Source organism: Comamonas composti DSM 21721 (assembly GCF_000429845.1).
Taxonomy (GTDB): Bacteria; Pseudomonadota; Gammaproteobacteria; order Burkholderiales; family Burkholderiaceae_C; genus Comamonas; species Comamonas composti.
The window spans coordinates 1-57,671 of sequence record NZ_KE386971.1; the positions used below are offsets into that span (position 1 = coordinate 1).

Genomic DNA, 57,671 nt, shown 5'->3' on the forward strand with positions numbered 1-57,671 from the left:
GATTCGTGCACCGATGTCTATGCCGGCGGCTCTGGCATTTACGATCGGTAGACCGAGTGTCTTTCCAACCTTGGACATAGCAACCTCCTGTAGGCCAAGCGCCGGACAGGGGAGCGGGTCAATCACTTTCCTAATCGGGGTCACACAAAGCGCCACCACAGCTGGGTCCGCAAGATCCCCTGGGCCACGTTTTTTGACGGGGACGAAAGCCTCCAAAAAGCTGACGGCCACAGTCCGACCTTGTCAGTGTAGGTAGCCCGGTGTTTCTGTCCACTGGGACGGGGCAACGCCACGATGGCCGTTTTTTATTATTCCACTGCATCCCAGCCATGCCGCTTGAAAATTCTCAAGAATTCTCGAAAAACGATGCCCAGCCACGTTTTGGCGCTATATAATTCGACGCATCCTGAAAGCCCAGGTGGCGGAATTGGTAGACGCACTAGTTTCAGGTACTAGCGGGTAACTCCGTGGAGGTTCGAGTCCTCTCCTGGGCACCAAACATAAAAAGCCGTTGCAATGCAGCGGCTTTTTTCTTTTCCGCGCCCCAGCCTCAACCCTTTCGCAAGCGCTTGCCACAAAAAAAGGAAGTCCAAAGACTTCCTTTTTTCTTGATCCAGCCGGAGATATTTCTCCGGCCATGATCCTCATCACTTTCGCAGCAAGGCCTTGAGCACGTTCTGCAGACGACGGGCTTTGGCCTCATCGCGTGCTGAAGCCAGCACCTTGGCCGCATCTTCACCCCAGGTTTCCTCAGGCGATGCATTGTTGCGGCGCGTGAGCAATTGCAGCTGCAATGCACGACGCGCGCTCAGGTACTCGGCCGGCGTAGGCACATCAGCTGCCATCTCCAGTCGCAGCAAGGCTTCTGCAGCATCTCCCTGAGGAGCCGAGGCAATGGCCTGAGACCAGTTGCCACGCAGTTGCGGCGAGACACGCGAACCCAGTTGCTGGACATTGGGCAGTTGCGCCACGTCACGCGACTCCCAAGCTGCCAGCAGCTGAGTCAAGGCTTCGCCATGCGCCTGAGCCGCCAGCTTGCGCAAAGTGGTTTGCGCATGCTCCATGGCTTCGCGCTGGGCGCGGAAAGCGGGATCAGCCAGACGCGGACCACGGGCCTCACGGCTTTCGCGTCCATCACGGGCAAAGCGCGAATCACGACTGTCGCGCCCATCACGCTCGCCACGGCCACGGCCTGCGTCACGGCGATCACCAGGACGCGACGAGCGTGCCACCACATTCTTGTCCTTTTGCTGGCCAGGACGATCGTCGCCACGCACGGCCACCACAGCGCGTGCCACGGCAGGCTTTTCCCCAGCTTCAGCCACAGGCTTTTCAGCTTCGACCTGTTGCTCGGCAGCCTTGTCGGCAGCACGACCACGCAGCGCCTCTTCCAGTGCAGTGACCGCAGCGCGTATTTGCTGCACATCACCAGAAGCCGTAGCCACCTCCACCGCCTGAGAGGCTTCGAGCACCAGACGATCATGCTCGCTGAGCTGCGCCGGTGCGGCACGACCACCGCGCTCCTCACCCTTGCGATTGAAGGCCTCGTCCAGCGGCTTGCGGAAAGAATCCCAGAGCTTTTGTTCATGCTTGCGATCCAGCGGCACGCTCTGCGCTTCGGCCTGCCAGCGCTGCTGCAAGGCCTTGACCGCATCTATGCGCAGGCTGGGAGCAGCACCCAAGGCCACGGCTTCGTCAATCATCGCGTGACGACGTTGCAGACTTTGCTTTTGCGCAGCCTGCAAGGGAGCTTCAGCCAAAGCCATGGCCTGCTTGAACAACGGCTGCAGTTCAGCAAACAGCTTCTCACCCACATGACCGCTTTCGCGCCAGCGCTCTGCAAACTGGCGCAGGGCACGGGCCACGCTCTTCCAGTCCTGATCCGCAGCTTCTCCCTGAGCCTGTCCCCAGGCCTTGATCTCCTCGATCAGGCTCTGGCGCTGAGCCTTGGACTGCGTGGTTTCGGTACGCAGCCTCTCATGCCAACCCTCAACCACCTTGTGAGCGGCATTGCAAGCCTCATCAAACTTCTTCCACAGCCCGTGATTGGCCTGGCTGCCCTGGTCGGCCTGCTTCCACTGCTCCCGCAGGCTACGCAGCGATTCCTGGAGTTTGCGACCACCCAAGGCCTGGCCTTCGGGACGGTTCAGCAAGGCTTCGGCCTTTTGCACCAACTCTTCACGCAGCTTGTCAGCATTCTGGCGCGGCCAACCCTCGGGCTCACCTGCGGCCTGCAGCGCAGCATGAACATCCGCCGCCAGCGCATCCTCAACCCAGCGACCATGGAGTTTGATAGCTGCGCGCATGGCGGCCACAGCTCCTTGAGCAGGCTTGCTTCGACCGGCTTCGGTTTCCGCCTTGAGTTGCCCCAGTGCCTGCGTCATGGCTTCGGTGCTGGCAGCCAGTTGCTCGGCCGACGGCTTGCCTCGCGCCGCTGCAGCAGCGCGCGCAGGAGCAGTCTTCACAGGCTCAATCGCTGCCACGGCTTCAGGCGGCAAGCCACGCGCCACACGCAACTCATCGGCCCATACGGGCACCGTGGGCAGAGGCGCAGCCTCGTCGGCAGCTGCGATCTCAGCCTGGGCCAGAGCCGACTCGAAAGCCTCCCAGACCAGGACCAATTGAGCGCTAGCAGCTTCAAGCTGAGGCGGGAAGCGCTCGTCCACACTGACCCAGCTCGCATCGCCGGTCAGCTCCAGGGCCTGCTCTTTCCAGCGCTGCACATCGGCCCTCAGGCCTTGCTGTGCGGATTGGGCATCGCGCCAGGACTTGGTGGACAGCACCTCGATGCGCTGCGCGAGCAGCACGGCCACTTCGCGCTGCACCTGCACACGATGCTGCAAGTCCTCTATAGCCTTGACCAATTCGGCGAACTGGGCCCGGTACTGGGACAGAGGCTCGCGCGACAAGGGAGCACCAGCCTTGGCTGCATCACGCTGCCAGACCAGAGCCTGCGCGGCGTTGAAGGGCTTGACCTCGAGCAAGATCTTGGCCTTCTCGGCCCATTCCACGGCAATTTTTTCCTGGTTCTCGATACGGCGGATTTCGTCAAGGCGCTCGCGCACTGCGCGAGCTGCACTTTTGTCACGTGCACTAAGCTCTTTGAGAACGTCCTGCAATTGCTCAACGCTGGGCTGAGTAGCCAGCCAGTCGCGTATGCGCGCGGCGCGATCGCCCGAGGTTTCTGCTGAAAAGGCACCGCCCGTAAGCGCATCCAGTGGGTGCTGTTCAGGGTTCTTGGCAGAAGTCACTTCGGGTGCATCGGACATGGTGCTGCTGGGGGAGAGAGAAGACATGAATCAATCAGTGAATGCCTGTGGCTATAGGGCCCGGTAACAGGCGCGATGCCAGGACCGCCAAGCGACCCTGGAGAAAGCAGTATTCTCGCCGGTATTTGAAGCACAGCCAAAACCTGCTGCGTCCGACCTGGGTTCTATTGCGTGGACAGACTCAGTTGGGCACGCGGACTCCAGCCTTCATCTTGAGCGCTGGTCTTGGGCGAGCCAAGGAACAAGCGCTCCAGCGGCAGCTTTTGCTCAGCAAGATAGTCGCGTACAACAACAGAGCGCGCCAGCGCCAATTCCCGCATGGCATCGTCGGGCACATCGACGTGCTGGAGCAGTAATGCCTGCATTTGTGCCAAGGGCAAATCCTTGACCAACCCCAGTGCATTGCGCGGTTTGGAAAAGTCGGCACGGCTGTAGAGAGCTTTGGTCAGAGCCTGTAACTCGGGCGCCCTGACCTCGGTGATCTGTTTGACCAACTCGGCAGGCTGCCCCTGGCGCAATGCCTGACGGCGCTTCTCCCCAAGCAGCAGACGATCGAGTTGCGCCTTTTTCCAGCCCTGCAAATCGATCGACTCCGAGGCTTCGCCAATCACCGTGAGTTTGAGTGCGGGCTTGTCTGCCAAGGACTTGGCCACCTTGTCCAAACTCTCTTTGGCCTTAACATCCAGCGTGGACAAGCCCGGCTCAAAGCCCAGGGCCCCTGACTCCTCGCCGCCTCCAAACGCCCCCGACAGCAAGGCAAAGGGAGCCGTCACGGCCTTCATGATCAGATTGCCCAGAATCTTGAAGATCACGGGCGCCAGCCTGAACTGAGGATCGTTCAGAGAGCCGCTCACAGGCAAATCCAAATCGATGATGCCATTGCGGTCAGCCAGCAAGGCAACAGCCAGACGTACAGGCAAGGACGCGGGCGCCCCTTGCACAGGCTCACCAAAGGTCAGTTGATTGAGCACCAGCTTATTACTGGCTGTAAGTTGGCCATCGGGCTGTATCTTGTAGCGGACATCCATGCTGAGCTTTCCACGCTCTATGCCATGGCCTGCATATTTGATCGAGTACGGCGACAGCGGCGGCAGTTCCAGATCGCGCGCCCGGGCTCGCACATCCAGAGCCAAAGGCTTGGCCAGAGGGTTGACCTGTCCCGTGATATCCAAAAATGCAGTGCCTTGGGCTCTGCCCTTGAGCTCCAGGTCAGCCATCTGCGGCTGCCCGTCTGCAAGCGCCTCGGAAGAAAACGCACTGAGCCTGCCAACGAGCTCACTCAAGTCGGCCGAGTAATTCGGCCGTATGAAGTAGTCGGAGAACTGGACCCGCCCGCCGCTGATTGCAACAGGCCCCACTTTGATGATGGGTGCGTGTTCCCCAAACTTTTCCCCGGCCAGGCCTTCAATCTGCGACTCAGGAGATGGAGACTCTGCATTTTGCTGTACGGACGTATCTGCCCGAGCAGTTTTCATGATGTCCTGGAGATTCAAACGACCATTGGGCTGCACGATGACACGTGCAAAAAAGTCGCTGAGCGCCGTTTCTCGGACACTTAGCTGCAAAGGCTTGGCCGGTTCAAGCCGCAGGTCCAGCCCACGTAAAGCCAAGGCCTTCCAGGCAAGCAGGTCGTCTTGACGCCCGACCCCACGAGTGCGCTTTCCATCTCGCACACGGTCTGCTGCCGCAGCAGTCACAACTGCTGCCAGGGCTCCCATCGGTGTTGCCGTATCGGCCTCGGCATTGCGGCTTCCCGGCTCAGACACCTTAATGGGCGCAGCCAGGGCCGAACGTATGCGCAAGTCATTGAGCTCGACATCACCTTGTACCGCCAGATGCATGCCCTGAGGCTGGCTGGCATAGCGCAGCAAGCCTGAGAAGCCGGCATCGGCACGTACCAACTCCGCATTGAGGTGATCCGCAAAATAAGGCTCAAGTGCCTGCAAGGGAAGGTTTTTTGCGAGCAATTTTCCTTGAGCCTGCACTGGAGCCAACCCTAGCCCCCCTTTGAAGCTCAGAGCGCCCGCAGCCGCTCGGTGCCCCGTGCCCAAGCGAGCAGACAACTGCACCGGCGTTGGACTAGCCTTGGCAGCCAGGGGCTCCAGCACTCCCAGGCGCAAGCTCAGCGCCGAAACATCTACGGATACCGCCTGCGTAGCCGGCAAAGCATCTCGCAGACGCAAGCGCCCCTCGTCGATCGACACACCGCCAAGCTTGAGCGCCCAGGCCCTGGAGCCCGGGTTGCGTGTAGGTCGCGTCCGAAGCTGGGCATGGCTCTTGCTCCAGCGCTCATACATCCAGCGCCCTCGCGCATCACGCTCCAGCACCAAGCTGGGCTTTGTGAGAGCCATTCGCTCCAGGCTTGCGTTTTGCTCCTTCAGATCAACAAGCAGCTTATCCACCTGCAATCTGGCAATGTCCAACGGTGCCCTCTTGTCGTTCAGACGCAGCTTGTCCAAGACCAGCTCAGCCACGTCAAGCCGGGCCTGACCACTCTCCCAGCTCAACCTTGCCTGACTACTCAACTGCCCAGAGACAGCAGGCTCTATATAAGAAGAGAGATAGGCTCCAGCTAATTCCAGAGGCAACTTCTCAAGCGCAAGGTCAAGCTCGCCTTGGTCAAGCTCCAGGCGCCCACTTGCCCTCAGATTGGACTCCTGCCCGGTTTCTCCCTGATTCTGGCCTTCGCCCTTCTTTTGTGCAGTAGCAATAGTCATGGGCGTACCCGCCTGCAAGCGGGTCTCCAACTCGAACTCCAGCGGCTGATGCATGGGCCAATGGATATCTCTGGCCTTCAGCGAAAGATTCTTGGCCTGCAATTGCGCCCCACCCTTTCCGGCCTGAGCCGAAGCATCTCGCCAATGCAGATACGCGTCCTCAAGCGTCAGGGCCTGCAAGCCAAAGACCCAAGCCTGGCCTGGCTTTTGAGCCGAATCCATCTCCATGGGCCTGGTCTGCTGCTGTGTTTCCCCTGTTTGCAGCGCCAGCCAGTTGATCTGATCCTTGGCATCGCGCCAAGCGAACAGCTGCGGCCCTTGCAAACGCAGCGAGGCAAGCTCCAGCCGAGATTGCAGTGGCTGCAGATTGGCCACATCCAGATCCAGCCTCTCGAATTTCAGCAAGGGCCTATCCTGGCTATCTTGCAGTGCCACATCGGACAGCCCCAGTTGGCCGCGAATGCTGACTACCGCCCGGTCGGCTTGCTCAAAGGCAATCTGCAGGCTCGTATCCAGCACGCCTGAACTAAGCCTCACAGGCAGACTAGCTGGCAAATAGCCCTGGTAAGGCTTTAAGTCCATTCCCTTCCAGCGCAGTTGCACTGCAGTCTGTCGACTGTCGAGAAAAGGCGTGCTTTCGGCGCTGGACTCGAAGTGACTGCCATTGAGATCGAACCCCAGATAAGGCTTGACCTTGACTTCACGCTTGGAAGCCAGGTTGCTCACAAAAGGCAGTCCCAGTTGCAATTGGCTGAGCTCATGACGGCGATGCTGGGTATCGTCCTGCAACTCTATGCGCCCATTGCGCAAGGCAATGTTGTAGAGCGCAAAAAGTACCGGCTTGCTCGACTCCTCGTCGGGCCTGGGCTCCATGAGCTTGGCCAGCACATCATCCACATCGAACTTCCCAAGCGCCTTCTGCGTAACACGCAGCACTGGAGCATCCACCTCCAGCGCATCCAGCACAGGCGCCAGCCTGAACAAGGACTGCATGCTCGCATTGACATAGATGCGCGCGACCTCGAACTGAGGTCCGGCAGACCGGCTTTCGGTCTTGCTCTCCTTGGCCAGCATCTCCTGCGGCAGACCTGACTCCTGCGTGCCGGTTTCGCGCGCCACGACCAAATCGCTGAGCGTCAGCTCCAGTGACCAAGGCAGGAACTCGATCTTGCCGACGCTGACCTCGCGCCCCAGCTTTTCGGACAACCGGGCCTGAAGCTGGTTCTTGGCAAGTCCAGGCACAAGAGCCCAAAGCAACAACCATGACAGCAAAAGCGCAGCCAAGGCATAAAGGCCACCAATGAGCCAGCGACGAGCAAGAAAAGCGGGCATGACGGATGAGGCATCTGATAGTGAGTCCATGCGCGCTTTTGAAACATGCAGCGCACGGACAGCGAATTCCAGCAGGCTGACTGGAGAGTACGGCTGGGGCGCCTATTGTGAGGCCGGGCTTCGTGGCAAACGACGCGCAGCATGCGCGGCCTGCAAAAATGCAGGGCTGAGCGCGCGTAGGGAAGAGGGATAACGACAAAGCCCGGAAGCGGCACAGCCGGCTTCCGGGCTTCACGGCTGACGCAAGGCCTGCCGTTTTTTGGCAGTCAAGGAGGGAATTGTCCTTGCTGCTCGGAAGCAAGAGATTGCTTCCATCAAGGCCTTGATCCTGGCTGGGCACCTTGCTTCTGAACCATCAGATGCCACCTTGCGCCCTCACCAAGTCTTGGCACAACGACTGCGAGTGCAGTCAGGTTCAGTTTATGCACCTGAGAGCATTGCTCCAGACATTTTTCAATTTATTACTTCAGTCATTAAAAAATCACAATCAAGGAGCAAAAACCAAGTGCAAAGCTGCCAAACCCTGAATTTACTGAGTTTTTAAACAGTCTTTTTATAATATTTAAATCTAAAACTTTTCAAAAACAGTGTTGACCTCTCATTTAGAGAGCTCCTAGAATCCGCCAGCTCTCAAATCCGAGCTCTTTTGTTTACCCCGCTGCCTCACGACTGAGCAGATCTTCGGCACCTTTTACTTCCAAAAGTCTCTCGAGCCTTACCGATCCGCAGCGTACCCAATCCAGGGTGCAGGCCTTCAAGCATGTCTCGCATGCGCCCCCAGCCTTGCTCCCCCAGAAAGGAAAAAGCTATGCCAGCGTCAGGAAAATTTTTCGCCCCAGCGCGAACGTTCGCTACCGATGTAGTCAACGGTTTTCTTGCGATCACACACAACGGTTTCGCCCTTCTGGGCTTGACCGTGGCCTTCATGGCCATTACCTTGTTTGCCCGTCCTGACCTGCGCGATGCAGGCGAGAACCGGCTGCGCGGCTGGCTGGCCGAGCGCCATGTGGCCGAGCTTGGCATGCCTGTCGAGCCTGCGGCCAGCGAGCGCGCCACGGCCATCAACCCCAAGGATCTTCCCAAGGAGCAGGCGGCCGTTGCCTACTGGCTCAGCAAGAAGTACCGCGTGGCTCCCGAGCCCCTGGCCGCCCTGGTCAGCGAGGCCTATGAGCTGGGCAAGTCCAACAAGCTCGACCCCACGCTGATTCTGGCCGTCATGGCCATAGAGTCCAGCTTCAACCCGTTTGCCCAGAGCGCTGTTGGCGCCCAGGGATTGATGCAGGTGATGACCACCGTGCATACCGAAAAATACGAGAACTTTGGCGGGCGCAATGCAGCCTTCGACCCTGTGAGCAATCTGCGCGTGGGCGTCAAGGTGCTCAAGGATTGCATAGCCCGTGCGGGTTCGGTGGAAGGCGGCCTGCGCTATTACGTGGGCGCCGCAAACCTGCCCAGCGATGGCGGCTATGCAAGCAAGGTGCTCGCCGAGCATCAGCGCCTGCGCCTAGCTGTAGGCCTGGGCACAGCACCGGTGATGACGGCCAAGGCTGCAGCCCCGAGTGCGTCTCCCGCGCCCCTGGCCGCCCCCGAGCCCGAGGCGACGGTCAAGCCCGAGCCGGCCACCACGGCCCAGATCGAGCAGGTTGCAATGCGCGAATCCACCCTGTGATTCAGGCTGCTGTGCGGGCATCTCATGCAGGCGGGCTCAGGCCCGCTTTTTCATTCCGGCCTGGCCGAAGCACGCAGCTCAGCTACACTAGCGCGGTACGCGACTGGCGATAGGCGCAGAGCAAACTGCCGCTGACGTGGAAACCGACATGGGCTGCTGAAAAGACAAGCCTTTGTGAACCACCGGGGAGCGTACCGCCCAGGCCTTGTCGACTGACTGTGGTGCTGAGTGTTCCGCCGTTCGCCTGGGCAGCCCTTGTCCTCAAGGGAATTTCAAGTTCACAGGACTGCCATGTTCCAATTTTCGAATACCGTCGAAAAGGTCGACCCCGAAGTTTTTGCCGCCATTCAGGCTGAAGACCACCGCCAGCAAGAGCACATCGAGCTGATCGCCAGCGAGAACTACTGCTCGCCCGCCGTCATGCAAGCCCAGGGCTCCCAGCTGACCAACAAATACGCCGAAGGCTATCCCGGCAAGCGCTACTACGGTGGCTGCGAGCATGTGGACGTGGTCGAGCAACTGGCCATCGACCGCATCAAGAAGATCTTTGGTGCCGAAGCCGCCAACGTGCAGCCCAACTCCGGCTCCCAGGCCAACCAGGCCGTGCTGATGGCCTTTGCCAAGCCCGGCGACACCATCATGGGCATGAGCCTGGCCGAAGGCGGTCACCTGACCCATGGCATGCCGCTGAACATGTCGGGCAAGTGGTTCAACGTGGTCTCCTACGGCCTGAACGCCGATGAAGCCATCGACTATGACAAGATGGAAGCCCTGGCCCGCGAGCACAAGCCCCGCATCATCGTGGCCGGCGCTTCGGCCTACGCCCTGCACATCGACTTTGCGCGCTTTGCCAAAATCGCCAAGGAAGTCGGCGCCATCTTCTGGGTGGACATGGCCCACTACGCCGGCCTGATTGCCGCCGGCGTCTACCCCAACCCCGTGCCCCACGCCGACGTGGTCACCACCACCACGCACAAGAGCCTGCGCGGCCCCCGTGGCGGCGTCATCTTGATGAAGGCCGAGCACGAAAAGGCCCTGAACAGCGCCATCTTCCCCGGCCTGCAAGGCGGCCCGCTGATGCATGTCATCGCCGGCAAGGCCGTGGCCTTCAAGGAAGCCCTGAGCCCCGAATTCAAGGTCTACCAGGAGCAGGTGGTGAAGAACGCCAAGGTCATGGCCGAAACCCTGATCGCCCGTGGTCTGCGCATTGTCTCCGGCCGCACCGAAAGCCACGTGATGCTGGTGGACTTGCGTGCCAAGGGCATCACCGGCAAGGCTGCCGAAGCCGCGCTGGGCGCCGCACACATCACCATCAACAAGAACTCCATCCCCAACGACCCGGAAAAGCCCATGGTCACCAGCGGCATCCGTGTGGGCACGCCCGCCATGACCACACGCGGCTTCAAGGAAGAAGAGGCCCGCATCACCGCCAACCTGGTGGCCGATGTGCTGGAGAACCCGAACGACGAAGCCAACCTCGCAGCCGTGCGCGCCAAGGTGGCCGCACTCGCCGCCCGCTTCCCCGTCTACGGCGAATAAAGCCTGAAACGGCCATGAAGTGCCCCTTTTGCAGCCACCCGGACACCCAGGTTGTCGAAACCCGTGAGGCTGAAGACGGGGGCTTCATACGCCGCCGGCGCCGCTGCGGCGGCTGTGACAAGCGCTTTACCACCTACGAACGGCCCGAGGTCAGCTTTCCCTCCATCGTGAAGAAAGACGGGCGCCGCATCGACTACGAGCGCGCCAAGCTCTCGGGCTCGTTCCAGCTGGCGCTGCGCAAGCGCCCAGTCAGCACCGAGCAGGTCGATGCGGCCATCGAGCGCATCGAAGACAAGCTGCGCACCCAGGGCGAGCGCGAAGTGCTGTCCAGCCGCCTGGGCGAGATGGTCATGAACGAGCTCAAGAAGCTGGACAAGGTCGGCTACATCCGCTTTGCCAGCGTCTACCGCAGTTTCGAGGATGTGGACGACTTCAAGAACGTCATGGACGAGGTCCGTACCCCAGGCTGAGCACAGCGCCCCGCTTTGTCAAAAACCGCCTCTGCCAGGCGGTTTTTTCTTGCGCCCAAGCTTTCTGCTTCCGCCCGGATTCCGCAGGATTTGAAGGGGCAAGCCCGGCCAGAATCGAGACTGGATGCAATTAATTATCATTCACGCAACTATCGCACACACCAAGGAATTTCATGCCCCCTCAGCCCGCCCCGTCCACTCCAGCCGCCGAGTCGACCACAGCGCACTTCAGCCTTCGACCTTTGATGTTCGAGACCTTTGTCTGCACGCTGGCCATGATGTCCTTTGTGGCGTTGATCGGGCCGATTGCCCGCGTGCTCGGGCTGCTGCCCTGGCAGGCTGGCTTTGCGGTCACGGTGGGTGGCATTGCCTGGGTGCTGCTGGCACGCCGCTGGGGCAGCGCCAGTGACCGCCATGGACGCAGAAAAATCCTGCTCCAGGGGCTGGGCGGCTTTGTGCTCTCGTATGCGCTGATGTGCGTCTTCATCATTGTTGCACTGCGCCATCCTTTGCCACTGTGGCTGGCCTTTGCGGGCCTGGTTGTATCCAGAGGCCTTACAGGCGGCTTCTACGCGGCCGTGCCGGCCACGGGCGCGGCACTGATCGCCGACCATGTGCCGCCGCAGAAGCGGGCTGCCGCCATGGCCAGCCTGGGCGCGGCTGGCGGCATAGGCATGGTCGCGGGCCCGGGGGTAGCCGGCCTGCTCGCTGCCTACAGCCTGGAGCTGCCGCTGCTCATCACGAGCCTGCTGCCCTTGATGGCCTTCGCCGTGCTGTGGCGCTGGCTGCCGCGCAACGAGCATCACGCGCCGCCCGACGGAGCCAAGCTGCAGATCAGCGACATCCGCCTGCGCCGCCCTCTGGCCGTGGCGTTCACGGCCATGTTCAGCGTGACGGTGGCCCAGGTCGTGGTCGGCTTTTTTGCGCTGGACCGCCTGCAGCTGGATGCGCCAGCGGCGGCGCGGGCCTCGGGCATTGCCCTGACCATGGTCGGGGTGGCGCTCATCCTGGCCCAGTTGCTGGTGCGCCGCCTCGGCTGGTCGGCCCAGCGGCTGATCCGCGCAGGCTGCCTCATCTCGGCGCTGGGGTTTGCCGCAGTGATGTTCGCCACCAGTGCCCCCGCTCTGTGGGCAGGCTACTTCATCGCAGCCGCAGGCATGGGCTGGGTCTTTCCATCCGTCATGGCCCTGGCCGCGAATGCGGTGCATGCCAACGAGCAAGGGGCCACCGCCGGCAGCGTGGCCGCGGCGCATGGCCTGGGCATGATCGCCGGGCCGCTGGTCGGCACCCTGGTCTACGACCTTCACCCCGGCGCACCCTATGCCCTGCTTGCGGCGCTGCTGGTCCTGGTGGCGCTCTGGCCTGCACGGGCAGCGGCGCCCGTGGCAACGGCCTCCGGCCAATGAGCCTCGCGCGCAAGGGTCTGGGCGGCGCCTAGTAAAAAGAGAAGCTGCTAGCGCTTTCCCCATATGGGTTTCAGCATGATTTATATCTGAAACTCAGGCCTGACAGGCGCTGGCAGCTAGCATTTCCGTTGCATCATCCAGCGGATGCGGGAATGGGCGCCAGGCCCGAGTCCACATCGCCGCATTGCGCACGGTGGCGCAAGGCGTGGTCCATGACCACCAGGGCCAGCAAGGCCTCGGCAATGGGCGCAGCGCGAATGCCCACGCAAGGGTCGTGGCGGCCCTTGGTGATGACTTCCGTGCTCTGGCCGTGCACGTCGATGGACTCGCGCGGCGTGATGATGGAGCTGGTGGGCTTGACGGCGATGCGCACCTCCAGGTCCTGGCCGGTGCTGATGCCGCCCACGATACCGCCGGCATTGTTGCTGCGAAACCCCTCGGGGCTGAGCGAGTCGCCATGGGTGGTGCCGCGCTGGGCCACGCTGTCCCAGCCCGCGCCAATCTCCACGGCCTTGACGGCATTCAGCCCCATCATGGCGTAGGCGATGTCGGCGTCCAGCCGGTCATACAGGGGCTGGCCCAGACCCACAGGCATGCCGCTGGCCTGGATGCGCAACGCGGCGCCGCAGGAGTCGCCGGACTTGCGCAGCTGCTCCATGTACTCCTCGTAGCGGCTCACATCCGCTACGGGGGCAAAGAAGGGGTTGTGGGGCACATGCGCCCAGCTCTCGAAGGGGATCTCCAGCTCGCCGACCTGGGTCATGCAGGCGCGAAATTCGGTGCCGAACTTTTGCTTGAGCCACTTCTTGGCCACCGCACCTGCGGCCACCGTCGGGGCCGTCAGCCGCGCCGAGGATCGGCCGCCGCCACGCGGATCGCGCATGCCGTATTTCTGGAAATACGCATAGTCCGCATGGCCGGGACGAAAGCTCTGGGCAATGTTGGAGTAGTCTTTGCTGCGCTGGTCGGTGTTGCGGATCAGCAGCGCAATCGGCGTACCCGTGGTCTTGCCCTCGTAAACGCCGGAGAGGATTTCCACCGCATCGGGTTCGTTGCGCTGGGTCACGAACTTGCTGGTGCCGGGACGGCGGCGATCCAGATCCTGCTGGATGTCCGCTTCGCTCAAGGCCATGCCCGGAGGGCAGCCGTCGATCACACAGCCAATGGCTGGTCCGTGGGATTCACCAAAGTTGGTGACCGTGAAAATAGTGCCAAAGGTATTGCCGCTCATAGAGGGGCGATTATGCCTGCGGCCTCTGGCACGGCCTGGCGCAGGCAGCACAAGTGCACTGCCCCAGCCATCGCAGTTGCCGCAGGCCTGCGCCCGGGCTACCAGTGCGGCGCCTGGCTGCCGGGCGGCATGGACGCATGATCCCAGGCCACGGGAGTACGCGAGAACTGCGCGCAGTGGCGCACGGCCTGCAGGCGGCCAAAGCCGCTGTCCAGGGTTTCCAGATAGGGCGCAATATCGGGCTTTGCCTCATCCCATTGCGGCTGCGCCACACGCCCCAGGCTTCGCAGCCAGTGCGCCACTCCGGCCAGAGTGATACGAACGCGCCAACTGCCGCCTTCGGCGGCCTGCCTGAGCGCATGTTGAGCCTGGACGCTGATCGTCTGCGCGGCCTGAATCATGTCGGCTACGGCAAAGCTTGTACTCCACAGCTCGGCCAGCACGGCTTGCGCGCCCGTTGATACCTGCTCATGAACTATATTTTTCATAGCTGCCAGCGCCCTATCCACAATGGGTCAAGTCCGATTTGGATCAAACCATGCCCAAGGGGGCAATCCCGCTACAGCAGAGCTAGGCCATGGCAAGCAATGCCCAAAAAACGCAGGGCCTAACTCAGAGACGCCGAGCAAGAGCCGCCTCGCGGCGAGGGCCTCGTCCCCCTCGGGGGGAAGGCGCTGCAGGCGACTCAGGGGGCAGGTTACTCCGTCCCCTGGCGCTCGCCCTCGGGCCAGTCGCGTATATAGGCCTTGAGCATGCGGTTCTCGAAGTTCTGGCTGTCGACCACGGCCTTGGCCACGTCGTAGAGGCTGATCACGCCCATGAGCATGCGTTTGTCCATCACGGGCATGTAGCGTGCATGGCGCTCCAGCATCATGCGGCGCACCTCGTCCATGTCGGTCTCGGTGGTGCAGGTCATGGGCGCATCATCCATGGCCGTGCGCACCAGGATCTCGCCCACGCCGCCATGCTTCACAAAAGCCTGGATGACCTCGCGAAAGGTCAGCATGCCCACCACGTCGCCATGCTCCATGACCACCAGGGAGCCTATGTCGCGCTCCGACATGACCTGCACCGCGCTGGCCAGGCTCTCGTCGGGCTGCACCGTGTAAAGCGTATTGCCCTTGAGGCGCAGGATGTCACTTACCTTCATCTGGTTCTCCAAGTCTTGTGCGCAGCGCCGACACCGACGCGCCATATATGTGAACAAATATAGCCCACAATGCCAGCCAAACCTGCCAACAATGGAGACAGACATCATGCCCGGTTACGCCGATCCCGGCTTTGACACCCTGAGCCTGCACGCAGGCGCCCAGCCCGACCCTGCCACCGGCGCCCGCGCCGTGCCCATCCATTTGACGACGTCCTTCGTCTTCGAATCCAGCGACCACGCGGCCAGCCTGTTCAATCTGGAACGCCCCGGCCATGTCTACAGCCGCATCTCCAACCCCACCAATGCCGTGCTGGAGCAGCGCGTCTCCGCACTGGAAGGCGGCGTAGGCGCGATTGCCGTGGCCAGCGGCCAGGCGGCACTGCACCTGGCTATTGCCACGCTGATGGGAGCGGGCAGCCATATCGTGGCCAGCACGGCCCTGTATGGCGGCTCGCAAAACCTGCTGCACTACACCATGCGGCGCTTTGGCATAGAGACCACGTTTGTGAAGCCTGGCGATATCGATGGCTGGCGCGCCGCCGTGCGCCCCAACACCAAGCTGTTCTTTGGCGAAACCGTGGGCAACCCCGGCCTGGACGTGCTGGACATTCCCACGGTGTCGGCCATTGCACATGAGGCTGGTGTGCCCTTGCTGGTGGACTCCACCCTCACCTCACCCTGGCTGATCAAGCCTTTCGCCCATGGGGCTGACATCGTCTACCACTCCGCCACCAAATTCCTCTCGGGCCATGGCACGGTGATTGGCGGCATCGTGGTCGATGGCGGCAGTTTCGACTGGGAAAAGTCGGGCAAATTCCCCGAGCTGACCGAGCCCTATGACGGCTTTCACAACATGGTGTTCAGCGAGGAATCCACCACCGGCGCCTTTTTGCTGCGTGCCCGCCGCGAAGGCCTGCGCGACTTTGGCGCCTGCATGAGCCCGCACAGCGCCTGGCTGATTCTGCAAGGCATTGAGACCCTGCCGCTGCGCATGGAACGCCATATGAAAAACACCGAGCGCGTGGTGCAGTTCCTGGCCAGCCACCCGCTAGTGAGCCGCGTGGGCCACCCCATGCTGGAGACACACTCCTCGTATGCACTGGCTAAAAAACTGCTGCCCCGTGGCGCAGGTTCGGTGTTCAGCTTTGACATTGCCGGCAACCGCAACCAGGGCAAGAAGTTCATCGAAACGCTGAAGGTCTTCAGCCACCTGGCCAATGTGGGCGACTGCCGCTCCCTGGTCATCCACCCGGCCAGCACCACCCACTTCCGCATGAGCGACGAGGCCCTGTCCCAGGCCGGTATCGGCCAGGGCACGATTCGCCTGTCGATCGGCCTGGAAGATGCCGACGACCTGATCGACGACCTCAAGCGTGCGCTCAAGGCGGCGGAGAAGGCGGCTTGAGCCACCTCGCCATATTCAATAAAAACGCCTCTAGCGCTTATCCATACAGCGAGACAAGCTATGTTTTTTGAAGTCAACAAGGCGCGTATCTACGCCTACACCGGCGGCAAGGCCTTTGACGCTGCCAAGCCCACGGCCATCTTCATCCACGGCGTGCTGTGCGACCACAGCGTCTGGGCCCTGCAAAGCCGCTATCTGGCCAACCATGGCTGGAATGTGCTGGCCGTGGACCTGCCCGGCCATTGCAAAAGCGGCGGGGCCGCGCCCAAATCGGTGGAAGAAGCCGCCACCTTTATCGCCCAGCTGATGGACGCCGCAAGCCTGACCCAGGCCGCGCTGATAGGCCACAGCTGGGGCAGCCTGATTGCCATGGAGGCGGCTGCGCAGCTGAAGGAGCGCATCAGCCACCTGGTACTGGTGGGCACAGCCTTCCCCATGAAGGTGGCACCCGCCATGCTGGATGCCGCGCTGAACCAGCCGGAAAAAGCCATCACCATGGTCAACACCTTCTCGCGCGCCACGCTGTCACCGCCCAATGGCGCTGGCAGCTGGGTATTTGGCGCCGGCATGGCCCTGGGCCGCCGCGTGCTGGTCAGCAACCGCGATGTCAATCTGCTGCACACCGGCTTTCTGGCCTGCGACAGCTATGCCGGCGGCGTTGCCGCCATGGCGGCCCTCACCTGCCCGGTATTGTTTGTGCTGGGCGAGCAAGACCAGATGACACCCCCCAAGGCGGCCAAGGGATTGATAGCTGCGGCCGAGGCTGCTGGCAAACAGCCCACGGTGCAGATGATCCCCAACGGACACAACCAGATGGCGGAGTCGCCGGACGCGACGCTGTTTGCGATGGTTGGGTTTCTGAAATAAATGACACCCCCCTGAGTCGCCTACGGCGCCTTCCCCCCGCTCTCGCACCGCTGCGCGTTGCGGGCAGGGGGACGCTGCCAGCGCGGCGGGGCGGCCCTTGCGCGGCAGCCCTGGCCTGGTCCGCGCTGATTTGATACGTCGGGGCCTAACCGGGGATTCGGTGGTAGGAAGCCCCTATGGATACACCCACCCTATCCTCCTGCCCCCACGTCGCTGCCCACACAAGATTAATGCTTGCGCGGCAGGTTTTGCTTGAGCGTATAGCGGCCTGTTCTGGCGTTCACCAGCAGCTCAAAGCGAAAGCGCTGGTCGTCATGGCCGTTTTCGGCTTCGCCCAGCACGCGCACGCGACCTTCGCCGGCGGGGATGCAGCGCAGATCACGCAGGCTGATCTCGGCATGGTCGTTGTTGAATTCGGCAATGCTCAGGCCTTGCTCCACGGCCCAGCGCGCGCCATGGTCTTCGCTGCGCACCCAGTCCACAAACAGCATGTCCTGGCCGTAGAGCTGGGCTTGTATGACGCGGAATTCGCCATGCCTCTCTCCCTTGCTCCAGCTGCCGCAAGTCATGATCTGGCGGATGCTGGCCGGGTGATGCTCCCACAGCTCCGCGTAGCTGACCACGCGGCCCAGAGCCTGGGCCTGCAAGGCCGACAGCAGAAAAAACAGCAAGGCGAAAACTCTGTGCGCCATACAGTTAAACCCCGTCAGGCAATGCTTGCAAAAAGCCTGCAATGCGCGCCAGCATGCGCTCGGGCTGCTCACGGTGGGGCACATGGCCGCCGCCGGCCACAATTTCCTGCTCCACCGGCCCGGCCACCCAGGCCGCGATATTGCGGGGATGGGCCAGGGAGCCGTATTCGTCCTGCTCGCCATGGATGGCCAGCACCGGGCAGCGCACCTGGCGCAGCGCGACCTCCAGGCTGTAGTCGGCAAAGGCCGGCGACAGCCAGGTCTCCACCCAGGCCGACAACACCCAGGCCGCCTTGTCGCCGTGGTATCTGGCCAGGCGCTCCAGTTGGCCGGGCTGGGCAAACTGATCCCTTGCCACGCGAATGCCCTCCAGGGTGCGCTCTTCGACAAAGGTCTGAGCCGATGCGGTCACCAGCGCCATGCATTGTCGCGGATAGGCTGCGGCCACATGAGCGGCCATGCCACCGCCCACGCTGTGGCCCAGGGCCACAAAGCGCTCCACGCCCATGGCCTTGCAGACCTGCGCAAAAGTCTCGACCTCACGCGCCACAAAGTCGAGTGCCAGGGGGCCGGGGGCGGCATCGGACAGACCAAAGCCCAGCCGGTCGTAAGCCAGCACCGTACGCTGCGTGGCCTCGGCCAATTGCGCTGGAAAGTCACGCCACAGCGCCACCGACCCCAGGGAGTCGTGCAGCAGCACCATGGGCGCCTTGCCCTGCGCCCCGCCCTTGGCCCCCTGGCTCACAGACTGCCAACGGCGTACATGGAGATACCCTTCGGCAGTGGGAATTCGTGTGGACTGGCTGTCGGCTGTGCATTCCATGGGCTGGGTCTGGTCGAGGTTCATGTAATGGGATCAGGGGCCCAGCCTAGCCACAGGCCGTTGCTGGTGCCCGAGTGGGGCCGCAGGCGACAGCTTTTGCAGCCATGCTGGCAGTTTTTGCCGCCGTCGCCAGCGCGGCCCATGGCGGGAAAGCAGGGGATTGTGCCCTGGCAGGCCTTGCTTGCCGCACGTATAAACAAATGCCATCAGCCAGCAAGGAGCCAGCCATGACACATGCCTACACGCCAGAGTCCAGCCAGTCCGCCGTGGACCCGCGCCAGTTCAGGAGTTTTGCCGAGTTCTACCCGTTCTACCTGCAGGAGCACAGCAACTCCACCTGCCGGCGACTGCACTTCGTGGGCTCTTCGCTGGCCCTGCTGTGCCTGATCGCACTTTTCTTCAGCGGCAATTTCTGGTTCCTGCTGGCCGGCCTGCTTTGCGGCTACGGCTTTGCCTGGGTTGGGCACTTCGGCTTTGAAAAGAACAAGCCCGCAAGCTTCAAGCGCCCGCTCTACAGCTTGATGGGGGACTGGCGCATGTATGCGGATATGTGGCGGGGGAAAGTGAGGTTTTGAAGCCACTTCCCCTTCATACGCGGTCACCAGAAAAGCCGTCCTGAAAAAACACAAGCTCCCAGCAAAAACCATGAGGCTTGATTTATTTTCATCTCATTATTTACCGTCTATGGTGGGTTTTTCATGAAGCTTTTCATTGCTACCCGCATACAGCCCACGCCAGCGCACATAACGTTGCAGCTCGCCCGATGAATGAAGGGTGCTAGCCATCATAAAGTCTTTAAATTTCTCAATAAAACCAGCATAGGAATCGTGCACCCAGGAATCAAAAAACTCGGCCACTTTTTCGTCTACCCGGGTGGTTTTCATTTGGGCCAAAATTTGTTTGGCCATGGGATGAGCCCCCCGGTTCATTTCGTATGGATCAGAGCTTATGTGATCTGTTTGTGACAACCAGGAAATTTGGCTCGAAAAAATCTCCTCCCCTTTCAAGTAATAGCCCAGTCCATAGTCGGTGGACTTGTCTTTTTCTTCGACCTGCGCTTCTGCTACGTTCCGCAGCAATTGAGCCTTCTCTTGGCTTATTTTTTCTTTTTCTTCTTCCGGCTTGGCTGTTTCGACTAGCGCTTTATTTTCCTCAATTTTTGAAATTTTGCCCGATGACTCATTGGCCAACGCCTTGTTATATTGCACACTGCGCAGCTTTTCAAACTGATTCGCTTGGTTCACTGCATAGCGCCAAGCCAAATACTGCAAGCTGTGGAGCTTTAAAGCATTGCTGATATCCAGCAGGCTGTTGCTTCCCGCCTTTGCTTTGCTGCCTTGTGTCAGCATAAAATATTCTTCTACCGCAGCGCGGATCATGGGAAGCATGCTCACCCCAAATCTTTGAGGTATTTTTTGAGTTATCACCTCCTTTAATTCAAAGCTCAGCCAAGGTGAAGATGCATGGCCTTCACAGGATTTTTTTGCTGCAGCCAGCATTTGGTTGAGTGGCAAGTGTGAAAGCTTATAGCCATCGTCTCTGATGGGTGCCAAGGTAATGGCTGCATCTTTGGCAATTTTCTCTGGCTTGACTACCTTACCCTGTTCACCTGGAATATAGCCACCGCCTATATCACTGTGCGCTCCGGGGCAATATACCTCCTGGCAATTAGATGGCATGCTACCATTCACTGCCACGCTGTCCACAGAGAAATTTTCACGCAACTCATGCAAAGCAATAATATGATAGCAATTTTTTATTTGTACGGGAATACGCAAGTCCTCTATTTGGGCCCATTGATTATGACCATGGCTTTTAAAAATAACACTCTCCCCTACCGTGGCCACGGTGTCAAAAAGCCCTAGCATGCGCACATAAGCAGGCACACCAAACAAGGTGTCCCCCTCCATCATCAGCTGGTAAAGCCAGTTGACAAATACCCGGGCCTGCGTGGCCCCACGGCTAAATCCAAAAACATCCAGGTAAATCCCCACAATTTTGGGTTTGTTGGTTTTGAGTTGAATTTTCAAACCTCTGGCCATCTCGCCGAAAAATTTTTTACGCCCTGACAGGCCTATGCCATCCAGCCCAGAGGGCAGGCCCAGTTGTTCCAACAGCCGCATATCATCCGTCAAAGCTGCGTAGCCGGTGTCATAGCTGTTATTAAAAAAAGGCACTCGGGTATCTGAGCACAAAACATTCAAATGCGCTTTTTTAAATTTCTTTTCTTGAGCATTGATAAAAGCATGCACCGAGTTAAAAACTTGCAGCAAGCCGTACAAAATTCGAGTCTCCCCACCATTGCCAAAAGCACCTCCACCACGTTCGGCCCTGCGCTCTGGAATGGGTTTACCCTGGCTGCCTACTGCATCCGGCGTTCCAGGCTCAGCATCAAGCTCACTCAACGGTGTCCCCACACCAGAAACATAATAGCTATAACTCCCTTGTTCAGGGTCATCTTTATATGCCTGCCATAGCCTGACAATATTGGTATCCAAATCAGATTTAGCAAGGAGCTTGAGGTTCTCAGTTTTATTATTGTCAGTTCCATCAAAGAAAATTCCGATGTTTAACGTAACTTCGCATTCACTGGCCCGGGCGTTGGCCAAAGGTGCAGGGCATTTTGCTTGAATTTCAGCAGTAATGGCTTGACTCATAATAGCTCCTTATTGTACTTTGATGGCATGATTAGGGTCGGCTTGCACAGGCCTATCCACAATGGGCGCATAGTCAGGCGCAGGGCCTCTGGGGTATGCTGGCCCTTGGTATTTGGGTCCTGAAGGTCCTATATTACTCACCCATGCTTCTACTCGATCACCGGGTAAAAAATGCATATACATGGCCGAAGCATCGCCAGTTTCCACCGCAAAATTAACCGGTATCGTGGCCTTATGCTCGGTCTCTTTACAGCGGCTACTAGGGTCTACCGCCCTATCATTGATAAATTTGATATGAGAAACATCGCATGTTGTCCATTTCACATGAATCATAAAAGGAGCTGTTAGCTTGGAAGGATAAAGTGGCAACGCCACACAGCAGCTTTCGGCCCCGCCCCCTCCCCAACCGCTGACATTTCTAATAAATCGTCCATTAATATAATATTCCGGAATTCCAATCATTGAACCATAGTGCCCCACGGCTGCTACGGGAAGACCTGTCATTTTTATTTTAGACTCAACCGGGCTAGCACAACCGCTAGTGAGAGCAGCTAGTGCCAAGGAAAAGGCCAGAACAATCCACACCCCACATTTATTCCACGTTATCCCAAAACGGGAAGACTTCTGTGGCAATGGTGTCTTTACGTGCATATCGCTCTTTCTATTTAAAAGAAAATTTATGAGAAATTTACGCAAAATAGCATTTAAATTTCAGCAGTAATGGTTTGACTCATATTATTCTCCTTATGGTGCTGGCACAGCGCGGTTGGGGTTGGCTTGCGCAGGCCTATTCACAATAGGCGCATAGTCCGGGGCCGGACCTCTTGGGAATGCCGGCCCCGGATATTCGGTACTTGCTGGCCCGGGCCAGCTGACCCAGGCCTCCACCCGGTCACCGGGTAAAAAATGCAAATACATTGCCGAACTGTCCCCGGTCTCCACCGAAAAATTAACCGGTATCGTGGCTTCATGTTCTGTTTCTTTGCAGTGACTGCTTCGATCCACCACTAGTCCATTGACGAATTTTATATGCGAAATATCGCATGTCACCCATTTCACATGAATCATAAAAGGTGCCTTCAACTTGGAAGGGTATAAAGGTAAAGCCACACAGCAACTCCCCGCCCCCCCAACCATCAACATTCCCTATATAGCGGCCATTGACATAATAATCAGGAACCCCAATCATGCGTCCGTAATGGCCGACAGCACCAACACGCGACCCAGTCATTTTTATTTTAGGCTCAACCGGGCTAGCACAACCGCTAGTGAGAGCAGCTAGTACCAAAGAAAACGCCAAGGCAATCCATACTCCCCATTTTTTCCAGACTGTGTAAAAACAAAAATACTGCGCCGGTAATGATTTTTCCACGTACATATCACTCCTTCCATGCAAAAAAATTGATGAGAAATTTCCGCAAAATAGCATTTAAATTTCAGCAATAATTGCCTGGCTCATAGCCTCTCCTTAAGGCACTGGCACAGCGCGGTTTGGGTCGGCTTGCGCAGGCCTATCACAATCGGCGCATAGTCAGGCGCAGAGCCTCTGGGGTATGCAGGCCCTTGGTATTTGGGTCCTGACGATCCTATATTACTCACCCATGCTTCTACTCGATCACCGGGTAAAAAATGTAGATAAATAGCCGAAGCATCTCCGGTTTTCAGAGAAAAATCAACTGATATTTTTACCCTATGCTAGATTCTTTTGCATTGTTTGTCAGAATTTACCGCACGACCATTGACATATTTAACATTCTAAACATAAGACGCTACCCATTTCACATGAATCATAGAAAGGAAATTCAAACCAAAATGGTATAAAGGTAAATTATCGCCCCCCTCTTCAATCATAAAAAATTTCCGATGTACTGGCCTTTAGAATAATAACCTCAAGCCCCATCCATACGACCGCAATGTCCTACAACATCTACAGGCGCGTCTATCATTTTATTTTTAACTCGGGCTCGTAGATACTTCAGATAAAAATCCACATTCAGAAGAATAACCTCAGCCACCCATATCCAACATTGATTATCTTCCGGATAAAATCTAGTGAGACAATACTGGGAATATTGATTGATACACACCTGTCTTTCGACATTATTAGAATAAATTAACTTTATCCCTGTCAAATTATTTCACTGTCATATCGTGAAATCGGTTATTTCACCAACCCGGTCGAGATAGAAGGCGAGGCCGTACACAAGCAAGCATTTCACACCAGCCAAGTCCAGGGACCAAGGTGTACGCACTCTTCATTAGATAGAGACCAAGAAATCGTTAAGGCCCGTGTCGCGGCAACGATGCACAAGAGAGCCATCAGACAAGTCAGCACCTGATACTTTCACCGGCGATTCTCGGGTCATGAACGACTTGAGAGGGCGGTCTGAAACCTGAAGTGCAACACCCTTCAGAATTGAGGCTATTTTCATAACCAGAACATACGAATAACTCACCGAAACTGAGCGCCATGCAATAGCTCTGGGCCTGCAGCACAAGCAAAGCATCCGAGCCATCTATATCCAGGATCAGCTCGATGCGGCCGCAGACCAGCGCAATGGGCTAACCCAGGATGACACCGGGCTGGTGCAAGCCAATAGATGTTTACGCACAGCACCTGGCTCAGCTTGCTTTGCAGCCTGAATCCGTGCACTAATCTTTTGTTGCACTTGGGCTTGAATCCGCCTAGCTATGGCTTTTCAAGCAAGCTTGAAAGCTGCATGCGCTCGAAGCCTGCGTGCTGCCATAGCGTCTGCGTGGCCGGGGTTGCGCAGATCAGCAGATGCTGCAGCAGCGGAGCCAGGGGCGTGCGTGCGGGGTCGACCAGCAGCACATAGCGCGGCTCGCCTTCGGTCAGGGGCTGGGCCCCGGGTGCGGCGACAGCTCCCACCCAGTCGAGATCGGACAGGGCCTGGAGCACGGTGTCTATCTGCAGCCAGTCCACGCGCAGCCGCCTGGCCAGCTCGCTCGCATACAGGCCCTTGTCCTGAGACTCGCGCTCCGCATGGAGCAGCTGCAGTATCTCCACGGCCATCTCGAACTGCCAGCCGGTCTGCCCCGGCGTGCGCCGCACGCCGGCCAGCACGATGGGCAGATAGGCCGTGACCACGGCGCCGAAGAGCACGATGATCCAGGCCATGTAGATCCAGATCAGCAAGATGGGCACGGTCGCAAATGCGCCGTAGATCACCGAGTAGGTGGGCACCGAGCTCAGATACAGGCCCAGAGCCTTCTTGGCGATCTCCATGCAGCTCGCCACGAAGAAGCCGCCTATCCAGGCATGGCGCCAGTGCACCTGGGTATTGGGCACATAGTGGTAGAGCCCGGCCATGCCCGCCGCCAGCACCAGGAACTCGAGGGAGTCGAAGATGAAGCGCAGGCCTTCGGGCAGGGCATTGACCAGACCGCGCGAGGCCGACATCACATAGGACGACAGCACCAGGCTCAGGCCCAGCACCAGCGGCCCCAGCGTGATCGCGGCCCAGTAGATGAGCACGCGCTGGCCCAGCGGACGCAGCTGACGCACGCGCCAGATGTTGTTGAGCGTGCGGTCCATGGTGAGGATCAAGGCAACAGCCGTGACCAGCAGAAACGAAAAGCCGGCCATGCCCAGCTGGCTGGCCTTGGCCGCGAACTGGGTCAGATAGCCCTGGACCTGGCTGGCGATGGTCTGGGGGATGAGGCTGTCCATGAACCAGCCCTCAAGCACCCCCTGCACCCGGCCAAAGATGGGAAAGGCCGTGAACAGCGCCAGCGCCACCGTGAAGAAGGGAACCAGGGCCAGCACCGTGGTGAAGGTCAGGCTGCTGGCCGTCACGCCCAGCCGGTCCTCGCGCAGGCGCTCGCGCAGCGTGTAGAGCGTGTTGCGCCAGGGAAAGGTCTGCCAGTGCGTGCGCCAGTGGTCCGGCCCGCCATGGCGCCACAGTCTACGCCCCAGGCGCCGCCACAGGCTGGGGGCGGCATCGGCGACATCGGCTGCAGGGGCCAGGGCTTGTTCAAAATTCTGCTTCACGGATAGGCCTTTCTGCCAGCCCTGGATTCAAGGCTCTCAACCATGGCCGATATGATGCCACCCCGATGACCTCTACTATTTCTCACTCCAGCGCCGATGTGGCCGCCACACGCTGGCTGGCCGTGGCCAGCCTGCTGGGCCTGATGCTGCTGTGCCTGGCCTGGGAGCTGTGGCTGGCGCCGCTGCGCCCCGGCGGCTCCTGGCTGGTGCTCAAGGCCTTGCCGCTGGCCATCCCCCTGGCGGGTCTGCTCAAGCGCCGCATGTATACCTACCGCTGGGTCAGTCTGCTGGTCTGGCTTTACTTCACCGAAGGCGTGGTGCGCGCCTGGAGCGAGACCGGCCCCGGCCGCTGGCTGGCCCTGGCCGAGATCGCGCTGTGCCTGCTGCTGTTCACGGCCTGCGCCATGCATGTGCGCTGGCGCCAGCGCAATGCCCGGCGCGCCGCAGCAGCCTGCGCGGGCTGATACCAGTCAATGTCTTTTATGGAAAGAGCGAAAACATGAGCGCTTTATTAGAGCGCCTGCGTCACATCGTAGGCCCCCAACATGTACTGCACGAGGGCGACCTCATCGCCTATGAGCAGGACTGGCGCCGCCGTGCGCGCGGCAAGGCCCTGGCCGTGGTGCGCCCGGCAAACACCGAGGAAGTGGCCGCCGTGGTGCGCGAATGCGCGGCCGCCGGCACGAGCATCGTGCCCCAGGGCGGCAATACCGGCCTGTCCGTGGGCTCCACCCCGGATGCCAGCGGCACGCAGATCGTGCTCAGCCTCACGCGCATGAATGCCGTGCGCCAGATAGACCGCGACAACCTGAGCTTTACCGTGGAGGCCGGCTGCATTCTGCAGAACCTGCAGGAGCTGGCCGACAAGGAGGGCCTGCTGTTCCCGCTCTCGCTGGCGGCCGAAGGCAGCTGCACCATCGGCGGCAACCTGGGCACGAATGCCGGCGGCACCCAGGTCGTGCGCTACGGCAATACGCGCGAGCTGTGCCTGGGCCTGGAAGTGGTCACCGCCCAGGGCGAGATCTGGCACGGGCTCAAGGGTCTGCGCAAGGACAACACCGGCTATGACCTGCGCAACCTCATGATTGGCAGCGAGGGCACGCTGGGCATCATCACGGCCGCGACCATGAAGCTGTTTCCCAAGCCTGCGGCCCAGCTCACGGCCTTTGCAGCCCTGCCCGACATGGCCTCGGCCGTACGCCTGCTGGGTCTGGCCCACGAGTTCCTGGGCGCCGGCCTCACTGGCTTCGAGGTCATGGGCCGCTTTGCGCTGTCCCTGGTCATCAAGCACATGCCCCAGTTGCGCGTGCCGTTCGCAGGCGAGGCCGAGGCCCCACCCTATTACGTGCTGCTGGAGAACTCGGACAGCGAATCCGAAGAGCATGCGCGCCAGCGCTTCGAGGCCCTGCTGGAGCGCGCCTTCGGGGACGGCTGCGTGCTCGACGCCGTGGTCGCCGAAAGCCTGAGCCAGGCCCATGACCTGTGGCATATCCGCGAGAGCATTCCGCTGGCCCAGGCCGAGGAAGGGCTGAACATCAAGCACGACATCTCGATCGCGGCCTCGCGCATACCGGCCTTCGTGGAGCATGCGGATGCGCTGCTCGCACGCGAGATCCCGGGCGTGCGTCTGGTCAACTTCGGCCACCTGGGCGACGGCAACCTGCACTACAACGTGCAGGCGCCCGAGCAGGGCGACCCCAAGGTGTTTCTGCGCGAGCAGGAGGACCTGGTCAACCACCTGGTCTACGAGGCCGTGGCCGCGTTCGGCGGCTCCTTCTCGGCCGAGCACGGCGTGGGTGCGCTCAAGGTGGACAAGCTGCAGAAATACCAGTCGCCCGTGGCGCTTTCCATGATGCACGCCATCAAGCAGGCGCTGGACCCGCAGGGAATCCTCAACCCCGGCTGCATCTTGGCAAGCACCCCCTCGGCCTGAAAACGTGCTCGCGCACTCCCTGGCGCGGCGCCGGGGAGTGCCGGAACACGCGCTCCGAGCGCTCCGAGCGGTTTGCGAGCTCAGGGCTCTACATTCGAGATGCCGGCCTGCACATCCTGGGGCCACGCAATGTCGGGTGCCTGCACATCGCTGTAGTCGGTCTGCGTGCCGGCCGTGAGCAGCCATACGCGCAAGCCGTTGCGCTCGGGATCGATGACCACGGCCGCAGCCTCGCTGCCGCCGTCATGGGGGCGCAGGCCGACCAGGCTCCAGACCTTGCCGTCCTGGGTCAGCGGGCCCACCGTGCCCATGTTGCGCACCAGCGTTTCATAGTCGGCGCCCATCAAGGCCTTGAGCCTGTCGGCGAGCACGCCTTCCTCCAGGAAATTGACGCCCATGTTCGGGTACTTGCCCAGATACTGCTCCAGGCTGGCCAGCTGCGCACTGCCGCCCTTGGCCTCGTAGGGCACGCGCTTTTGCACCATGGCGGGAGTGCCTTCGGCCGCCGGCTGCGCCTGGGGCTCGGATACGGGCTCGGACAGCGGCGCGGCCGGCTCTGCCGGCACGACCTGGGCCGGCTCGGCCGCAACCGGTGTCGGCGGGGTCTTCGAATCGCAGGCGCCAAGAACCAGTGCGGCCGAGGCCAGCACCATGGCCAACGGGCTGCGCGAGGATTGGAAAAGCATGCAGATAGCTCCTTGAATAGGCAAACACAAGGCCGGCGCCGAGGCCTGCGCCGGCCGGACAGCTGCCCATTCTCACCCCAAGCCGCGCCCGCTCTTGCCAGCCAAGGCCGACATTCGCGCGCGATCACCATGCGACGGCCCGGACAACACGGCTCGGGGATAATCGCCCCCCATGAACACCTCCGCCCTGCCCCGTCCCGCCCGCGCCCAATACGAAGATCTGATGCGCCATGTCTACACCCATGGCGCGGTCAAGGGCGACCGCACGGGCACGGGCACGCTGAGCGTGTTCGGCCATCAGATGCGCTTCGATCTGTCCGAAGGCTTTCCGCTGGTGACCACCAAGAAGGTGCACCTGAAATCCATCATTCTCGAACTGCTGTGGTTTCTGCGCGGCGACAGCAATGTGCGCTGGCTGCAGGAGCGCGGCTGCAGCATCTGGGACGAATGGGCGCGCGAGGATGGCGACCTGGGCCCGGTCTATGGCGTGCAATGGCGCAGTTGGCCCACGCCGGACGGCGGCCATATCGACCAGATCGCCGAAGTGGTGCAGCAGCTCAAGAGCAACCCCGACAGCCGGCGCATCATCGTCAGCGCCTGGAATGTGGCCGAGCTCTCGCAAATGGCGCTCATGCCCTGCCACGCCTTTTTTCAGTTCTATGTGGCCGACGGCAAGCTCTCCTGCCAGCTCTACCAGCGCAGTGCCGACATCTTCCTGGGCGTGCCCTTCAACATCGCCAGCTACGCGCTGCTCACCCACATGCTGGCCCAGCAATGCGATCTGGAGGTCGGCGACTTCATCTGGACCGGCGGCGACTGCCACATCTACAGCAACCATTACCAGCAGGTGGAGACCCAGCTCGCGCGCCAGCCCTTTGCCTATCCCACACTGCACATCAAGCGCCGGCCGGCCTCCATCTTCGACTACGAGTACGAGGACTTCGAGGTACTGGGCTATGAACACCACCCGGCCATCAAGGCGCCGGTGGCAGTGTAAATTGCGCCCCCTGAGGCGCTGTCTCCGAGCTAGACCACGCCGGGCTTGGCTCCATGGTTTCGGCCTGAAGACTGCTCCTGATATAGAAGCTGCTAGCGCAATCCATTCATTGGATTCAGTATAAAAACATCTTGAAATTCAATACTGTCAAGCGCTAACAGCTCATTTTTTGATGGCAGCAACTGCGGGTGCGGACGACGCACAATACCTTTGCCCGCTGCAGTGAGCATGCAGCATCACCGTTGCACCCCAGAATGTTCCGATCATTTTTCCCACCATGGCCATTCACCTGATTTACGCACGCGCCGCGAATGGCGTCATCGGCAAGAACAACACCATGCCCTGGCATCTGCCCGAGGACCTGGCCCATTTCAAGCAGCTCACGCAGGGCTGCGCCGTGGTCATGGGCCGCAAGACCTGGGACTCGCTGCCCGAGCGCTTTCGCCCCCTGCCCGGGCGCACCAATATCGTGGTCACGCGCCAGGCCGACTGGCAGCCCGATCCCCGGCCCGACAACGGCGGGGCCACGCGTGTGCTCGTGGCCTCCGGCCTGGAGCAGGCCTTCGCGCTCGGCCGGCAGGCCAGCGAAACCGTCTGGGTCATGGGCGGGGCGCAAATCTATGCCCAGGCCCTGCCCCTGGCTACGCGCATCGAGCTCACCGAGATCGAGCGTGACTACGAGGGTGATGCCTTCGCACCCCAGCCCGGCCCCGAGTGGCAGGAGACCGCGCGCAGCCGCCATGTCTCCGGCAACGGGCTGGGCTTCAGCTTCGTGCGGCTGGAGCGCAGCGCCTGAGCCTGCCTCTGCCCCCTGCTTGTCGCCCAAGGGCTGGCACCGGTTTCTCCAGTCTGCGGATAATGCACGTTTACCCCGCCCCACGCGGCCTGCCATCCAACAGCCCCAGCGGCCTTGCGTTTCCCGGTCCTTCTCCATGAGCCTTGTTCAGCCCCTGCCCCCCGGCCCTCTCGACATCGTCGGCGACATCCATGGCGAAAGTCAGGCCCTGGAGCAGTTGCTGGCCCACCTCGGCTATGACGAAAACGGCCACCACCCCGAAGGCCGGCATCTGGTCTTCGTCGGCGACTTCTGCGATCGTGGCCCGGACAGCCCTGCGGTGCTCGCACGCGTGCTGCCCATGCTGGCCTCGGGTCAGGCCTGGGCCGTGCTCGGCAACCACGAGATCAATCTGCTGCGCGAGGATGCCAAGGACGGATCGGGCTGGTTCTTCGACAGCCGCGTCCAGCCCGATACGCCCAAGTACGCGCCATTTGCGCGCATGTCCCTGGCCCGCATCCCGGGCACGCTGGCCCGGCTCGCCCGGCTGCCGCTGGCGCTGGAGCGCGAGGACTTGCGCATCGTCCACGCGGCCTGGTGCGCGCCCCAGATTGCGACCGCGCGCAATCTGCCGCTGGGCAGCACGCGCAGCGCCTACGACCATTACGAATCCGTGGCCGCCCAGCAGGCCCAGGCCAACCGTGTGACCGAACGCATGCAGGCCGAATCCCGGCAATGGCCGCACAGCCTCGAAGACCGGCAGCAAAAGCCGCCGTTCCTGCCCGCGCACAGCGAGCGTGAGCTCTCCAAGGCCATGGTCAACCCGCTCAAGGTGCTGACCACGGGCGTGGAGCGCGAATGCCGCAACCCGTTCTATGCCGGCGGCAAATGGCGCTTTGTGGAGCGCGTGGCCTGGTGGAACGATTACGAGGACGCGCCCGCCGTCATCGTGGGTCATTACTGGCGCCGCCTCATGCACGGCGATGCAGCCCTGCACGGCGCCCAGGCCGAGAGCCTGTTCGGCCAGACCGGCCCTCTGGCCTGGCACGGACAGCGCGGCAATGTGTTTTGCGTGGACTATTCGGTGGGCGGCCGCTGGACCGCGCGCCTGTCGGGCGAGGATCCCAACCGCCGCTTCAAGCTGGCCGCCATGCGCTGGCCCGAGCGCAGCCTGGTCTTCGATGACGGCACGCAGATGGACAGCCAGGGCTTTGGCGAGCCCCGCGACCCCGCCTGAGAACGTGTTTACGATCTTCTGAGCAATAGAACCAAGAATGCCAGGTGGATGAACTGCAAACTGGTATTGAGCCACCTCTCGCAGTTCTTCCACAGCCGCCTGCACTTGTCCAGCCAGGCAAAGCTGCGCTCCACCACCCAGCGCTTGGGCATAACCTTGAAGGTGTGCAGCTCGCTCCTCTTGGCGATCTGCACCGTGACGTGCGCGCCCAGAATCCCTTGTACGCCCTGCGCAAAGGGCTGCCCCACGTAGCCGTTATCGCACAGCACGCTTTGCACGCGTCCCAAGGAATTCTTGCAGCGCTCGAGTGCCTGCAGTGCCCCTTTGCGATCCGTTACCTCGGCCGTCGTCACTGCCACCGCGTGCGGCAAGCCTTGGGTGTCCACCGCTATATGGCGCTTGATGCCCGAGACCTTCTTGCCCGCGTCATAGCCCTTGCACCCCGCTGTGTCCGCATTCTTCACGCTCTGTGCATCGATGATCAAGAACGCGCTGCATGCGTTACGCCCCAGCCTCTGTCGGGCCGCGCCCACCTGATTTTTTTAATGCCCGCTCCAGCAGGCTGATGCCCTTGTCATCAGGCTGGCTCCAGATGGTCCAGTATGAGTGCACTGTTCGCCATTTGGGAAAGTTGCTGGGTAGTGCCCGCCACTGGCAGCCCGTGCACAGCAGGTACAGCACTGCGCACCACACTTCGTACAGATCAACGGTGCGCGGCTTGGTCTTCTTGCGTGCGCCCTCCAGCAAGGGCTTGATGATCTTGAACTGTTTGCGACTTGTGTCGCTGGGTATTTCGTTCTTCTCACGGCCCAATTCTCAGGCAACGGGAAAAGATCGTGCACACGCTCTCAGAGCGTGTTCACGTAAAAAAACCCCGCCGGATCCTCTCCGGCGGGGTTTTCAGGCAGAGCCAGCTGCAGCGATCAGGCCATCAGGCGCTCACGCCCTTGGCCACTTCTGCATATTCCTCGATCTGGTCGAAGTTCATGTAGCGGTAGACGGATGCCTTGTCGGCATCGATCACGCCCATTTCCTTCAGATACTCTTCCTTCGTAGGCAGCTTGCCGATGCGCGAGGCAATGGCGGCCAGCTCGGCCGAGCCCAGGAACACATTCGTGTTCTTGCCCAGGCGGTTGGGGAAGTTGCGGGTGGAGGTGGAGATCACGGTCGCGCCTTCGCGCACCTGGGCCTGGTTGCCCATGCACAGCGAGCAGCCCGGCATTTCGGTGCGCGCACCGGCCGTGCCGAAGGCTGCGTAATGGCCTTCCTTGATCAGCTCGCTCTCGTCCATCTTGGTGGGAGGTGCCACCCACAGCTTGACGGGAATGTCGCGCTGGCCGCCCAGCAGCTTGGCTGCGGCGCGGAAGTGACCGATATTGGTCATGCACGAGCCGATGAAGGCTTCATCGATCTGGGTGCCGGCCACTTCGGACAGGAATTTGGCGTCGTCCGGGTCATTGGGGCAGCAGACGATGGGCTCCTTGATGTCGGCCAGATCGATCTCGATCACGGCAGCGTACTCGGCGTCCTTGTCGGCTTCCATCAGGTCGGGCTTGGCCAGCCAGGCTTCGACCTTCTCGATACGGCGCTGCAGCGTCTTGGCGTCGGCATAACCGTCAGCGATCATGTTCTTCATCAGAACGATGTTCGAGGTCAGGTATTCCTTGATCGGCTCGGGATTGAGCTTGATGGTGCAGCCCGCAGCCGAGCGCTCGGCCGAGGCGTCGGACAGCTCGAAGGCCTGCTCCACCTTCAGATCCGGCAGACCTTCGATTTCCAGGATCTTGCCCGAGAAAACGTTGATCTTGCCGGCCTTGGCCACGGTCAGCAGACCGGCCTTGATCGCATACAGCGGAATCGCATGCACCAGGTCGCGCAGGGTCACGCCGGGTTGCATTTCGCCCTTGAAGCGCACCAAGACCGACTCGGGCATGTCCAGCGGCATCACGCCGGTGGCAGCGCCGAAGGCCACCAGGCCGGAGCCTGCGGGGAAGGAGATGCCGATGGGGAAGCGCGTGTGCGAGTCACCACCGGTGCCCACGGTGTCGGGCAGCAGCAGGCGGTTCAGCCAGCTGTGGATCACGCCATCGCCGGGACGCAGGGCCACGCCGCCGCGGTTGCTGATAAAGGCCGGCAGCTCGCGGTGGGTCTTGACGTCCACCGTCTTGGGGTAGGCAGCCGTGTGGCAGAAGCTCTGCATCACCATGTCGGCCGAGAAGCCCAGGCAGGCCAGGTCCTTCAGCTCGTCACGCGTCATGGGGCCGGTGGTGTCTTGCGAACCCACGGTGGTCATGCGCGGCTCGCAGTAGGTACCGGGGCGAATGCCCTGGCCTTCGGGCAGACCGCAGGCACGGCCGACCATCTTCTGCGCCAGGGTGAAGCCGGCGTTGGACTCGGCAGGTGCCTGGGGCAGGCGGAAGGTGGTGGAAGCAGGCAGGCCCAGGGTCTCACGCGCCTTGGCGGTCAGCGAACGGCCGATGATCAGGTTGATACGGCCACCAGCCTGGACTTCGTCCAGCAGCACATCGCTCTTCAGAGCGAAGTCCGCGATCTTGGCGCCGTTCTTTTCGATCTTGCCCTCGTAGGGGAAGATATCCAGCACGTCGCCCATCTCCATCTTGGAGACGTCGACTTCGATGGGCAGCGAGCCCGAGTCTTCCTGGGTATTGAAGAAGATGGGGGCGATCTTGCCGCCCAGGGTCACGCCGCCAAAGCGCTTGTTGGGCACAAAGGGAATGTCCGCACCCGTAGCCCAGATCACGCTGTTGGTGGCCGACTTGCGGCTGGAGCCCGTGCCCACCACGTCGCCCACATAGGCCACCAGATGGCCCTTTTTCTTCAGGTCTTCGATGAACTGGATGGGGCCGCGCTTGCCGTCCTCCTCGGGCTTGAAGGCCGCGTCGGGACGCGTGTTCTTCAGCATGGCCAGGTAGTGCAGCGGAATGTCGGGACGGCTCCAGGCATCGGGCGCGGGCGACAGATCGTCGGTGTTGGTTTCACCAGGCACCTTGAAGACGGTGACGGTGATCTTCTTCTCGACGGCGGGACGCGTGGTGAACCACTCGGCATCGGCCCAGCTTTGCAGCACTTCCTTGGCCTTGGCATTGCCGGCCTTGGCCTTGGTGGCCACGTCGTTGAAGAAGTCGAACATCAGCAATGTCTTCTTCAGCGCTTCGCCAGCCACGGTCGCAACTTCGGCATCGTCCAGCAGCTCGATCAGGGGGTGCACGTTGTAGCCGCCCACCATGGTGCCCAGCAGCTCGGTGGCCTTGGCCTTGGAGATCAGCGCGACCTTGATGTCGCCATGGGCCACGGCGGCCAGGAAGGAGGCCTTGACCTTGGCCGCATCGTCCACGCCCGGCGGCACGCGGTGGGTCAACAGGTCCAGCAGGAAGGCATCCTCGCCTGCGGGAGGATTCTTGATGAGCTCGATGAGCTCGGCGGTTTGCTTGGCATCCAGGGCCAGCGGGGGAATGCCCAGTGCAGCGCGCTCCGCCACATGGTCACGATAGGCTTTCAACATGGGATGTATCTCCATTGGTTTTTTCAAAACGGGTCAGCCGCCGTGCATCACTTGCTGCCAGCGGGCGCGTCGAGCAGGCTTGGCGGAGGTGCCTTCTTGATGGCCTCGGCCACCTGGAGCTGCTCGGGGCTCATGCATTCGTCGGCCAGGCGCTGGCCGGCCTTCTGATTCATGAGCATGGACTTGTTGGCGATCTGGATCCAGACCGCGCCGGCCATCTTGTCTTCGAGGCGGACGGCACCCGTGGAGGTAGGCACCGGAGCCATGTGGTATTTGAAGCCGCGTCCGTCCAGCAGGAAATAGCCGGCGTTCTTGGGATCGGCCACGACGTTGACGAAAGCGCCTAGCTCGCAGCCTATGCGGCCGGTGTGCACGCGCTCGGCAATCGCCAGTTCATCCGGCCCCAGCTCCTGGGGCTTGGCGCTGACCGCAGCAGCAGCGGCTGCGGCTCCAGCGGCTGCCGCACCTTTTTTCGCAGCGCTCTTTTTCACTGGCTTGGCTGCCTGCTTCTTGGCCGTGGCAGCCGGCTTGGAGCCAGAGGCTTGCGCCAGGGCCTGGTTGCCCATGAACAAGGCAGGGGCGGCGATCAGCAAGGTGGCTATGAGAGTTTTCATGGAAGCTGGTTCCTGCAAATTTCCACGTGGAAAGTTAAGCGAGTGGTTGGGTTTCAAACCAGGGCTGCACCGCTTCGGGCAAGACCTGGCCTGTCTGATGGGCACGCGTGAGCAATTGCCAGAAGTAGCGGTAGCTGGCCCGGTCATGCAATACGGAGTCGACGCTCACAGGCGCCCAATCTACCGCAACGGCACTGGCGAGGATATGCGCAGCCTGCGCGATCTCCTCGGCCGCAGGCGCAAAAGCCGCCAGAATCGGTCGGATCTGGTCCGGGTGAATGCTCCACATGCGCGTATAGCCGAGCTCGCGCGAGGCCTTGCCTGCAGCAGCCTGCAGGGCCTGCGGGTTCTTGAACTCCGTGACCACGCAGTGCGACGGCACCTTGCCATGGGCATGGCAGGCAGCCGCAATCTCCAGCTTGGCACGCACCACCAACGGGTGCGCGAACTGGCCGGCCACGCTCATGGCCGAAGCCGGTATCGCACCGCCATGGGCCGAGACGAAATCCATGAGCCCAAAAGAGATGCTTTGCACGCGCGGATGGGCGGCGATCTCGAAGGCGCGCTGTACCGCAGCCGGCGACTCTATCAAAACATGTAGCGGCAAGCGCTTGTTGGACAAGCGTTCCAGGGCCTTTTCAGCAATAAGCACATCGTCCACGCTCTCCACCTTGGGCAGCATGATGTGGCTGAGGCTGTCGCCCGCCTGTCCCGCGATGATGTCCATGTCCTGGGCAAAAGCAGGGTGGTCCACGGCGTGCACACGGGCCGCCACGCGCGCACCGGGTGTGGCCTTGACCGCATCGCAGGCCAGGCCTGCGACCAGTTGCGCATGCGCGGCTTCCTGGCCCACGGGCGCGCCGTCTTCACAGTCGAGGGTGACATCGAAGACGCAGGTGCCGAACTCGGCCTGCATCTGGGCCTGCAGTTGCAGGCTCTTGCGCATGCGCACCTCCACGCCGCTGTAGTGGTCGCACACGGGCAGGCGCTGGCCCATGCCTTGCGCATCCAGCAGCACGCTGGCGGGGTGTACGGATTGCTGATTCATCACTGGCTCACACGGCTTGCTCATGCTTTTCGCTGGGCAACGATAAACAGCCGTGGAAAAGCCAGCAGGCGCCGGCCGTCGGCGCGCTGCTCGTAGGCCTGCTCCACACGGCTCAGGTATTGGTTCAGGAACTCCTGCTGCAGCGACTCGGGCAGAGCCTCCACAAAGGGCTTGAGCCCCGTGCCCCGCACCCACTGCACGATGGCTTCAGCAGATTCCATGGGATGCTGGTAGACGGTGTGCCAGACATCGATGCTCTGGGCACAGGCGTCGGGCGCGGCCAGCAGGTCGTAATAGGCACGGATGGGCAAGATGCCGGTGCGCACCGAGGCGGCATCGCCGATATGGGCTGCGAACTGCGGCAGCGCGGCGACTTCGCGCATCAGGGCGTGCGTGGGCTCCTGCCGGTTGTCGGGCATTTGAATCGCCAGCACGCCGCCCGCAGCCAGACGCGCGAACAGACGGGGAATCAATGCCTCATGGCCGCCCACCCACTGAAGAGAGGCATTGGCGTAGATCAGATCGGGCGCCGGGCCTGCGGTCTGCAGGTCGCTCGCCCAGGAAACAATATCGGCCAGCGCAAAGCTGGCCGTTGGCAATTGCTGGCGCGCCTGCTCCAGCATGGACGGGGAATTGTCCAGGCCGGTGACGCGGGCTGCAGCAAAGCGCTGGACCAGCAGCTCGGTGGAGTTGCCCGGGCCGCAGCCCAGGTCCACCACATGGCGAGCCTCAAGCTGCGGCACGCGTGCCAGCAGCTCGGCTGCGGGGCGCGTGCGCTCATTCGCGTAATGCAGATAAAGCGCGGGGTTCCAGTCGAGCATGCAGTCCCTGATTACAGCAGGTGCTTGACGCCGTCTTGCTCGCCCTGCAGCTCGGCCAGGGTCTTGTCGATGCACTCTTGCGAGAAGGCGTCGATTTCCAGGCCCTCGACGATCTTGTACTCGCCGTTTTCTGTGGTCACGGGGAAGCCGAAGACGATGCCGGCAGGAATGCCGTACTCGCCATTGGAAGGCACGCCCATGGTGACCCATTCGCCGTTGGAGCCCAGGGCCCAGTCACGCATGTGGTCGATGGCAGCGTTGGCAGCCGAAGCAGCCGACGAAGAGCCGCGCGCTGCAATGATGGCGGCGCCGCGCTTGCCTACGGTGGGCAGGAACACGTCCTTGTTCCAGACCTGGTCGTTGATCATGTCCTTGACCGACTTGCCGTCCACGGAGGCAAAGCGGTAGTCGGCGTACATGGTGGGCGAGTGGTTGCCCCAGACGGTCAGCTTCTTGATGTCTCCCACCTTGAAACCGGCCTTGGCAGCCAGTTGCGATGCAGCGCGGTTGTGGTCCAGGCGCAGCATGGCGGTGAAGTTCTTGGCCGGCAGATCGGGGGCCGACTTCATGGCGATGTAGGCATTGGTGTTGGCGGGGTTGCCCACGACCAGCACCTTGACATTGCGCGAAGCCACGGCGTTCAGGGCCTTGCCCTGGGCAGTGAAGATCTGGGCGTTGGCGGCCAGCAGGTCGGCACGCTCCATGCCGGGGCCGCGAGGACGGGCACCGACCAACAGGGCGTAATCGGTGTCCTTGAAGGCTTGCAGGGGGTCGGAGTGGGCTTCGATGCCGGCCAGCAGCGGGAAGGCGCAGTCTTCAAGCTCCATGATCACGCCCTTGAGCGCATTCTGAGCTTTTTCGTCGGGAATCTCGAGCAATTGCAGGATGACAGGCTGGTCCTTGCCCAGCATTTCGCCCGAGGCGATGCGGAACAGCAGTGCGTAACCAATTTGACCAGCGGCGCCGGTGACGGCAACGCGAACGGGCTTCTTGCTCATGAGTGAAACTCCAGAAATGGGGGAAAGTCAGGTGTTATTGGCGCCAGGTGCACCAGCCTGAGAAACCAGCAGCCCGTGCTCCGCAAACAACGCGGCAGTTTACTCCCGATTTTGAAACCCGGTCAATTTGTCTTATGTCTTATATAAGATATGATCTCAGTCCTCAGTTTTCACGACCTTGACCGTCTTGCAGGCAGGCTTTCACCCTCCTGCCCACCGCCATGTCCACCCCTTCAACCTCTGCCTCAGACCCTGCTGGCGCAAGCACGCCCACACCGGCATTCAGTCCGCTGTATCAGCAGATCAAGGGACTGATATTGCAAGGGCTGGAGGCTGGTGAATGGCGTCCCGGCGAACTCATCCCCAGCGAAATGGAGTTGGCTGCACGTTTCAAGGTCAGCCAGGGCACGGTGCGCAAGGCCATAGACGAGCTGGCCTCCGAGAACCTGGTCATGCGTCGTCAGGGCAAGGGCACCTTCGTGGCCACCCATGCAGCCCAGCACGTACAGTACCGCTTTCTCAAGCTGCACCCCGATGCAGGCAACCAGCAGGGCGAAGGCCGGGCCGAGCGCCATATACTCGAGTGCAGACGTTTGCGCGCCCCTGCCGATATAGCCAGGGCTCTTGCGCTGCGCAGCGGCGACACCGTGGTTCACGTGCGCCGCGTGCTGCTGTTTGCGGGCACGCCCACGATTCTTGAAGACATCTGGCTGCCCGGCCATGCCTTCAAAGGGCTGACGGCCGAGCAGATGTCGTCTTATCAAGGCCCCACCTATGCCATGTTCGAGCTTGACTATGGCGTGCGCATGGTGCGGGCCGATGAGAAAATCCGAGCCGTACTCGCCCAGGCCGAGCAGGCCGAGGTGCTGCGCGTCAGCCAGACCATGCCCTTGCTCAGCGTGGAGCGCACGGCCTTTACCTACAACGATGTTCCCATGGAGTTACGCCGGGGCTTGTACCGTACAGACACCCACCACTACCGCAATGCGCTGAGCTGATTCGCAGCCTCACAGAGAAACGCAGCAAGAATACGCAGTTTCCGGCAAGCCACATTTATTGCATTGCAATAGAATTTTGGGTTGCCATCCACTCGCGATTACAAAGCAGTTACATCCACGAAAGTACCCTGCCATGACAGAGCAAGCCAAAAAGCGGCCAGAGTTCCGCAACATCAACCTATTCACGGACGTTCGCACCTACCGGCTGCCGCCAGCCGGCTTTGTCTCCATCCTGCACCGCATCAGCGGCCTGCTGATGTTCCTGTTGCTGCCATTCATCCTGTGGATGCTGGACGCCTCGCTGACCTCCGAGATCTCGTATGACGGCTTCACCAGCGTCTTTGCCGGCCCCCTGGGCTGGCTGGTCAAGCTGGTGAGCCTGGGCCTGATCTGGGCCTATCTGCACCACTTCTGCGCCGGCGTGCGCCATTTGTTCATGGACGTGAACCACAGCGCCGTGAACAAGGAGTTCGGCAAGAGCTCGGCCATCGCCGTGCTGGTTCTGAGCATTGCTCTGACGGCCATTCTGGGCGCCAAGCTGTTTGGTCTGTACTGACGTCTCCCCCTCACGATAAGGAAAACAAACATGTCCGTGAATTACGGCTCCAAGCGCACCGTGGTCGGTGCGCACTACGGCATCCGCGACTGGCTGGTGCAACGCGCCACGGCCGTGCTGATGGCCTTGTTCACCATCGTGCTGCTGGCCCAGATCCTGCTGAGCAGCGGCCCCATGGGCTATGACCTGTGGGCCGGCATCTTTGCCCCCCAGTGGATGAAGTTCCTGACCTTCGGCGTCATCGTGGCCCTGATCTGGCACGTCTGGGTCGGCGTGCGCGACATCTGGATGGACTATGTGAAGTTCGCGGGCCTGCGCCTGGTGCTGCAGATTTTCACCATCTTCTGGCTCGTAGGCTGTGCCGCCTGGGGCTTCCAGATCCTGTGGCGTCTCTGAGCGAGATACGGTCTCCACGATTGAAGGTTAAGAATGAGCTACACCAAAGCAAACATCACCAAGCGCAAGTTTGACGTCGTCATCGTCGGTGCCGGCGGCTCCGGCCTGCGCGCCGCGCTGGAACTGTCGCGTGCCGGCCTGTCGGTCGCCTCGCTGACCAAGGTCTTCCCCACCCGTTCGCACACCGTTGCCGCACAAGGCGGCGTGTCGGCTTCGCTGGGCAATATGTCCGAGGACAACTGGCACTACCACTTCTACGACACCATCAAGGGCGGCGACTGGCTGTCCGACCAGGATGCCGTGGAATTCATGTGCCGCGAAGCACCCAAGGTAGTGGTCGAGCTCGAGCACTTCGGCATGCCGTTCGACCGCAATGCCGATGGCACCATCTACCAGCGCCCCTTCGGCGGCCACACGGCCAACTACGGTGAAAAGCCCGTGCAGCGCGCCTGCGCCGCAGCCGACCGTACCGGTCACGCCATGCTGCACACGCTGTACCAGCAGAACGTCAAGTCCAAGACCAACTTCTTTGTGGAGTGGATGGCGCTGGACCTGATCCGCAATCCCCAGGGCGATGTGGTCGGCGTCACGGCCATCGAGCTGGAAACCGGCGACCTGTACGAGCTGCACGCCAAGGCCGTGCTGCTGGCCACGGGCGGCGCAGGTCGCATCTTTGCGGCATCGACGAATGCCTTCATCAACACCGGCGACGGCCTGGGCATGGCGGCGCGCGCCGGCATCCCGCTGCAGGACCTGGAGTTCTGGCAGTTCCACCCCACGGGCGTGGCCGGTGCAGGCGTGCTGCTGACCGAAGGCTGCCGTGGCGAAGGCGCCATCTTGCTCAACAGCGAAGGCGAGCGCTTCATGGAGCGCTATGCGCCCACACTGAAGGACCTGGCTCCGCGCGACTTCGTGTCGCGCTGCATGGACCAGGAGATCAAGGAAGGTCGCGGCTGCGGTCCCAACAAGGACTACATCCTCATGAAGCTCGACCACCTGGGTGCCGAGACCATTCGCAAGCGCCTGCCTTCGGTGGAAGAAATCGGCCACAACTTCGCCAACGTGGACATCACCAAGGAGCCGATTCCCGTGGTGCCCACCATCCACTACCAGATGGGCGGCATCCCTACCAACATCCACGGCCAGGTCGTGACCTGGGACGGCGAGAGCAACAACGTGGTCAACGGCCTCTATGCCGTGGGCGAATGCGCGGCCGTGTCGGTACACGGCGCCAACCGCCTGGGCACGAACTCGCTGCTGGACCTGCTGGTGTTCGGCAAGTCGGCCGGCAAGCACATCGTGCAGTTCGTGGGTGCCTACGGCGAATTCAAGGACATGCCCAGCGACGGCAGCGACCGCACCCTGGAGCGCCTCAACCAGCTGGACAACTCCAAGGACGGTATCTACGCCCAAGACCTGGCCAACGATATCCGCGCCAGCATGCAGCAGCACGCCGGTGTGTTCCGTACCCAGAAGGGCATGGACGAAGGCGTGGTCAAGATCAATGCGCTGCGCGAGAAGGTGGCCTCGGTCACGCTCAAGGACAAGTCCAAGGTCTGGAACACGGCCCGCATGGAAGCGCTGGAAGTCGACAACCTGATCGAGGTCGCCCAGGCCACCATGACCTCGGCCGCTGCCCGCCAGGAATGCCGTGGTGCACACACCGTGTACGACTACGAGCACCCTGCCGACCACGCCGAGTTCCCGCTGGGCCGCAACGACAAGGAATGGCTCAAGCACACCCTGTGGCACAGCGCCACCAACAGCTTGACCTACAAGCCTGTGAACATGAAGCCGCTGACGGTGGACAGCATTCCCCCCAAGGTTCGCACGTTCTAATCCAGCCGCCCACGAGAGAAGATCACTATGAAGCGCACTTTCAAAATCTATCGCTACGATCCGGACAAGGACGCCAAGCCCTACATGCAGACCGTGCAGGTGGAGCTCGACGGCCATGAGCGCATGCTGCTGGATGCCCTGGTCAAGCTCAAGGCCCAGGACCCCACTATCTCCTTCCGCCGCTCCTGCCGCGAAGGCGTGTGCGGCTCGGACGCGATGAACATCAACGGCAAGAACGGCCTGGCCTGCCTGACGAACATGAACACCCTCCAGGGCGACATCGTTCTCAAGCCCCTGCCCGGCCTGCCCGTGATCCGCGACCTGATCGTGGACATGACGCAGTTCTTCAAGCAGTACCACTCGATCAAGCCCTACCTGCAAAGCGACATCTACGCCTCGCCCAGCAAGGAGCGCCTGCAGTCGCCCGAAGAGCGCGAAGAGCTCAACGGCCTGTACGAGTGCATTCTGTGCGCCAGCTGCTCCACCAGCTGCCCCAGCTTCTGGTGGAACCCCGACAAGTTCGTGGGCCCGGCAGGTCTCTTGCAGGCCTACCGCTTCATCGCGGACAGCCGCGACACCTCCACCGGTGATCGCCTGGACAACCTCGAAGATCCCTACCGCCTGTTCCGTTGCCACAGCATCATGAACTGCGTGGACGTGTGCCCCAAGCACCTGAACCCCACCAAGGCGATTGGCAAGATCAAGGAACTCATGGTCCGTCGGGCCGTTTGATGCATATGACCGATACCCTGCTCGACGAACGCGAACGTGATCTGCTGCGCTGGCGCTGCCGACGCGGTCTGGTGGAGAACGACATGTTCATCGAGCAGTTTTTCGCCAGCTATGGAGACAGGCTGACGAGTGGCCAAGCGGGCGCCCTCTACGCTTTGATGGACCTGGCGGACAACGACCTGCTGGATCTGTTTCTGCGCAGACAGGAACCGCAGGGCGCACTCGACACTCAAGAAATCAGGGAAGTGCTGGATTTGCTGCGCAAGCGCAAACCCGGTGCCGGCCCCCACCAAGGCTAAGCAAATCTAGTAGAGAAGGAAGTTTGGATATGAAACTCGCAGACAACAAGGCCACGCTGTCGTTCAGCAATGGCGCCCCCAGTGTTGACCTCCCCGTCTATCACGGCAATGTCGGCCCCGATGTGGTCGACATCCGCAAGCTGTACGCACAGACCGGCATGTTCACCTACGATCCGGGCTTCCTCTCGACTGCTGCCTGCCAATCCGCGATCACCTACATCGACGGCGACAAGGGCGAGCTGCTGTACCGCGGCTACCCCATCGAACAACTGGCCAAGAACTGCAACTTCCTGGAAACCTGCTACCTGCTGCTGTACGGCGAGCTGCCCAACGAGACCCAGAAGGCCGACTTCGAGAACCGTGTGACCCAGCACACCATGGTCAACGAGCAGATGCAGTTCTTCCTGCGCGGCTTCCGCCGCGATGCCCACCCCATGGCCGTTCTGACGGGTCTGGTGGGCGGCATGTCGGCCTTCTATCACGACAGCACCGACATCACCAACCCCGAGCACCGCAACATCGCCGCGATCCGCCTGATCGCCAAGATGCCCACCCTGGTTGCCATGGCCTACAAGTACGGCGTCGGTGCGCCCTACATGTACCCCAAGAACGACCTGAGCTACGCCGGCAACTTCATGCGCATGATGTTCGGCAACCCCTGCGAAGAGTACAAGGTGAACCCCGTGGTCGAGCGCGCGCTGGACCGCATCTTCATCCTGCACGCAGACCACGAGCAAAATGCCTCCACCTCCACCGTGCGCCTGTGCGGCTCCTCGGGTACCAACCCGTTTGCCGCCATCTCCGCCGGCGTGGCCTGCCTGTGGGGCCCTGCCCACGGCGGCGCCAACGAAGCCTGCCTGAACATGCTGGAAGACATCCAGGCCAACGGCGGCATCGCCAAGGTCGGCGAGTTCATGGAGCAGGTCAAGGACAAGAGCAGCGGCGTGAAGCTGATGGGCTTTGGTCACCGCGTCTACAAGAACTACGACCCCCGCGCCAAGCTGATGCAGGAAACCTGCAACGAGATCCTGGCCGAGCTGGGCCTGGAAAAGGATCCGCTGTTCGCCCTGGCCAAGCAGCTGGAGAAGATCGCTCTGGAAGACGACTACTTCGTGCAGCGCAAGCTCTACCCGAACGTGGACTTCTACTCCGGCATCGTGCAGCGCGCCATCGGCATTCCCGTCAAGCTGTTCACGGGCATCTTCGCCCTGGCCCGCACCGTGGGCTGGATTGCCCAGCTCAACGAGCAAATGGCTGACCCCGAGTACAAGATCGGCCGTCCACGCCAACTGTTCACGGGCTCGGTCGCCCGCGACGTCAAGCCCATCGCCCAGCGCTAAGTGCTGCGCCGGCAGCCCCAGAGGCTGCCGACTGCAAGGCCTTTGCCATCAGCCCATGTGCCCGAGGCCATGGGCTTTTTTCATGTTCACCTGGAGGCAGGCAGCCGAAGCCCTGGGGAAAATCCTGTTGCCAGTCTCAGGCCCCACAGATGCAATCGTGCGGATCGAAGAGTCTGCCGCCGCCAGGCAATGCATCACGATTGCCATGACCCAAGCCCCTGCCCCTCGCCCCTGGAACAACGAAGAAGAGCGCCTGCGCGTGCTGCAAAGAATGCGCAGCCAGCTCAAGGGCGATGGCGTGCTGGCACAGGGCATTCTCTCGCCCACCATCGAAGCCTCCTGGAGGCGCAGCCTGTCCTACGGGTTGGAGCCCGACGAAGTGCTGCAGACCGACTGCAAGCCCGCAGCCGACCGGAATGCCGAGCTCTTGCGCCAGTGCGCCGAGCCCGAGCTGGAATTTCTCGCACGCCAGTATGCAGAGCACGGAGCCCTGGTGCTGGCCGACGCCCATGCCCAGGTGCTGCGCACCTGCGGCTCGCTGGGCTGCGGCGATCAGGCCTGTATCGAACAGGTGCGCGAAGGCTTTATCTGGAGCGAATCCCTGCGCGGCACGAATGCGCTTGGCACCTCTCTGGTGCACCAGCAGCCGATATGGATTAACAGCGGCGAGCATTTTCTCGACGGGCTCGCCCATTTGTCCTGCGCTGCCGTCCCCATTCGCGATGCCAGGGGCCGGCTCGCAGGGATTCTGGATCTGACCCGCGAAGGCCCTTTGCGCAACCCGCGCGACAGCATCAACATGCTCATGCTCTCGGCCAGCCAGATCGAAGGCCGGCTGCTGTGCGCCACGCACGGCGAACACCTGGTTCTGGCCGTCCACAGCCGGCGCCCGTATCTGGAGTCCGCCTGGCGCGGTCTGCTGGCCGTGGACGGCCAGGGGCGCATACAGGCCGCGAATGAACAGGCCTGCAGCCTGCTTGGCCGCACGCAGCAGCAGCTCAGCAAGCTCGAATGCGAAGCCCTGCTGGACCTGCCGTTCGAGACCCTGCTCAGCCGCCTGGGCCAGGCCGACGTGCTCGAACAGGCGCATGGCCACACCCAGCTCTACCTGCGCTGCGTTCAATGGCCTCTGGCCCTGCGCCCGCACCAGGGGCCCGGGGCGCGGAGCCGGTCGCGCCCCTCCGCAGCCCGTGCCCCTGCGGGCCGGCCCTCGCCCGCCGCCGAGCTCGAACCCCGGCTGCAGACCGCAGTCAAGGCCTTGAACGCAGGCGTGCCCATCTTGCTGCAGGGAGAGACCGGCTGCGGCAAGGAAGTCGCCGCACGGGCCCTGCATGCGCGCTGCCTGCGTGCGCGCATGCCCTTTGTGGCGATCAACTGCGCGGCCATTCCCGAAGGCCTCATGGAAGCCGAGCTTTTCGGTTACCGCGAAGGCGCATTCACCGGAGCCCGGCGCGGCGGCGCCCCCGGCCGCCTGCTTCAGGCCCAGGGCGGCGTGCTGTTTCTCGACGAGATAGGCGACATGCCACAGGCGCTGCAGGCCAGGCTGCTGCGCGTGCTGCAGGAAAGAAAAATCATGCCCCTGGGATCGACCATGGAAGTCGATCTCGATGTGCTGCTGATCTGCGCAAGCCACCGCAACCTGCAGGAGCTCACGGCCCTGCAGCAATTCCGCCAGGACCTGTTCTACCGCATCAACGGCCTGAGCCTCAGGCTGCCCGCCTTGCGCGAGCGCACCGACTTTGTCGCGCTCGCCCACGCACTGGCCCAGCGCATTGCAGGCTGCCCGGTGCCCATCAGCGAGGCGCTGTTGCGGCTTTTGCAGTCCCACGACTGGCCGGGCAATATCCGCGAGCTGGAGATGGTGCTGCGCACCGCCCTCGCGCTGCGCGAGCAGGCAGACGACACGCTGGGCCCCGAGCATCTGAGCGAAGGCTTCATGGCCCAGCTCGGCAGCACAGGATCAGCCGCAGAGGCCGGGCCCGCTCCTGCAGCGAACCGGCTGCAGGCCCTGCAGGCCCAGGCCCTGACCCAGGCCTTGAAGGAGCACAACGGCAATGCCACGGCCGCCGCGCGCTCCCTGGGCATGAGCCGGGCCACCCTCTATCGCAAGCTGCGCCAGTACGGCTGTTAGAACGTGTTGACGATCTCTACGCTGCCGCGGCACCGAGGAGATCGTAAACACGCTCTTAGGAACGCTCCCGAAAGCCGGCTTGCGATCGCCCCATGCCCATGCGCTGTTGCCAGGCCCATGAAACAAGGGTTTCAGGGCCTGAGAGCGTGTTCACACGTTCATGACCACCGACTTGAGCTCGGTGTAGTACTCGATGGCGGCGGCACCCATCTCGCGGCCCAGACCCGAGAGCTTGTAGCCGCCGAACGGCATCGCAGGGTCGAGCGCGCTATGGCAGTTGACCCAGACCGAGCCGGCCTTGATGCGCGGCACCAGCCTATGGGCCTCGGAGAGATTGTTGGTCCAGATGCTCGCACCCAGGCCGTAGCGCGAATCGTTGGCCAGGCGCACGACCTCGTCCAGATCGTCAAAGGGCATGGCCACGAGCACCGGGCCGAAGATCTCCTCCTGCACCAGCGGGCCTTTTTGCGCCACATCCACCATCACCGTGGGCTGCACGAAATAGCCGGGGCCGCTCTTGCCGCCGCCGCAGGCCAGGGTTGCGCCCAGGGCCTGGCCCTGCTCTATGTAGCCGAACACACGCTGCTGCTGCTTGGCCGACACCAGGGGCCCCATGTCCACCGTGGGGTCCATGCCGTTGCCCAGCTTCATCTTGTTGGCGATGCCCGCGATGTCGCTGACCACGTTGTCGAAATGCTTGCGGTGCACATACAGGCGCGAGCCCGCGCAGCACACCTGGCCGTGGTTGAAGAAGATGGCACCTGCGGCGCCGGCCGCGGCCACGGCCGGATCGGCATCGGCCAGCACAATGGTCGGCGACTTGCCGCCCAGCTCCAGCGTGACACGGGTCATGGAGTCCATGGCCGCCTTGCCGATGAGCTTACCCACCTCGGTGGAGCCCGTGAAGGTCAGCTTGTCCACATCTGGATTGGCCGCCAGGGCGGCACCGGCCTCGGCCCCCACGCCGGTGACCACGTTGAACACGCCTGCCGGGTAGCCGGCCTCTTCGACCAGGCGCGCCAGCCACAGCGCGGACAGCGGCGTTTCATCCGCCGGCTTGAGCACCATGGTGCAGCCCGTGGCCAGGGCCGGGCCCAGCTTCCAGCAGGCCAGCAGCAGCGGGAAATTCCAGGCCACGACGGCGCCGACCACGCCCACGGCCTCGCGCCGGATGAAGCTGTGGAAATGGCCGTCGGGCATTAGCGGCATGGAGACCTCGGGCACGCTGCCTTCGATCTTGGTGGCCCAGCCCGCCATGTAGCGCAGAAAGTCTATGCACAGCTGCACGTCCATGGCCCGCGCCACGGCCGCACTCTTGCCGTTGTTCTGGCATTCGATCTGGGCCAGGATGTCGGCATCGCGCTCGATCAGATCGGCCAGGCGCCACAGCATGTTCTGGCGCTCGCGCGGACGCATGCGGCTCCAGGCCGAGTCATCGAACGCGCTCCGCGCCGCCTGCACGGCGCGCGCCACGTCCTCGGCCGTGCCGCGCTGCACCTGACACAGCTCCTCGGCCGTGGCCGGGTTGTACAAGGCCATGCTCCGGCCCGAGCTGCTCTCTTCCCAACGGCCATTGATCCAGAGTCGGTGTGCCTGCCCAAGGAATTGCCGTACCGCCGGCAGAACGGCCAATGTCTCGCTCATTCTCGTGTCTCCTGTTGAATCCAGGCCGGCCCATGCCAGGCCTGTCCCCAGGTTCAGCAGCTTCCATGCCAGCCCCCGCCCGGCCCGGGTTTGTACGGAGGCTCGGCGCTTAGAACGTGTTCAAGATCTCCTCGCGGCGCGCCAGTGTCTTTGCGGGATGGGATACAAGGCGCGACACCGCAGCAATAGCCGTGCTATTGCGAGGATTCGCAACGCTGTAGACCGCCCGCAAAGGCCTGGGCCTCGGTGCAGACGGATCCTGTTCGCGGCAGCGCCGGATGTCGGTCTCAAATACGAGACGCGGCGAGACAGGCGGCCTTCGCCGCGCCGCGCGCCATATCCCCTGGTTTCGCAAGCCGCGCCGTTTCACCGACAATGCCTTGCTCGCCACCGCCTTGGCCCCAGAAGCCCGGCGGACTCAAACCCAGGCCGGTGCCTGCTGCGCCCCGACCGACTCGCCCCTCACCATGCCCTTTGTCTCCCTAGGCCTGTCTCCCGCACTGGCCCTGCAGGCCCGTGATCTTGGCCTTGCCAATCCCACGCCCATTCAGCAGCAGGCCATACCCGCCGTGCTTGCGCAGCGCGATCTCTGGGCCTGTGCGCCCACGGGCTCGGGCAAGAGCGCGGCCTATGCCCTGCCGCTGCTGCAACTGTGGCAGCAGCGGGCCGCAGCGCGTGGCCACACAGGCTTTGTGCGGCCGCTGGGGGTGCTGGTGCTCGTGCCCACGCGCGAGCTGGCCGTGCAGGTGGGCGAGCTGTTCGCCGATCTGAGCCGGGCCTTGGCACAGCAGCCCAGACTGGGTGTGCTCTATGGCGGGGTCTCCATCAATCCGCAGATGATGCGGCTGCGCGGCAGTGCCGACATCGTGGTCGCCACGCCGGGCCGGCTGCTCGACCTGGTCGAGCGCAATGCCCTGCGCCTGGGCAGCGTGCAGCACCTGGTGCTGGACGAGGCCGACCGCCTGCTGGACGCGGGCTTTGCCCAGGAGCTGCAAAGCGTGCTGGCCCTGCTGCCGCGCCAGCGCCAGACGCTGCTGTTTTCAGCCACCTACCCGGATGCCGTCCAGACGCTGGCCCGCACGCTGCTGCACGACCCCGTCGAAGCCCGGGTCGATGCCCTGCCCGAGCAGACGAGCGCGGTCAGCCCACAGCATATTGCGCAGCGCGCCATCACCGTGGACAGCACGCGCCGCACCCAGCTGCTGCGCCAGCTGGTGCAGCAAGACCATGCGCCGGGCGCCGATCCCGCGACCCTGGAGCGCACCCTGGTGTTCGTGGCCAAGCGCCACACGGCCGAAGTCGTGGCAGCCAAGCTCTACAAGGCCGGCATCTTTGCCACGGCCTTTCATGGCGATATGAGCCAGGGCGCGCGCCAGCAGGTGCTGGACGAATTCAAGGCCAGCCGCTGGCAGGTGCTGGTGACCACCGATCTGGCCGCGCGCGGCATAGACATTGCGCAATTGCCGCGCGTGCTCAATTACGACCTGCCGCGCTCTGCCGCCGACTACATACACCGCATAGGCCGCACGGGCCGCGCGGGCGCAGCCGGTGAAGCCATCAGCCTGGTGATGCCGGCCGAGCAAGCGCACTGGAGGCTGATCTGCAAGCGCAATGCACTCGATCTGCCACTGGAGCAGTTGCCGGGTTTCGAGCCTACCGAGCCCGTGCCACCGCCGCCTGTGGCCCAGGACGGCACAGGCGGCATCAAGGGCAGGCGCCCCAGCAAGAAGGACAAGCTGCGCGCCGGGAAGACCTCCGGCTGAGGCCGGCGCCCGCGCAGCGCTAGCTGCCGAAACGCTCGCGGTAGGCCACGGGCGTAATCCCCAGATAGCGCTGAAACAAGTGGCGCAGCGCCTGCTCCGAGCCCAGGCCCACGCGCGCGGCCACGGTCTTGAGCGGCAACTGGCCCGGGGCTTCGAGCAATTGCTTGGCCGCCTCCAGCCGCGCCGCCTCCACGAAGGCCGAGGGGCTGCGCCCGGTCTCCTGCTGGAAGATGCGGCGCAGATGCCGCTCGCTCATGGCCGCCTGGGCCGCCATCTCGGCCAGGTCCATCGGCTGGTCCAGGCGCGCAAGAATCCATTGCTGCACGGCACGCACGCCGTCGTGGCGCATGGACTGGCTGGCCAGATGCACGCTGAACTGCGACTGGCCGCCTGGCCGCTTGAGGTACATGACCAGATCGCGCGCCACATCCAGGGCCAGCGCATGGCCGAAATCCTCCTCGACCACGGCCAGCGCCAGATCCATGCCCGCCGTGACGCCGGCCGATGTCCAGTAATGACCATCGCGCACATAGATCGCATCTGCATCGACCATGACCCGGGGATGGCGGCTCTGCAACTGCTGGGCCACGCTCCAGTGCGTGGCTGCACGCCGGCCGTCGAGCAGGCCGGCCTCGGCCAGAAAGAAGCTGCCCGAGCACAGCGCGATCATGCGCGGCACGCGCGGTGCCACGCGCCCCACCCATTGCACCAGGGCCGGCGAGGCCTGCAGCACCTGACCGATGTCGCGCGATCCCACGAGCAGCACCGTGCAACCGGCACCCCCGATCTCCATCTGGGCCAGCGTGTGCGTGGCCTGCAACTCCATGCGCGTGTCCGAGCGCACGGCCCCGGCACGCTCCGCAACCACGCGCACCTCGTAGCCATCGCTGCGACCCTGCTGGCGCAAATGCACGTTCGCATAATCGAACACCGACATCGGACCAATGGCCTCCAGGGCCTTGAAACCGGGGTAGACAACGAGATCGACGCGATGGACGCCTGGGTGGCGGTGTTCCATATCAGAAATCAGAGCAGTTGATTCAGGTTCTGCAAATGCCGCAGGTCTTTTGAGAGAGTGACCCTGCAGCGCACGGGCCCCGACTATACCCATGGCCAGGCCCCGGACAGACGCGGCTAGGCACAGCCATGGTTACAGTCGTCACTTGTTCTGGCCCCTCGCCTTTGCCCTGTCCATGATTCCCGGCCCCCTGTTTTCCCTGCCGCAGCTGTTGCTGCTGCTGTCCCCCTTTCTGGCCATGGCACTCGGCGCCGGGCTGCTGCTGTACGGTCTGCTGTGGTGGCTGCGCCACCGGCACCTGGCCGCCGCGCAGCGCCCGCGCTTTTGGCGCCTCAGCACCACCGTGCTCGCCCTGCTGGTTTTGGCCGGTGGCGTCTGGGGCCTGGTGCTGCTGTGGAAGCTGCAGCAGATCAGCCACGATGTCGAGCTGCGCGCCCATTACCGCCAAAGCCGCGAGCAGTTTGTGCTGCCCCGGGATTTTCAATATGGCGAACTCGTGATTCCTCAAGGCAGTCTGATCAACCGCTACGACGCTTTTGACAACGGCGAGCCCCAGCGCCCGCTGGGCCTGCGCGGACTGCGCTCGGTGCGATTTGCCCAGCCGGTGCAGGTGGCCGGCGTCTGGGCCACGGCCATGGAAACCAGCCCTGCGCGGCTGGAACTGGCGCGCAACCAGAAAATCAGCCCGGTGTTCCACTTCGACCGCCAGGCCAACGACGGCTATGGCGCCTGGGTCCTGGACCCCAGGCGCAGCCACCTGGCCTGCAGGCAGGGCGAGCACGCCTGGTTTGAGGCACCCCTGATTCCCTACGACATCCAGGCGGAATTCGGCAAGCCCGGCCCCGATGGACCTGATGCCCGCTTTCGCCCCAGCCAATGGGCCGTCACGCGCTGCGAAAGCGACTGGGGGCCTATCCAGGTCGAGCCTGCCTACAACGGCACCGGCCCGGCCGATGCCCAGACCCAGGTCTGGGGCCCGCTGCGGCCCGATGCCGAGGACTGAGCCCCGGCCCTGCAGACGCGCCATGCCTGCGTCTGCGGCCAATACGCCATGCTCTGCGGCCATTTACCTGGGCAAGCACGGCTTCATGGCCTAAAGTTCAGGCTTTGCCGAGCACGGCTCCTCTCTACCGAAAGATCCCGCCCATGAAATCCCGCGCCGCCGTAGCCTTCAAAGCCGGAGAACCCCTGCAAATCGTCGAGATCGACGTGGCACCGCCGCAAAAAGGCGAGGTGCTGGTCAAGATCACCCACACCGGCGTCTGCCACACCGATGCCTTCACCCTCTCGGGTGATGACCCCGAAGGCATCTTCCCTGCGGTGCTGGGCCACGAGGGCGCGGGCATTGTGGTCGAAGTGGGCGAAGGCGTGACCAGCGTAAAGCCCGGCGACCATGTGATCCCGCTGTACACGGCCGAATGCGGTGAATGCCTGTTCTGCAAGAGCGGCAAGACCAATCTCTGCACCGCCGTGCGCGCCACCCAGGGCAAGGGCGTGATGCCCGACGGCACCACGCGCTTTTCCTACAACGGCGAGCCTGTTTACCACTACATGGGCTGTTCCACCTTCTCGGAATACACCGTGGTGGCCGCCGTGTCGCTGGCCAAGATCAGCCCCGATGCCAACCCCGAGCAGGTGTGCCTGCTGGGCTGCGGCGTGACCACCGGCCTGGGCGCAGTGAAGAACACCGCCAAGGTGCAAGAGGGCGACACCGTGGCCGTGTTCGGCCTGGGCGGCATCGGCCTGGCGGTGATCCAGGGCGCGAAACTGGCCAAGGCCGGCCGCATCATCGCCATCGACACCAATCCGGCCAAGTTCGACCTGGCCAAGACCTTTGGTGCCACCGATTGCGTCAACCCCAAGGACTTCGACAAACCCATCCAGCAGGTCATCGTCGAGATGACGGGCTGGGGCGTGGACCACAGCTTTGAATGCATTGGCAACACCCAGGTGATGCGCGCCGCACTGGAGTGCGCCCACCGTGGCTGGGGCCAGAGCGTCATCATCGGCGTGGCAGGCGCGGGCCAGGAAATCTCCACCCGCCCCTTCCAGCTGGTCACCGGCCGCAAGTGGATGGGCACGGCCTTTGGCGGCGTCAAGGGCAGAAGCGAGCTGCCCGGCATGGTGGAAGACGCCATGGCCGGCCGCATCCAGCTCGAGCCCTTTGTGACCCACACCATGGGCCTGGCCAAGATCAACGAGGCTTTTGATCTGATGCACGAGGGCAAGTCGATTCGCTCGGTGGTGAATTTCAGCACCCCCTGAGTCGCTGCGTGCCCTCCCCCTCTCTCTTCGGGAAGGGATGACACCCTCAATGCGGATCAGCCCTTGCTCGCAGCCCCTACGCTGGGCCCCGCCCGTTTGAAGGCCGCATCCGGCAATTCAAATAAGTGAGCACCTAGCGCTTTATCTGCGCTGGTTTCAAATTAAAAACAGCTGCAAATGCTTATGAGATAAGCGCTAGCAGCTTCTCTTTCAGGAGTACCCAGCATGGAACTCACATCCGCCCACGCCTGCTTTGGTGGCGCCCAACGCTTCTACCAGCACGACTCGCGCGAGATCGGCCTGGCAATGAAGTTCTCGGTCTATCTGCCGCCCAAGGCCGTGATGGGGGAGAAGGTGCCGGCCCTGCTGTATCTGGCCGGGCTGACCTGCACCGAAGAGACCTTCATGACCAAGGCCGGCGCCCAGCGCCTGGCCAGCGAGCTCGGTCTTGCACTGATCGCCCCCGACACCAGCCCTCGCGGCGCAGGGCTGACGGGCGAGGCCGACAGCTGGGATTTCGGCGTGGGTGCAGGCTTTTACCTGGACGCCACGGCCAAGCCCTGGGCCTTGCACTGGCGCATGGAAAGCTATCTGCTCAACGACCTGCTGCCGCTGATCGCGGCCAAGCTGCCCGTGGATGCGCAGCGCCTGGGAATCTTCGGCCACAGCATGGGCGGCCATGGCGCGCTCACGCTGGCGCTACGCCATCCGGGCCGCTTCAAAAGCCTGTCTGCCTTTGCCCCGATTGCCAATCCCATGAACTGCGCCTGGGGCCAGAAAGCCTTTGCGGGCTACCTGGGCGAAGACCCCAGCGCCTGGGCCGCCCACGATGCCAGCGAGCTCATGGGCAGCCAGGCCCAGGCCCCCTACCCCGCAGGCATTCTGATCGACCAGGGCCTGGCGGATAAATTCCTCATCGAAAAACAGCTGCTGCCCGAAGCCTTCGAGGCCGCCTGCGAAAAAGCCAATCAGCCGCTCACGCTGCGCCGCCATGCGGGCTATGACCACGGCTACTACTTCATCCAGAGCTTTATCGACGAGCACCTGCGCTGGCATGCGCAGCAGCTGCTGGGCTAGGCCCCCACTATCTGCATGGGGCCTGTATCACAAGGAAAGGTCCAAGAGCGTGTTCACGATCTTAAGGTCACGACCACCCCAAACACCAGAACGGATAATGCCAACCCCGCTATCGACGCCACGACAAAGCGCACGATCAAGACCTGGGCCGCACGAGCGCTCTGGACCATGGGCCAATCCGCCAACACGGCACAAAGCCCGATAGCCGTGGCCGCAGCGACCATGGTTCCCAATGTCAACCAGCGCCTGCGCACAGACCAAGGTTTGGCGTCTGGTGACTCCGTTTGTTGCCCCAGCCATCTGGTCGCCGCCCATGCCAATGCGGCCAATCCGACCAGGCTACTCACATGCTGCAGTAGTTTGAAAAGTGGGACATCGATTCCCCTGAGAGTGAACAGCACCTGGCCCCAAATCGGCCACAGTTGCTGTGCCCAGCCACCGCCATGCGTTAAACCGTCCCAGAGCAGGTGGCTGGCGGCGCCCAGCAACACAAGGACGGCAAGCACCGGAGCATCGCACGCTTTCAAGCGCTGCGGCTGCATCACAGGTCCGAGCCTGACAAAAACCCATTTGGGCATAAGCAAGGCCAAAGGCCGCTTGATCAGCAGTTGATAGAGCGCCAGCACCAACAGGCCCAGAGGCAGGCAGAAAACAAACAGGCCCATGAGCGAATGCCCCATAGTGGCAAGCGGACTGAGCCGAAGAAAGTACTCAAAATCCGGTGCCATGGCCCCAACGATCAGGGCCGAGTTTGCACATGGCACGCGAAACCGGCCAAGCAGGGGCAATATGAGTGCGGGGTGTGCTGCGGTAAAAGGCATGGGAGGTTGGGCAGTATAGGACTGCAGGCTTCGCAACCGGGAGATTGCGCATGCCCTTCCCATTCAGAACGTGTTTGTGATTTCTGCGCGGGATTTCGAAGCGTAATCGGGACAAGTTCGAGCCGGTGGAACACCACTTCAACCGGAACCAATAAGCCTCAGCGCGAAGAAATCGGCCCATTCACCCCACTCCTTCACGCTGCGCGGAAACCATCAATACCTTCTCAACATTGCAAGAAGTGCTGCCCCAACTGGTCCGCCACCAGCAGCGCGCCATAGACCTGCTCCACCGTCACGCCGCCGGGCATGTTGTGGATGGTCTCGCCCGCAGCGCAGGCCAGCTCGGCCACGGCGCGCATCTTGGTGGGGATGTCTTCGGTGATGTCCAGCTGCGCCAGCGTGATGGGCAGGCCTACGGCGTGGCACAGCGACATCACTTCCTGCATTTCCGCGTTGGAGGCGTTTTCCAGCGCCAGCTGCACCAACACACCAAAAGCCACTTTTTCACCGTGGTAGAAATGGTGGGTTTCGGCCACGGCGGTCAGCCCGTTGTGCACCGCGTGGGCCGCAGCCAGGCCACCGCTTTCAAAGCCCACGCCGCTCAGATAGGTGTTGGCCTCGACGATGCGCTCCAGCGCCGGCGTCACCACCTGGGCCTGCACCGCCAGCATGGCTTTTTCGCCCTCTTCCAGCAGGGTGTCGTAGCAGAACCTGGCCAGGTTGAGCGCGGTCTGCGTGGCCGGGCCGCCGGCCATGGTGGCAGCGTTGCTGCGCGATGCGGCGCGCGCCTCGAACCAGGTGGCCAGGGCGTCACCAATGCCGGCCGCCAGCAGCCGCGCCGGCGCACGGGCAACGATGGCGGTGTCCACCACCACCAGGGCGGGGTTGGTGGGCAGCACCAGATAGCGGTCGAATTCACCGTCATCGGTGTAGAGCACCGACAGCGCACTGCAGGGTGCATCGGTAGAGGCGATGGTGGGCGCCACGGCCACAGGCACTTTCTGGAAAAAGGCCACGGCCTTGGCGGTGTCCAGCGTCTTGCCTCCGCCGATGCCGACGATGGCGCTGCGCCCGTTTTGCGTGGCCAGCTGGCACAGGCGATCGACCTCGCCCTGCGAGCATTCGCCGTTGAAGGCCACGATGTCCATGGCCAGCCCGGCCTTGGCTAGGCTTTGGCGGATGGTGTCTTCGGCAAAGCCCAGCACGAACTTGTCGGCAATCACCAGCCAGCTGTCCGCCAGCGGCTTGAGGTAGTCCCCCAGCCGTTGCAGCGCATCGGCCCCTTGTACATATTTGCCGGGCGATTGAATGACGCGGTCCATGGGAACTCCTTCTTGAAATTGCACATTGCCTGCGCCCTGCCCGCCTTGTGGGCAAGGACATGACGCAAGTCAATTACAGCCCCAAGCAAAAGTCAGGGACTTGAGCCACGTCATGAAAAAGGCGATGCACGGCCAAAGGAAGCGATGACGCAAAGGCAAGCGAAATCATGCGCAGCGCGCAATCCACACCGTCTTGGGCTTCATGCATGGGACTGGCCCATTACAGGCCAGGGTGGCGTGAATGCATGCTGCAGCCTCGTCCATGGCAACACGCATCAGCCTGCACCGCCGTGGTGGCAACCTGTGCGGCCATGGCTTTTCTACAATGCCCCACAGCGATCACTCCCCGAAGGAAACACCCATGCAGACAGGCAAAGTTGCCGTCGTCACCGGCGCAGGCTCCGGTATTGGCAAGGCCACGGCCCTGGCCCTTGTTGCAGACGGCTGGCAGGTGGTGCTGGCCGGCCGCCGCGCCCAGCCGCTCGATGCGGTAGGCCAGCTGGCCCAGGAGCGTCACCAGGCTGCAGACCGCGTGCTGGCCGTGCCCACCGATGTGACCGATGCCGCAGCCGTGCAGCAGCTGTTTGCCCGCGCCGTTGCACGCTTTGGCCGTGTGGACCTGCTGTTCAACAACGCCGGGCGCGGCAACCCGGCAGGCTCGTTTCTGGACTGGTCGGCCGCAGACTGGCAGGACGTGGTCAACACCAACCTCAACGGCATGTTTTATTGCCTGCAGCAGGCCTGCCGCGTGATGCGTGACCAATCCCCCCAGGGCGGGCGCATCATCAACAACGGCAGCATTTCGGCCCACACGCCGCGCCCCAACTCAGCGGCCTACACCGCCACCAAACACGCGGTGATGGGCCTGACCAAGACCGCTGCCCTGGACGGCCGCGCCTGGAATATTGCCGTGGGCCAGATCGACGTGGGCAATGCCGTCACCGACCTCGCCGCGCCCATGGCCACCGGCGTGCCCCAGGCCAATGGAGAGATCGCGGTGGAGCCCATGATCGATGTGGCCACCGTGGCCCAGTCCGTGCTGTATATGGCCAATCTGCCCCTGGAGGCCAATGTGCTGTTCCACACCGTGATGGCGACCAGGATGCCGTTTGTGGGGCGGGGGTGAATCAGGTGCCGGACACAGGCCAAGCTGCCCTGCAGACCTCTTGACCGGCTGGCGGGGACTGCGCACTCAAGCTCTGGAATCAATCACCTGCTCAGCACATACTGCACGGTCTCTGTGACATGGCCCTTGCCCCAGGCGCCGGAAGCGAATTGCCAGGACAACTCCAGACAGGGCTCGAGTTGTGTTAACGGGTTTTAGAGCGTGTTTACGATCTCTACGCAGATGCGTTGGAGCGCAGCGAGGAGATCGTAAACACGTTCTAAGGCGAGGGCTGGGTATCGACCACAAGCAGCCACTCCCCCCTTGCTGACTGACTGCTTGGGCTCACGCAGCGGCCCATCCACGGGTTTACCCGTGCTTTTGCGGATTGAGCTGCAAAATACCCAATTTCAGTGATTGACCCCCTGCGCGGACTTGCTTCTACTCGACTTTGTTTTAAAAGTAATGAGTTGTTAGCTGTGCGCGTACAAACC

At 62.2% G+C, this 57,671-nt stretch carries 49 protein-coding genes, 1 tRNA gene and 1 riboswitch; of the genes, 26 read left to right on the plus strand and 24 right to left on the minus strand.

Annotated elements, in window-relative coordinates; genetic code table 11:
* Positions 1-231, minus strand: a 231-nt coding sequence (locus G486_RS24450; RefSeq protein ID WP_211233805.1) for a hypothetical protein, incomplete at its 3' end; no start/stop codon positions are given.
* A 181-nt stretch (positions 232-412) separates the two neighbouring features.
* Between G486_RS24450 and G486_RS0117005 the strand changes: the two genes are divergently transcribed.
* Positions 413-497: transfer RNA gene (locus G486_RS0117005), tRNA-Leu, on the plus strand.
* Positions 498-647: 150 nt separating this feature from the next.
* Here G486_RS0117005 and G486_RS0117010 read toward each other — a convergent pair.
* Complete coding sequence (locus G486_RS0117010) at positions 648-3,269, minus strand: DUF349 domain-containing protein (RefSeq protein ID WP_027016597.1); 2,622 nt, start codon at positions 3,267-3,269, stop codon at positions 648-650.
* Positions 3,270-3,433: 164 nt separating this feature from the next.
* The gene (locus G486_RS0117015) at positions 3,434-7,318 is read right to left on the minus strand and encodes a DUF748 domain-containing protein (protein WP_027016598.1); all 3,885 of its coding nucleotides are present in this window, start codon (positions 7,316-7,318) and stop codon (positions 3,434-3,436) included.
* 808 nt (positions 7,319-8,126) lie between these two features.
* Here G486_RS0117015 and G486_RS0117020 point away from each other — a divergent pair.
* The 4 genes from G486_RS0117020 (at position 8,127) to G486_RS0117035 (ending at position 12,402) form a co-directional block, all read left to right on the plus strand.
* A complete protein-coding gene (locus G486_RS0117020) occupies positions 8,127-8,987 on the plus strand; it encodes a lytic transglycosylase domain-containing protein (RefSeq protein WP_027016599.1) in 861 nt (286 codons plus the stop codon).
* A gap of 89 nt (positions 8,988-9,076) precedes the next feature.
* A riboswitch (ZMP/ZTP riboswitch) is annotated at positions 9,077-9,244 on the plus strand.
* A gap of 34 nt (positions 9,245-9,278) precedes the next feature.
* Positions 9,279-10,526 carry a serine hydroxymethyltransferase gene (glyA, locus tag G486_RS0117025; RefSeq protein WP_027016600.1) on the plus strand — a complete coding sequence of 416 codons (1,248 nt, stop codon included), beginning with the start codon at positions 9,279-9,281 and terminating at the stop codon, positions 10,524-10,526.
* A 14-nt stretch (positions 10,527-10,540) separates the two neighbouring features.
* Positions 10,541-10,996: a transcriptional regulator NrdR gene (gene nrdR / locus G486_RS0117030; RefSeq protein WP_027016601.1), complete on the plus strand. Its 456-nt coding sequence runs from the start codon at positions 10,541-10,543 to the stop codon at positions 10,994-10,996.
* A 173-nt stretch (positions 10,997-11,169) separates the two neighbouring features.
* Positions 11,170-12,402: an MFS transporter gene (locus G486_RS0117035; protein ID WP_027016602.1), complete on the plus strand. Its 1,233-nt coding sequence runs from the start codon at positions 11,170-11,172 to the stop codon at positions 12,400-12,402.
* 133 nt (positions 12,403-12,535) lie between these two features.
* On the opposite strand, the gene aroC is transcribed toward G486_RS0117035, so the two are convergent.
* From aroC to G486_RS0117050, 3 genes are all read right to left on the minus strand, one after another.
* The gene (aroC, locus tag G486_RS0117040) at positions 12,536-13,633 is read right to left on the minus strand and encodes a chorismate synthase (protein ID WP_027016603.1); all 1,098 of its coding nucleotides are present in this window, start codon (positions 13,631-13,633) and stop codon (positions 12,536-12,538) included.
* A 98-nt stretch (positions 13,634-13,731) separates the two neighbouring features.
* Positions 13,732-14,121: a hypothetical protein gene (locus G486_RS0117045; RefSeq protein ID WP_211233806.1), complete on the minus strand. Its 390-nt coding sequence runs from the start codon at positions 14,119-14,121 to the stop codon at positions 13,732-13,734.
* 209 nt (positions 14,122-14,330) lie between these two features.
* Positions 14,331-14,783 carry a CBS domain-containing protein gene (locus tag G486_RS0117050; protein WP_027016605.1) on the minus strand — a complete coding sequence of 151 codons (453 nt, stop codon included), beginning with the start codon at positions 14,781-14,783 and terminating at the stop codon, positions 14,331-14,333.
* A gap of 106 nt (positions 14,784-14,889) precedes the next feature.
* Here G486_RS0117050 and G486_RS0117055 point away from each other — a divergent pair, with 106 nt between their 5' ends.
* Positions 14,890-16,188 (plus strand): O-acetylhomoserine aminocarboxypropyltransferase, encoded by a 1,299-nt coding sequence (locus tag G486_RS0117055; protein WP_027016606.1) that lies wholly within the window; start codon positions 14,890-14,892, stop codon positions 16,186-16,188.
* 60 nt (positions 16,189-16,248) lie between these two features.
* Entirely contained in the window at positions 16,249-17,055 is an 807-nt protein-coding gene (locus tag G486_RS0117060; RefSeq protein ID WP_027016607.1) for an alpha/beta fold hydrolase, read from the plus strand.
* A gap of 227 nt (positions 17,056-17,282) precedes the next feature.
* On the opposite strand, the gene G486_RS22720 is transcribed toward G486_RS0117060, so the two are convergent.
* Complete coding sequence (locus G486_RS22720) at positions 17,283-17,726, minus strand: hypothetical protein (RefSeq protein ID WP_156920080.1); 444 nt, start codon at positions 17,724-17,726, stop codon at positions 17,283-17,285.
* A 25-nt stretch (positions 17,727-17,751) separates the two neighbouring features.
* Positions 17,752-18,594: an alpha/beta fold hydrolase gene (locus tag G486_RS0117070; protein ID WP_245587359.1), complete on the minus strand. Its 843-nt coding sequence runs from the start codon at positions 18,592-18,594 to the stop codon at positions 17,752-17,754.
* Between the two features lie 203 nt (positions 18,595-18,797).
* Between G486_RS0117070 and G486_RS0117080 the strand changes: the two genes are divergently transcribed.
* Positions 18,798-19,145, plus strand: coding sequence for an Mpo1-like protein (locus G486_RS0117080; protein ID WP_027016609.1), 348 nt, complete (start codon positions 18,798-18,800; stop codon positions 19,143-19,145).
* 96 nt (positions 19,146-19,241) lie between these two features.
* On the opposite strand, the gene G486_RS23170 is transcribed toward G486_RS0117080, so the two are convergent.
* The 5 genes from G486_RS23170 to G486_RS0117095 all read right to left on the minus strand — a co-directional run bounded on the left by G486_RS23170 (position 19,242) and on the right by G486_RS0117095 (position 25,164).
* Complete coding sequence (locus G486_RS23170; protein WP_084455390.1) at positions 19,242-21,227, minus strand: T6SS phospholipase effector Tle1-like catalytic domain-containing protein; 1,986 nt, start codon at positions 21,225-21,227, stop codon at positions 19,242-19,244.
* A gap of 9 nt (positions 21,228-21,236) precedes the next feature.
* Positions 21,237-21,923: a DUF3304 domain-containing protein gene (locus G486_RS23760; protein ID WP_156920081.1), complete on the minus strand. Its 687-nt coding sequence runs from the start codon at positions 21,921-21,923 to the stop codon at positions 21,237-21,239.
* A gap of 48 nt (positions 21,924-21,971) precedes the next feature.
* Positions 21,972-22,310, minus strand: a complete 339-nt coding sequence (locus G486_RS24830) for a DUF3304 domain-containing protein (RefSeq protein ID WP_407059807.1) — start codon at positions 22,308-22,310, stop codon at positions 21,972-21,974.
* Positions 22,195-22,605 (minus strand): hypothetical protein, encoded by a 411-nt coding sequence (locus G486_RS24645; RefSeq protein WP_245587360.1) that lies wholly within the window; start codon positions 22,603-22,605, stop codon positions 22,195-22,197. Before G486_RS24645 ends, G486_RS24830 begins: the two co-directional genes overlap by 116 nt.
* A gap of 1,311 nt (positions 22,606-23,916) precedes the next feature.
* Entirely contained in the window at positions 23,917-25,164 is a 1,248-nt protein-coding gene (locus G486_RS0117095; RefSeq protein WP_342667345.1) for a YihY family inner membrane protein, read from the minus strand.
* A 140-nt stretch (positions 25,165-25,304) separates the two neighbouring features.
* Between G486_RS0117095 and G486_RS0117100 the strand changes: the two genes are divergently transcribed.
* Both G486_RS0117100 and G486_RS0117105 read left to right on the plus strand, forming a co-directional pair.
* Positions 25,305-25,703, plus strand: coding sequence for a DUF2069 domain-containing protein (locus G486_RS0117100; RefSeq protein ID WP_027016613.1), 399 nt, complete (start codon positions 25,305-25,307; stop codon positions 25,701-25,703).
* 35 nt (positions 25,704-25,738) lie between these two features.
* Entirely contained in the window at positions 25,739-27,172 is a 1,434-nt protein-coding gene (locus G486_RS0117105; protein ID WP_027016614.1) for an FAD-binding oxidoreductase, read from the plus strand.
* Between the two features lie 80 nt (positions 27,173-27,252).
* Here the strand turns inward: G486_RS0117105 and G486_RS0117110 are convergent, their stop codons facing one another.
* Positions 27,253-27,858: a hypothetical protein gene (locus tag G486_RS0117110; protein ID WP_051303647.1), complete on the minus strand. Its 606-nt coding sequence runs from the start codon at positions 27,856-27,858 to the stop codon at positions 27,253-27,255.
* A gap of 172 nt (positions 27,859-28,030) precedes the next feature.
* On the opposite strand from G486_RS0117110, the gene G486_RS0117115 reads away from it, so the two are divergent.
* The 3 genes from G486_RS0117115 to G486_RS0117125 all read left to right on the plus strand — a co-directional run bounded on the left by G486_RS0117115 (position 28,031) and on the right by G486_RS0117125 (position 30,867).
* A complete protein-coding gene (locus tag G486_RS0117115) occupies positions 28,031-28,855 on the plus strand; it encodes a thymidylate synthase (RefSeq protein WP_084455394.1) in 825 nt (274 codons plus the stop codon).
* A 277-nt stretch (positions 28,856-29,132) separates the two neighbouring features.
* On the plus strand, positions 29,133-29,651 hold the full coding sequence (locus G486_RS0117120) for a dihydrofolate reductase (RefSeq protein WP_027016617.1): 519 nt from the start codon (positions 29,133-29,135) through the stop codon (positions 29,649-29,651).
* A 136-nt stretch (positions 29,652-29,787) separates the two neighbouring features.
* Positions 29,788-30,867, plus strand: coding sequence for a metallophosphoesterase (locus G486_RS0117125; protein ID WP_027016618.1), 1,080 nt, complete (start codon positions 29,788-29,790; stop codon positions 30,865-30,867).
* Between the two features lie 8 nt (positions 30,868-30,875).
* Here the strand turns inward: G486_RS0117125 and G486_RS23765 are convergent.
* The 6 genes from G486_RS23765 to G486_RS0117160 form a co-directional block, all read right to left on the minus strand.
* Positions 30,876-31,680, minus strand: a protein-coding gene (locus G486_RS23765; protein WP_156920083.1) for an IS5 family transposase whose coding sequence is annotated in 2 segments (ribosomal slippage) — positions 30,876-31,404 and positions 31,403-31,680 — 807 coding nt in all. Because the reading frame shifts where the segments join, the coding sequence is not laid out codon by codon here.
* Positions 31,681-31,798: 118 nt separating this feature from the next.
* On the minus strand, positions 31,799-34,390 hold the full coding sequence (gene acnB, locus G486_RS0117140) for a bifunctional aconitate hydratase 2/2-methylisocitrate dehydratase (RefSeq protein ID WP_027016620.1): 2,592 nt from the start codon (positions 34,388-34,390) through the stop codon (positions 31,799-31,801).
* A gap of 47 nt (positions 34,391-34,437) precedes the next feature.
* Positions 34,438-35,004 carry a hypothetical protein gene (locus tag G486_RS0117145; RefSeq protein WP_027016621.1) on the minus strand — a complete coding sequence of 189 codons (567 nt, stop codon included), beginning with the start codon at positions 35,002-35,004 and terminating at the stop codon, positions 34,438-34,440.
* A gap of 34 nt (positions 35,005-35,038) precedes the next feature.
* Positions 35,039-36,052: an HpcH/HpaI aldolase/citrate lyase family protein gene (locus G486_RS0117150; RefSeq protein ID WP_027016622.1), complete on the minus strand. Its 1,014-nt coding sequence runs from the start codon at positions 36,050-36,052 to the stop codon at positions 35,039-35,041.
* Between the two features lie 20 nt (positions 36,053-36,072).
* Positions 36,073-36,873 (minus strand): trans-aconitate 2-methyltransferase, encoded by an 801-nt coding sequence (gene tam / locus G486_RS0117155; RefSeq protein ID WP_027016623.1) that lies wholly within the window; start codon positions 36,871-36,873, stop codon positions 36,073-36,075.
* A gap of 11 nt (positions 36,874-36,884) precedes the next feature.
* On the minus strand, positions 36,885-37,871 hold the full coding sequence (locus G486_RS0117160; protein ID WP_027016624.1) for a malate dehydrogenase: 987 nt from the start codon (positions 37,869-37,871) through the stop codon (positions 36,885-36,887).
* Positions 37,872-38,092: 221 nt separating this feature from the next.
* On the opposite strand from G486_RS0117160, the gene G486_RS0117165 reads away from it, so the two are divergent.
* The 8 genes from G486_RS0117165 to G486_RS0117200 all read left to right on the plus strand — a co-directional run bounded on the left by G486_RS0117165 (position 38,093) and on the right by G486_RS0117200 (position 46,162).
* Positions 38,093-38,869 carry a GntR family transcriptional regulator gene (locus G486_RS0117165; RefSeq protein ID WP_027016625.1) on the plus strand — a complete coding sequence of 259 codons (777 nt, stop codon included), beginning with the start codon at positions 38,093-38,095 and terminating at the stop codon, positions 38,867-38,869.
* A 133-nt stretch (positions 38,870-39,002) separates the two neighbouring features.
* A complete protein-coding gene (sdhC, locus tag G486_RS0117170; RefSeq protein ID WP_027016626.1) occupies positions 39,003-39,425 on the plus strand; it encodes a succinate dehydrogenase, cytochrome b556 subunit in 423 nt (140 codons plus the stop codon).
* 30 nt (positions 39,426-39,455) lie between these two features.
* Complete coding sequence (sdhD, locus tag G486_RS0117175; RefSeq protein WP_027016627.1) at positions 39,456-39,821, plus strand: succinate dehydrogenase, hydrophobic membrane anchor protein; 366 nt, start codon at positions 39,456-39,458, stop codon at positions 39,819-39,821.
* A gap of 33 nt (positions 39,822-39,854) precedes the next feature.
* Positions 39,855-41,660 carry a succinate dehydrogenase flavoprotein subunit gene (gene sdhA, locus G486_RS0117180; protein WP_027016628.1) on the plus strand — a complete coding sequence of 602 codons (1,806 nt, stop codon included), beginning with the start codon at positions 39,855-39,857 and terminating at the stop codon, positions 41,658-41,660.
* A 27-nt stretch (positions 41,661-41,687) separates the two neighbouring features.
* On the plus strand, positions 41,688-42,392 hold the full coding sequence (locus G486_RS0117185) for a succinate dehydrogenase iron-sulfur subunit (RefSeq protein WP_027016629.1): 705 nt from the start codon (positions 41,688-41,690) through the stop codon (positions 42,390-42,392).
* On the plus strand, positions 42,392-42,691 hold the full coding sequence (locus tag G486_RS0117190; protein ID WP_027016630.1) for a succinate dehydrogenase assembly factor 2: 300 nt from the start codon (positions 42,392-42,394) through the stop codon (positions 42,689-42,691). Before G486_RS0117185 ends, G486_RS0117190 begins: the two co-directional genes overlap by 1 nt.
* Positions 42,692-42,720: 29 nt before the next feature.
* Positions 42,721-44,031 carry a citrate synthase gene (locus G486_RS0117195; protein ID WP_027016631.1) on the plus strand — a complete coding sequence of 437 codons (1,311 nt, stop codon included), beginning with the start codon at positions 42,721-42,723 and terminating at the stop codon, positions 44,029-44,031.
* Positions 44,032-44,236: 205 nt separating this feature from the next.
* Positions 44,237-46,162 carry a sigma-54-dependent Fis family transcriptional regulator gene (locus tag G486_RS0117200; RefSeq protein ID WP_027016632.1) on the plus strand — a complete coding sequence of 642 codons (1,926 nt, stop codon included), beginning with the start codon at positions 44,237-44,239 and terminating at the stop codon, positions 46,160-46,162.
* A gap of 150 nt (positions 46,163-46,312) precedes the next feature.
* Here the strand turns inward: G486_RS0117200 and G486_RS0117205 are convergent, their stop codons facing one another.
* On the minus strand, positions 46,313-47,806 hold the full coding sequence (locus G486_RS0117205; RefSeq protein ID WP_027016633.1) for an aldehyde dehydrogenase family protein: 1,494 nt from the start codon (positions 47,804-47,806) through the stop codon (positions 46,313-46,315).
* A 467-nt stretch (positions 47,807-48,273) separates the two neighbouring features.
* On the opposite strand from G486_RS0117205, the gene G486_RS0117210 reads away from it, so the two are divergent.
* Complete coding sequence (locus tag G486_RS0117210) at positions 48,274-49,569, plus strand: DEAD/DEAH box helicase (protein ID WP_027016634.1); 1,296 nt, start codon at positions 48,274-48,276, stop codon at positions 49,567-49,569.
* Between the two features lie 19 nt (positions 49,570-49,588).
* Here G486_RS0117210 and G486_RS0117215 read toward each other — a convergent pair whose 3' ends face one another.
* Positions 49,589-50,587 carry a GlxA family transcriptional regulator gene (locus G486_RS0117215; RefSeq protein ID WP_027016635.1) on the minus strand — a complete coding sequence of 333 codons (999 nt, stop codon included), beginning with the start codon at positions 50,585-50,587 and terminating at the stop codon, positions 49,589-49,591.
* Between the two features lie 145 nt (positions 50,588-50,732).
* On the opposite strand from G486_RS0117215, the gene G486_RS0117220 reads away from it, so the two are divergent.
* From G486_RS0117220 to fghA, 3 genes are all read left to right on the plus strand, one after another.
* Positions 50,733-51,590: a hypothetical protein gene (locus G486_RS0117220; RefSeq protein ID WP_245587361.1), complete on the plus strand. Its 858-nt coding sequence runs from the start codon at positions 50,733-50,735 to the stop codon at positions 51,588-51,590.
* 143 nt (positions 51,591-51,733) lie between these two features.
* The gene (locus G486_RS0117225; protein WP_027016637.1) at positions 51,734-52,852 is read left to right on the plus strand and encodes an S-(hydroxymethyl)glutathione dehydrogenase/class III alcohol dehydrogenase; all 1,119 of its coding nucleotides are present in this window, start codon (positions 51,734-51,736) and stop codon (positions 52,850-52,852) included.
* 225 nt (positions 52,853-53,077) lie between these two features.
* Positions 53,078-53,929 (plus strand): S-formylglutathione hydrolase, encoded by an 852-nt coding sequence (gene fghA, locus G486_RS0117230; protein ID WP_027016638.1) that lies wholly within the window; start codon positions 53,078-53,080, stop codon positions 53,927-53,929.
* A 53-nt stretch (positions 53,930-53,982) separates the two neighbouring features.
* On the opposite strand, the gene G486_RS0117235 is transcribed toward fghA, so the two are convergent.
* The gene (locus G486_RS0117235; protein ID WP_084455396.1) at positions 53,983-54,813 is read right to left on the minus strand and encodes a DUF4184 family protein; all 831 of its coding nucleotides are present in this window, start codon (positions 54,811-54,813) and stop codon (positions 53,983-53,985) included.
* A 161-nt stretch (positions 54,814-54,974) separates the two neighbouring features.
* A complete protein-coding gene (gldA, locus tag G486_RS0117240; RefSeq protein ID WP_027016640.1) occupies positions 54,975-56,072 on the minus strand; it encodes a bifunctional L-1,2-propanediol dehydrogenase/glycerol dehydrogenase in 1,098 nt (365 codons plus the stop codon).
* Between the two features lie 361 nt (positions 56,073-56,433).
* Here gldA and G486_RS0117245 point away from each other — a divergent pair, with 361 nt between their 5' ends.
* Complete coding sequence (locus G486_RS0117245) at positions 56,434-57,198, plus strand: SDR family oxidoreductase (RefSeq protein WP_027016641.1); 765 nt, start codon at positions 56,434-56,436, stop codon at positions 57,196-57,198.
* Positions 57,199-57,671: the final 473 nt, after the last annotated feature.

Coding starts and splice junctions, on each gene's coding strand:
- G486_RS0117215 (WP_027016635.1), bottom strand. CDS start 50,587: ATGGAACACCGCCACCCAGGCGTCCATCGCGTCGATCTCGTTGTCTAC.
- G486_RS0117060 (WP_027016607.1), top strand. CDS start 16,249: ATGTTTTTTGAAGTCAACAAGGCGCGTATCTACGCCTACACCGGCGGC.
- G486_RS0117105 (WP_027016614.1), top strand. CDS start 25,739: ATGAGCGCTTTATTAGAGCGCCTGCGTCACATCGTAGGCCCCCAACAT.
- G486_RS0117100 (WP_027016613.1), top strand. CDS start 25,305: ATGACCTCTACTATTTCTCACTCCAGCGCCGATGTGGCCGCCACACGC.
- aroC (WP_027016603.1), bottom strand. CDS start 13,633: ATGAGCGGCAATACCTTTGGCACTATTTTCACGGTCACCAACTTTGGT.
- fghA (WP_027016638.1), top strand. CDS start 53,078: ATGGAACTCACATCCGCCCACGCCTGCTTTGGTGGCGCCCAACGCTTC.
- nrdR (WP_027016601.1), top strand. CDS start 10,541: ATGAAGTGCCCCTTTTGCAGCCACCCGGACACCCAGGTTGTCGAAACC.
- G486_RS0117185 (WP_027016629.1), top strand. CDS start 41,688: ATGAAGCGCACTTTCAAAATCTATCGCTACGATCCGGACAAGGACGCC.
- G486_RS0117120 (WP_027016617.1), top strand. CDS start 29,133: ATGGCCATTCACCTGATTTACGCACGCGCCGCGAATGGCGTCATCGGC.
- G486_RS0117010 (WP_027016597.1), bottom strand. CDS start 3,269: ATGTCCGATGCACCCGAAGTGACTTCTGCCAAGAACCCTGAACAGCAC.
- tam (WP_027016623.1), bottom strand. CDS start 36,873: ATGCTCGACTGGAACCCCGCGCTTTATCTGCATTACGCGAATGAGCGC.
- sdhA (WP_027016628.1), top strand. CDS start 39,855: ATGAGCTACACCAAAGCAAACATCACCAAGCGCAAGTTTGACGTCGTC.
- G486_RS0117015 (WP_027016598.1), bottom strand. CDS start 7,318: ATGCCCGCTTTTCTTGCTCGTCGCTGGCTCATTGGTGGCCTTTATGCC.
- sdhC (WP_027016626.1), top strand. CDS start 39,003: ATGACAGAGCAAGCCAAAAAGCGGCCAGAGTTCCGCAACATCAACCTA.
- G486_RS0117245 (WP_027016641.1), top strand. CDS start 56,434: ATGCAGACAGGCAAAGTTGCCGTCGTCACCGGCGCAGGCTCCGGTATT.
- G486_RS0117080 (WP_027016609.1), top strand. CDS start 18,798: ATGACACATGCCTACACGCCAGAGTCCAGCCAGTCCGCCGTGGACCCG.
- G486_RS0117235 (WP_084455396.1), bottom strand. CDS start 54,813: ATGGGAAGGGCATGCGCAATCTCCCGGTTGCGAAGCCTGCAGTCCTAT.
- G486_RS0117205 (WP_027016633.1), bottom strand. CDS start 47,806: ATGAGCGAGACATTGGCCGTTCTGCCGGCGGTACGGCAATTCCTTGGG.
- G486_RS0117035 (WP_027016602.1), top strand. CDS start 11,170: ATGCCCCCTCAGCCCGCCCCGTCCACTCCAGCCGCCGAGTCGACCACA.
- G486_RS0117145 (WP_027016621.1), bottom strand. CDS start 35,004: ATGAAAACTCTCATAGCCACCTTGCTGATCGCCGCCCCTGCCTTGTTC.
- G486_RS0117050 (WP_027016605.1), bottom strand. CDS start 14,783: ATGAAGGTAAGTGACATCCTGCGCCTCAAGGGCAATACGCTTTACACG.
- G486_RS0117055 (WP_027016606.1), top strand. CDS start 14,890: ATGCCCGGTTACGCCGATCCCGGCTTTGACACCCTGAGCCTGCACGCA.
- gldA (WP_027016640.1), bottom strand. CDS start 56,072: ATGGACCGCGTCATTCAATCGCCCGGCAAATATGTACAAGGGGCCGAT.
- G486_RS23170 (WP_084455390.1), bottom strand. CDS start 21,227: ATGAGTCAAGCCATTACTGCTGAAATTCAAGCAAAATGCCCTGCACCT.
- G486_RS24645 (WP_245587360.1), bottom strand. CDS start 22,605: ATGTACGTGGAAAAATCATTACCGGCGCAGTATTTTTGTTTTTACACA.
- G486_RS0117125 (WP_027016618.1), top strand. CDS start 29,788: ATGAGCCTTGTTCAGCCCCTGCCCCCCGGCCCTCTCGACATCGTCGGC.
- G486_RS0117165 (WP_027016625.1), top strand. CDS start 38,093: ATGTCCACCCCTTCAACCTCTGCCTCAGACCCTGCTGGCGCAAGCACG.
- glyA (WP_027016600.1), top strand. CDS start 9,279: ATGTTCCAATTTTCGAATACCGTCGAAAAGGTCGACCCCGAAGTTTTT.
- G486_RS0117190 (WP_027016630.1), top strand. CDS start 42,392: ATGCATATGACCGATACCCTGCTCGACGAACGCGAACGTGATCTGCTG.
- G486_RS0117115 (WP_084455394.1), top strand. CDS start 28,031: ATGAACACCTCCGCCCTGCCCCGTCCCGCCCGCGCCCAATACGAAGAT.
- G486_RS0117195 (WP_027016631.1), top strand. CDS start 42,721: ATGAAACTCGCAGACAACAAGGCCACGCTGTCGTTCAGCAATGGCGCC.
- G486_RS0117210 (WP_027016634.1), top strand. CDS start 48,274: ATGCCCTTTGTCTCCCTAGGCCTGTCTCCCGCACTGGCCCTGCAGGCC.
- G486_RS0117020 (WP_027016599.1), top strand. CDS start 8,127: ATGCCAGCGTCAGGAAAATTTTTCGCCCCAGCGCGAACGTTCGCTACC.
- G486_RS0117200 (WP_027016632.1), top strand. CDS start 44,237: ATGACCCAAGCCCCTGCCCCTCGCCCCTGGAACAACGAAGAAGAGCGC.
- sdhD (WP_027016627.1), top strand. CDS start 39,456: ATGTCCGTGAATTACGGCTCCAAGCGCACCGTGGTCGGTGCGCACTAC.
- acnB (WP_027016620.1), bottom strand. CDS start 34,390: ATGTTGAAAGCCTATCGTGACCATGTGGCGGAGCGCGCTGCACTGGGC.
- G486_RS0117150 (WP_027016622.1), bottom strand. CDS start 36,052: ATGAATCAGCAATCCGTACACCCCGCCAGCGTGCTGCTGGATGCGCAA.
- G486_RS0117160 (WP_027016624.1), bottom strand. CDS start 37,871: ATGAGCAAGAAGCCCGTTCGCGTTGCCGTCACCGGCGCCGCTGGTCAA.
- G486_RS0117110 (WP_051303647.1), bottom strand. CDS start 27,858: ATGCTTTTCCAATCCTCGCGCAGCCCGTTGGCCATGGTGCTGGCCTCG.
- G486_RS0117070 (WP_245587359.1), bottom strand. CDS start 18,594: ATGAACCTCGACCAGACCCAGCCCATGGAATGCACAGCCGACAGCCAG.
- G486_RS0117225 (WP_027016637.1), top strand. CDS start 51,734: ATGAAATCCCGCGCCGCCGTAGCCTTCAAAGCCGGAGAACCCCTGCAA.
- G486_RS0117045 (WP_211233806.1), bottom strand. CDS start 14,121: ATGAAAAATATAGTTCATGAGCAGGTATCAACGGGCGCGCAAGCCGTG.